A 57671-nucleotide genomic window follows, 5' to 3' on the forward strand; every position below is an offset into this window, starting at 1 on the left:
CCCCAAACCACCAATACCAGAACCAATAGCAACACCGATTCTTGAGGCATTTTGTTCGGTTACGACTAAACCCGAATCAACTAGAGCCTGTTTACCCGCAGCAATACCAAGTTGGATAAATCTATCCATCTTTTTGGTTTCTTTTTTTGGAATGTATTGCGAGACGTCGAAGTTTTTCACTTCGCCAGCAAACTGAGTAGAAAAATTACTTGAATCAAAAGAGGTAATTGGCGCTATACCACTTTTTCCAGCTAAGATGTTTTTCCATGAAGAGTTAACATCATTACCGACCGGAGAAAGCATGCCAAGACCAGTCACAACAACGCGACGTTTGGACAAATTGGACTCCAACTATAGAATATAGAATAAAGAAAAAAAACGGCTCAGAAAGAGCCGTTTCAGAAAACCTTACGCGTCTTTATTCGCGTTAACGTAATCTATTGCAGATTGTACAGTTGTAATTTTCTCTGCTTCTTCATCTGGAATTTCAGTATCAAACTCTTCTTCAAGAGCCATAACTAACTCAACAGTATCAAGTGAATCTGCTCCTAGGTCATCAACAAAAGAAGCTTCATGTTTGACTTCTTCTTCTTTCACGCCTAATTGTTCGATGATTATTTTTTTAACGCGTTCTTCGATGTTGCTCATAATTATAGTTATCCTTAAACGTAACTAGATATAAATTTGCGAGTAGTGTATTCAGCTAAGAGTAGCCTTGCAAGCAAGAGACACAACTTTTTATCTGGTCTTACCACTCGCTATGTAAAATTAATTCTAAATGATCAGAGTTAGCCGTAACCTCCAATCGGTGAATTATCCCATATGCATGCCACCATTGACATGTATAGTTTCACCAGTAATGTAAGCTGCACTACTACTAGCTAAAAAACCTACCGTTGCTGCGATTTCTTTTGGTTCGCCTAAACGGTTAGCTGGAATGTCTTTGAAAATACTTTCTTTCTGCTCTGCAGTTAAAGATTTTGTCATATCAGTATCTATAAACCTAGGCGCGACCACGTTTACCGTAATCCCTCTTGACGCGACTTCCCGTGCCATTGATTTACTAAAACCAATCACACCTGCTTTAGCCGCGGCGTAGTTGGCTTGTCCAGCGTTACCTGTACTACCTACCACTGAGCCCACATTTATAATGCGACCTTTGCGTTTTTTCATCATGCCACGTAATACCGCTTTAGACATTTTAAAAATAGATGTCAGGTTAGTATCCACTATATCTTGCCATTCGTCATCTTTCATACGCATTAACAAATTATCTCGAGTGATACCCGCGTTATTAACTAAAATATCTATTGCACCATGTTTACCTGTCACTTCTTTGATAAGTGCGTCAATTGACTCAGGATCAGATACATTTAACACTTTTCCTTCACCATTATCCTGCAGATAATCGCTAATAGCTTGAGCACCGTTTTCAGATGTAGCGGTTCCAATCACTGTAGCTCCGTCTGCAACCAACTGCTCAGCTATTGCCTTGCCAATCCCTCTACTTGCTCCAGTAACTAGCGCAATGCTGCCATTTAAATTTGACATAGTTTCTCTCTATAAAAATCGATAATTATTTTAGTGAACTTACCGCTTCAACAGTATTAATAGCTTCACCTGTTAAGCTTTTATCAATACGTTTAACTAAACCTGTAAGTACTTTCCAGGTCCAATTTCTAGCAATGTTGTAACCTCGTTGTCTGCTAAATAGCGAACCGTTTCAGTCCAACGCACTGGACTATACAATTGTTCGATTAGCGCTTGTTTAATCGCTTCAGGATCTTCAGCCGACTCGACATTAACATTATTTATTACAGGAACTACCGGAGCGCTAAACTGAATACTAGCAAGTAAATCAGCCAATTGTTCGGCAGCCGGTTTCATTAGTGCACAATGAGATGGCACACTAACGGGCAAAGGTAATGCACGTTTGGCACCTTGCTCTTTACACAATGCCGCAGCTTTTTCGGCGGCACCTTTGGTGCCCGCGATCACCACTTGACTAAGGTGAATTAAAGTTTACCGCAGACACGACTTCATTATTTTCTTGTTGCGCTTGCTGACAACTAGCTATGACCTTATCATCATCTAAACCAATTATCGCATACATCGCACCCACTCCTGCCGGTACGGCTTGCTGCATAAATTTACCTCGGGCTTCGACTAACTTTATGCCGTCGGCAAAATCAATTACGCCCGCGCACACTAGAGCTGAGTACTCTCCCAAACTATGACCTGCCATATATGCTGGCAGCGCTACATTGGCATCACGCAAGAGTTGAAAAATGGCATAACTAGCAGCCAATAACGCGGGCTGAGTCACTTCAGTTTGGTTTAACTTTTCTTGGTTGTTGTTGACTACATCCCAAAGGTCGTAACCTAACACATCACTAGCCGAATTAAAGGTACTGATAACGAGAGGATACTCGCTAGCCAATTGCTCTAACATACCCAATGACTGGGAGCCCTGTCCGGGGAAAACCCAAGCTTGTTTACTCATAATCTAATCTCAAATCTATTGCTAACTATTAATATTTTATTAGGGCTGAAGCCCAAGCGAATCCGCCACCAAAAGCTTCTAACAATAAGTTTTGGCCACGTTTAATTCGGCCATCTCTAATGGCTGTATCTAACGCGGTGGGGACGGTAGCTGCTGACGTATTGCCATATTTCTCTAGGGTCAATACTACTTGATCTAAAGACATATCCAATTTTTTGGCCGTGGCTTTGATGATCCTAAAATTGGCTTGATGAGGTACCAACCAATCTAAATCAGACTTTTTCATATTATTGGCTTCAAGTGTTTGCTCAACCACTTCGCTCAATTTAGTAACAGCCACTTTAAATACTTCGTTGCCTTTCATTGACCCCCAGTTTTCATGAACTGACTGCTCGTCACCATGCCTAGGATTACCCACTCTTAACAAGTCACCATAAGAGCCAGCCGCATTAATATGCGTTGACAATATACTCAGGCTCTTCACTTGCTTCAATTATCGTGGCGCCAGCTGCGTCTCCAAATAAGATAACCATCGTTCTATCTTCAGGGTTGACTAAGCGACTTAAACAATCTGTGCCTACTACTAATATGCGCTTTACCATACCGGTTTTAATATACTGATCAGCGATACTTAACGCATAACAATAACCAGCGCAGGCTGCAGCTACATCAAAGGCGGGAATACCGTCACAATCTAGCGCTTTTTGAATTTCACAAGCAGTACTAGGCAATGCGTTTCTACCACTAGTCGTTGCGCATACAATCATGTCTAATGATTTAGCGTCAATACCTGCCGCTTCTAGCGCTTTAATACTGGCTTCTACGCCCATGGTCGCAGCTGTTTCATGCTCACCAATAATTCGCCTTTCTTTTATCCCAGTACGGTCGGTGATCCATTCATCTGATGTGTCGACCATTTCAGCCAAATGAAAATTCGTTCTTATATCACTAGGATAATAACTACCTGTACCAATTATTTTGGAATTCATTTATGAGTGATGCTCCATTAATACTGCTTCTATTTTATCTTTAATTTTAGTTGGCACTTGCATTTCGACTTCACGTACAGCCTGTCGAATAGCGTACAAAAATGCGTCTGAAGACGCGTCACCATGGCTCTTAACTACAATTCCGCGCAATCCTATCAGACTCGCCCCATTATACTGGTCGGGTTTCATCTTAGCATAAATTACCTTTAACAAAGGTAGCGCTACTGCTGCGAGCGTTTTATTTACCCAGTTTCGTTGGGATACTTTTTTAACTTCTTGAATAACAAAATTCGCTAAACCTTCCCAAGATTTTAATGCAATATTTCCGACAAAACCATCTGTAACAATAACATCGGCTTTTTCAGTAAAAATATCATTGCCTTCAACAAAGCCAATATAATTTATGGATTCTGACTGGGATAATAACTTAGCGGTTTGTTTTACAATTTTGTTACCTTTGATATTTTCAACACCCACGTTAAGTAATGCGACCTTGGGTTGTTTAATATTAGCAACTTGGGCAGCTAGCACAGAGCCCATCAATGCATATTGAAATAGCACGTCAACATCACAACTTACGTTTGCGCCCAAATCAAGCAGGTACACCTTTTTATTATTAGCGGTGGGGACTTTTGAAATTAAAGCTGGCCGGTGAATACTGCTAGCAGCGTTTTTAGTACAGAAAACGCCATAGTTAACAGCGCTCCGGTATTTCCAGCGCTAACACATGCATCTGCTTTATTAGTACTAACCAAATCTAACATTCGGCGCATTGATGAGTCTTTTTTGTGTCTAAAAGCATGGGTAGGTGCTTCATCCATTGCCACGGTCTGCGAACAAACTTCACAAGTAATTCGGGATTGAATGTTTTGTTCTTGCTGTGACAACCATTCTGCAATGACACTTTTGCTGCCACAGAGAATTATATGTAGATAGGGATTTTCTTGCAGCGCTTTTTTAGCTGCGGGTAAAATAATATGGGGGCCGTGATCGCCCCCCATGATATCTAACGCTATGGTTAGATGACTCAAAGATCTATCTCTCAATAATTAAAGAGATAAAACTTTTTTGCCTTTATAGTAACCATCAGCGGTCACATGATGACGAACATGTGTCTCACCTGACGTTGAATCTACAGACAAAGTCGTAGTACCAAGTGCATCGTGTGAACGACGCATACCACGTTTTGAACGAGCTTTTTTACTCTTCTGTACAGCCATTACTTTACTCCTAGTCTCGCTTAAGTTCTTTCAAAACCGCGAACGGGTTTGGACGTTCATCAGCCGGTTCAATTTTTCCAAAGCTCATTTTATCGCGCTTTTGACCACAGTCCTCCTCTGCATGAAGGGCTACAATCGGCAATGATAAAATCAGTTCGTCTTCAAGTACTTGAAATAAATTGATCTCTCCGTGGTCATCGACCTCTACCGGTTCATAAACCTCCGGTAACTCATCACTCTCTTCTGGCTCAGAACTCTGCACTGGACTGAAACAAAAAGAAACATCAATTTGATGTTCATAAGCTTGGTTACATCTTTCACAGCGAAGCGACGCCAAACATGCCATATGACCTTGAAAATAAGTAAGACCCTGCTCGTCTTTTGAAAACTTAATTTCAACATCAATTTGATCAGCAATATCAACTACTACCTCAAGCAATCTTGGCATTTCAGAAGTTGCCACAATGCCCCGATAATCGGAACGTTTTGTCGCACTTTTGACAGGATCAACCTGCTTGGGTAATTTCACTTTCTGCATAGCGCGCGAATAATATAGATTTGTCGTGGGTTAGTCAAAGAAAATATAAGCAATTTATTTTTAATTCGTCCATGGTTATATAAAGGTAGATATGTTTTCATTTAGGTCTTTAATCATAATCATAGCTTTCTTATATGAAACTCACTTTGGCATCCAGTTCTGAATATAGAAAAACCATTCTCAAAAAATTGTGCATTCCTTTTGACGCAATATCTCCCGAGATAGATGAATCCGCTATTAACAATGAATCGATAAATGACCAAGTATTGCGATTAGCGATCAATAAAGCACAAGCTATCAGTAAATTAAAACCCACCCACTACGTTATAGGATCTGATCAATTAGCCAGCTGCAATGGGCAAACATTAGGAAAACCGGGTAACTTTCAAAAGGCTAAATCGCAACTGTTGATGATGAGTGATCAAACTGTCACATTTCATACTGGATTATGCCTCGCCAATCACAGTACCAATCAACTTGAATTTTTAGTGGAATTATTTGAGGTAAAATTTAAACCTCTAACAGAAAAACAAATAAGCATTTACTTAAATATTGAACAGCCTTATAACTGCGCTGGCAGTTTTAAAAGTGAAGGATTAGGCATTGCCTTGTTTGACTCACTGTCTGGCCGAGATCCCAACACCTTAATGGGCTTACCTTTAATCGCTTTAATCGGTATGTTTAAAAACCTGTCCGTAGATTTATTTGATTATATGCAAAACTCAGACATGCAATAACAGCTCTTGTAAAGAATCGATCACGGCTAAAGGCTTATGTTTACTCAGCTCTTGTGCACTATGTACGCCAAAACTAACGCCGATACGATCCATATTTATGGCTTCGGCCATAGCCATGTCATAGGTTGTATCGCCTACCATTAGTACTTGTTCTACTGGCAATGCCAGTTCCTTCAATAGTTGTTCAAGCATATCCGGAGAAGGTTTACTCTGGGCATCATCCGCTGTCCGTGATGCACTAAAGAAATGCTCGGTTTTAGAATGCAACCAATTATGCTCTAACCCTTGACGAGCCTTTCCTGTCGCAACAGCCAGTATATAGCCTCGCCGTGTTAATTCTTCTAATAACGCTAGCGCCCCTTCAAATAGAGGACTACTAATTTGTAGATGCGCTTTAAACTGCGCTTTATAAGTATGAAAAAGCGCCATTGCCACTTTCTCATCATCAACGTTAAATAATGTCTGCAACGCCGGCAATAAGCTGAGACCGATTACATTTTTTGCTTGCTCATAATCTGGGACCGGAAACCCGAGTTCCTTTGCGCTGCTTTGCATCGTCTCAACAATCTTACCGATGGAGTCCATCAACGTGCCGTCCCAATCAAAAATTATCGCTTTATACTTCACTTCTTAACCTTTTAAGTACACTGATTAAACTTGGTTCTAAGTTAGCTTTAAAGCTGACTCGCTCATTTGTAATAGGGTGCTGGAAAGCTAACGAATGGGCATGTAAGAATAAACGTTTTAAACCAAGACGCCCCATTCTTTCGTCAAACGATTTGTCACCATATCGATTGTCACAAGCAATGGGGTGATCGGCGTGTAAACAATGTACTCTAATTTGATGGGTTCGACCGGTAATTGGTGAGGCTTCGACTAAGGTCGCTCCTTTAAACACTTCTAAAATGCGATAACGTGTTTCAGAAGGTTTTCCCTCTTCATTAACTAACACGACTCTTTCCCCTGATTTAAGGGTATTTTTTAATAACGGAGCTTTTACTTTAAACCGGTTAGCTGGCCATTCACCTACCACTAGCGCTTGATATCGTTTATCTACTTTTTTATCAATTAATTGCTGATGCAAGTGTTTTAACGCCGACCTTTTTTTAGCGATGATTAAACAGCCGGACGTATCGCGATCTAATCTATGCACCAATTCTAGAAATTTTTGCTGAGGGCGTAGTGCTCGAAAAGCTTCTATTACACCAAAACTCAATCCACTACCGCCATGCACTGCGGTACCCGACGGCTTGTTTAATACAATTAAACACTCATCTTCAAACAAAATACTATTTTCTAAGCTAGCTACTTTGTCCAAATTAGTCGATGGTAGGTCTGTTGGTTCTGACACTCTAACCGGAGGAATACGAAGTTCGTCATGGGCCATTAGTTTGTATTCAGGCTTGACCCGCTTCTTATTTACCCGCACTTCTCCTTTACGTAAAATGCGATAAATGAGGCTTTTCGGTACTCCTTTTAATAAGGTGCGTAAAAAATTATCAATCCTCTGCCCTTCGAGCTCAGGTTCGACCGTTATAAATTGAACTTTTTGAAATGTATTATCTATCATAGGGCGCGTATTCTAACTGAAATGTAAAAGAAGTCGTGTATAAATTTAATATCTTGCCAGTATTAGTTATTTAATGTGATAATGCGGCGGTTTTATCACATAGTGTATGTGAAATAAAACAAAGATAGATTAATTCGTTCTGCAAGCAATACCGACCTATAATCGAAAAAGTATATGCAAACCAACTGTGAAGTGAGTAACTTTTCTCAGCCAAGGTAAAACAGAACCATTACATCAGCGACATAAATAATGACCGTTCGCACAAGATGTAAAGATTACGATTGAATTGACAAGATATTTGAACGACTGACATGCCATATAATACGTTGTCGTTGATTCGAATACTGATAAGTTTTAAAGAAGAAAATAAGTAAACCAATACCAACGTCTGGTTTGGTGTCCATAAAGTATGGATAAAGTGTTAAAAAACAATACATTAAATAATTAATGAAATAACGCTTGTGACGCAAAACTTAATTTTAAGCATACAGTCGTGAGGCTGCATATAATTATTGTCTAATCACTATGTAGTTCTTTACTTTGTGATGATCGGTACAATACCGAGCTAACAAGAATGAAAAGAATGTTAATCAATGCTACGCAACAAGAAGAATTGCGCGTAGCTCTTGTAGATGGCCAGAAATTGTATGACCTAGACATCGAAAGTCCTGGACATGAACAAAAAAAAGCCAATATCTACAAAGGTACAATAACCCGCGTTGAGCCTAGCCTAGAGGCTGCTTTCGTTGATTATGGTGCCGAACGTCACGGTTTCTTACCTCTTAAAGAAATTGCCAGAACTTACTTCCCTCAAGGTTATAAATTCGAAGGCCGCCCTAGTATCAAAGAAGTGATTAAAGAAGGCCAAGAAGTCATTATCCAAATAGATAAAGAAGAGCGTGGCCAAAAAGGCGCAGCCCTTACTACCTTTATCAGTTTGGCAGGAAGCTACCTAGTTTTAATGCCCAATAATCCAAGAGCTGGCGGTATTTCTCGTCGGATCGAAGGAGACGAGCGTACGGACTTAAAAGCGGCCTTAAGTGGGTTAGACCTACCGAATGGCATGGGCTTGATCGTGCGTACCGCGGGCGTTGGGAAGTCTGCTGAAGAACTTGCCTATGATTTAGAATACTTAGTCTCAGGTTGGGGACGTATCACTGAAATGGCAGATTCTCGCCCTGCTCCTTTCTTAATCCACCAAGAAAGTGACGTAGTAGTCAGAGCGATACGTGACTACCTAAGACGCGATATCGGAGAAATTTTAGTAGACAAAAGCAGTGTTCACGAACGTGCCTTAAAGCACGTTGAACAAATGCGCCCAGACTACGCTAACCGCGTTAAGCTTTATCGAGGCGATGTCCCATTATTTAGCCATTATCAAATAGAAAGCCAGATTGAATCTGCTTTCCAACGTGAAGTTAGACTTCCATCTGGTGGCTCAATTGTAATTGACCCTACTGAGGCACTAACTTCTATTGATATCAACTCGGCTCGGGCTACCAAAGGCAGTGATATCGAAGAAACCGCGTTTAACACTAACCTAGAAGCCGCCGACGAAATTGCAAGACAATTGCGTTTACGTGACTTGGGTGGTTTAGTGGTTATCGACTTTATTGATATGACGCCTGTACGTCATCAACGTGAAGTTGAAAACCGCATGAAAGACGCCGTCCGTGGCGATAGAGCTAGAGTTCAACTTGGGCGTATATCTCGTTTTGGGCTGTTAGAAATGTCTCGCCAACGCTTACGTCCTTCGTTAGGCGATTCAGCGCACAATGTCTGCCCACGATGCAGTGGCCATGGCACAGTTCGTGGTACAGAATCATTAGCGTTATCAGTTTTACGTATCATGGAAGAAGAGAGTATCAAGGATAACACAGGGCAAATTGAAGCCCAGTTACCAGTCAATGTAGCCACATACTTGTTAAACGAAAAACGTCGTTCAGTACAAAGTGTTGAGAAACGTCACGCTGTACAGTTAATGATTATTCCTAATCCTAATATGGAAACGCCTCATTATAGTATTTCTCGTAGACGTCCTGACGATACAGCACAGGAAATGAGCTACAAGATGCCGCTCATCGAAATGGAAGAAACCATCACTGATAAAACCATTGCTCCTGCGGCGCCAAAAGAACAACCAGCGCTACAGAGTTTAATTGTACCTAACAGTAAGCAAAAAGTAGCGGCAGCTGCTGCGCAAACTGCGAGCAATGAAAGCTTGTTTGATAAGTTAGGAAAATGGTTTAGCGGTTTATTTGCAAGTGAAGAGAAAGAAGTACCTAAGAAAACTACTCACACTCGTAATCAAGGTTCGAATCAACGTCGCAATAAAAATGGTCGTCCTGACCGCAATAAGCGCAATGCTAAAAATTACGACAACAAAGAGCGTAACGAGCAAGCAGGTAAGCGTAAAGAGCGCAAACCTAAGAATGATAATCGTAAACCAAGAAAAGACGAGAAAGCACCGTTAGAGCAAACAGACAAGCAAGCTAAGCCTGCTCCGAAGAAAAAGGAACAAGTAGCTGAACGTCGCAAACGCCGAGACAATCGTCGTAGTGTTCGCGTAGAAGCTGATAAGCCAGAACAAACTGAAACAGCTAACACTACAGCGCAGAATAATGCCCCTACGCAACAGCCTGTGGTAAACAAAAAAGAAGCAGCTGCTGTGCAAGCAAAAACGCCTCAATCTGCGCAATCAAAAGAAGTAACAGACAATGGCCAGCAAGCGCAAAATCAAGTAGAAGGTACATCTAAGAGTGAAGCAACCAAAGAAGATGAAGGGCAACGTACACGTAGTCGCCGTTCACCTAGGCACATTCGCTCCGCTGGGCAAAAACGTCGTAGAGAAAGCAATGAGCAAGAAAACGCTCAAACAGCGGCTACAACGAATGCTAAACAAGATGAGCTTCAGTTTGACGAACCAACGCCTGTAACGAGCAAGAAATCAACGGCTACCGCAGATGACGCACCACAGCAGGTTGCGTTAGCGTTAACACCAGATACTAATGAAGCAGTAACAAACGAAACCGCTGCAGCGTCGGTTGGCTCAACAACTCCAGCAGAACAAGTAACAACGGTTGATACTACGTCAGAAAACACAGACAAGGTGGCAACTGAAGAAGTTGGAGCTGTGGTAACGACTGAAGAAGTAGTAAAAACAGAAACGACTGTAGAAGCTGAATCGATAATAGCCACTCCGGTGGACCAAAAGGTTGAACCTGATAAAACAGCTGTAGAGCCAGTCGAGATGGCGAAGACAGCTGATGTGGTAATTGATGAAACTAAGCCAGTTGAATCAGCGGTGGAAGCATCTGACAAGACAACAATTGAAACAACTGTTGTAGAGTCAGAGGACGTAACTTTTGCAAAAGCTAAAAAAGCGCCAACGAAAAGTCGCAATAAGAAAGTGACATCTTTGAAAGTCGCTGACAAGTCAGAGCAGAAAAAATCAGCATCTGCCCCTATGACCAAGCCAGCCACAATAGATGAAGCATTCGTTGAACTCAATATTGGTTCTTTAAGCGATGACGCTCGACCTGAACTAAAACGTTCAGCCAAAACGGCAGCATTCTTAAGTGCTAGCAATAAGGCAAATGCTCCGGCATTTCGTCCCGGCTCTGATGCTTAATTAAACCATAAGGTTTAATATTATTACTATGCCGCAAAGGGCAAACCTTTGCGGCATTTTTGTATCAAGCCAAATTACCAATCAAGAGCTATATTGCAAGCCTACTAAGACCAACCTGAGTATTAATATGATGCTCGAGTCTGAAGCGACCAAACAACTGATTCAACTACTTCAGAATGATAAGTTTCGCTTAAACGCGTTATACAGCTTACAACAGATAAACTTACCTTCGGCTTACATAGCCGCTGGGTTTGTGCGAAATATGGTTTGGGATCATAAGCACAATACCCACACTCCCCTCAATGACATTGATGTTATCTATTTCGAACCAGCAGCAAACACCACGAGCAACGGTCACAGCCTCACTGGGGTCAAACGTACAGAGCAGACATACAAAGAGCAGCTTAGTAAGCTCGTTCCCAACGTAAACTGGCAAGTAAAGAACCAAGCCTTTATGCATATTCCCAATAACGACGCCCCATACTCAGATATAATCGATGCCATCGCTCACTGGCCCGAAAAAGAAACCGCTGTGGCGGTACGTTTAGCCTCAAATGATGACATAGAAGTGGTATCAGCTTTTGGCATAGCCCGGTTGTTTGATCTCACGCTGACCCACAATCCAGCTTGCGATAAGCCAATATTTGAGCACAGGATTGCCACCAAGAAATGGCTTCACACTTGGCCCCAATTACTAACAAATTGACGTTGAATAACCTAAAGTGGCAAGATCACAAACGAATGTTTATGAATAGGCACTGAGTATCTCTGGTAGTTATTAACAATATCCTGTATCCTCCCGCGCCCGCGATTAATTTTTAGTCGCTTTATTTATTGTTATTTTGAGAGCTATCTATGAGTTTTGCCGATTTAGGCTTATCCCCTGAAATATTGTCTGCAGTTACCGCAAAAGGTTACACCACCCCATCTCCTATCCAAGCACAAGCTATCCCTGCCGTATTAGAAGGCAAGGACGTTATGGCAGCGGCTCAGACCGGTACGGGCAAAACAGCTGGCTTTACCTTGCCTATATTACATATGTTAAACAAAGGCACAGCGGCAAAATCTAATCAAGCCCGTGCGCTAATTTTAACGCCTACCCGCGAGTTAGCAGCCCAAGTAGCAGAAAGCGTGCAAACTTATGGCCGTGACTTACCGTTAAAGTCAGCAGTAGTATTTGGTGGTGTGGGCATTAACCCACAAATGCTCAAGCTTAGAAAAGGCGCAGATATTTTAGTCGCTACGCCCGGTCGTTTATTAGACCTATATAATCAAGGCGCCGTGAGGTTCAGTGATTTAGAAATTTTGGTATTAGACGAAGCCGATCGGATGTTAGATATGGGCTTTATTCACGATATTAAGAAAATACTAAAACTTCTCCCTCAGAAGCGTCAAAACTTGATGTTCTCTGCCACCTTCTCCGATGATATTCGTAAACTGGCCAAAGGGTTAGTGAATAACCCTGTAGAGGTTTCAGTATCGCCTGCTAACACAACAGTTGATTTAGTTGAGCAGTGGGTTTATCCAGTTGATAAAAGCCAGAAGTCAGCAATCCTAACCCGCTTGATAAAAGACAATGATTGGCAACAAGTATTGGTATTTAGCCGGACTAAACATGGGGCGAATCGTATTGTTAAGCAATTGGAAGCCAGAGGTATTACCTCAGCTGCTATTCACGGCAACAAAAGCCAGGAGCGCGAACGAAAGCACTGGCTGACTTTAAACAAGGCAAAGTGAAAGCACTGATTGCTACCGACATTGCGGCACGAGGGATCGATATTGATCAACTTCCACAGGTAGTCAACTATGACTTACCTAATGTTGCAGAAGATTATGTACATAGGATCGGGCGAACCGGACGCGCCGGCGCAACGGGGCAAGCGATATCTATGGTAACCCTAGAAGAATTTAAGCAATTGGTGGACATTGAACGGCTGACCAAGCAAGTCATTCAGCGCAAAACCATAGCCGGCTTTGAACCTTCACAGCCGTTACCAGAGTCACGCCTAGACATGCGACCAATTAAAGCGCCTAAACCTAAAAAGCCGAAACCAAATCAACGTGGGGCAAGGCAAGGGAGCGAGCAAAACGCTGGTGCAAAATCTCGCCCAAATTCCAATAACGGTCGTCCATCCAATCGACCTACTCGATCTAAACGACATAATACCAACTCTAATTCACAAGCTTAGCGGCAACAAAATTACGTAGGTTATTTTGATATAAACAGCGACTTGAATTCTGGCGATTAATGCATAAAATCGCCGGAAATTTCATACTTAAACATTCCCATTTCTATGCTGTTACATTACTTTTTAATTGGCTTTGCCGTTTTAGCTTTGATTGGCGTAATCTTCGAAGAAGTTATTCATATCAACAAAGCAAAAATCACCCTACTTTTTGGCACGTTATCATGGATCACATTATTCGTCTTTTCCTCAACAAGCGCCGAGCGAGACATAATTGACCACCACTTAAAAGAAAATTTGGCCGACATATCGTCTTTGTGGTTATTTTTAGTAGCGGCCATGACTTTTGTGGCCTATCTAAATAAAAAAGGGTTAATCGCCAATTTACTGCACCGCGCTATGCCAGAGTCCATCAGTGAGCGAAAGCTACTGTTTTTTACCGCAATATTTAGCTTTATATTTTCGTCTTTAGCAGACAACATTACCGCCACTTTAGTATCTGTGGCGTTAATACTCTCTTTGTCTTTACCGCCAAATAAAACAATGCGTTTTGCCATCATGGTGGTGTTTGCGGTTAACTCCGGAGGAGTTGCACTCATCACAGGTGACGTCACCACTTTAATGATATTTTTAGCCGACAAAGTCAGTATCTTAAATTTATTGTGGCTATCATTACCTGCATTTGCTGCGGTTTTAGTATTGGCAGCATTACTAAGTTTTGGAATGAACGGTAGAGTAAGAATTAAGAAACAAAAGAAAGATATACGCAAGTTAGACTACGGAATTGCTGCGATATTTTTAAGCACCATTCTACTCACTATTGTGGGCAATGTGCTGTTTGAAATTCCCCCGTTTTGAGTTTTCTCGCAGGCTTAGCGGTGATGTTTATTTTTGCTAAAATCTGCAACGACGATGACGACCGCGATCCTATTATTGAATACATTCGTTACATTGAATTTGATACCTTATTGTTTTTCTTAGGCGTATTATTGCTGGTTGGTATGTTGGAACAAATTCATGCACTAGAGTTTTTACTGCAGTTGTATCAGCATCTTCCACCAATTTATGCCAATTATATAATGGGCATTACTTCTGCTGCGGTCGACAATGTGCCCTTAACTGCAGCACTATTGAAAACAGATATTTCCATGGATTTGGCATCTTGGTTAGGATTAACCTACGCTGTGGGTGTCGGTGGCTCACTGCTGGTAATTGGTTCTGCAGCCGGGATCGTCACCATGAGTAAGGTACCTGGTCTCACTTTTGGGCGTTATGCGAAATATGGTTTGTTATTATTACTGGCTTATACTGTTGGTTACATCTTGGTATTAACCTTAGCTAACTTTATTTAACTGCTCCTAGCAATTGGTCGTTCTATGATTTATTTACCCATTCATATTGGTAATGGAACGACCCATCTATTCTCAACTAATATTTGGCTAATATTCGATCAAGGTGATTTGAAAAATTTTGTCGATCTTTTTGATTCAGAGGAGGTGGACCACCAGACTGCTCGCCACTGGCCCGCATAGTATCCATAAAATCTCGAATATTTAAACGAGAACGGATATTTTCTTTAGTGAATAATTCACCTCTGGAACTTAAGGCTAACGCTCCCTTCTCTATCACTTCAGCCGCCAGCGGAATATCACTAGTTATCACTAAATCATTCACTTCAGTTTGCTTAACAATTTCATCATCAGCCACGTCAAATCCCGCGCTCACTTGCTGTGAACGAATATAATTAGACGCCGGCGTACGAATATATTGGTTCGCCACAAATATCGTTTCTATTTTTTTACGCTGTGCTGCTCTAAATAGTATGTCTTTGATCACGACTGGACAAGCATCAGCGTCTACCCAAATTTTCATAACTCATCCAACTTTTTACGTGGGACTACCCACAAATACATTCAATACAAAGTCTATCAGATATTTACTAGGGATATAAATGAACCATCTTGCCACTTAGTTCGTCATTTATGCTAAGACTTAGCGAATTTCGCTACACACCTCAATTAAATTCTTAATGTCGCGCTAGATTTAGTTTCTATGCTTTTGTTTTATATAGGTATTTTTCATCTGGCACAGTGAATGCTGAAGGTGTTTAGTACACACGCATTAGCATATTAATTTTAGGCTTAGGGTAAAACAATGGAATACATAACAACAAGCAGATTAAACAAAATACACAGCAATATGCTGCATATAAGCGTCATATTGTTAACAGCTATCTTCTTAACAGGTTGCGGTGAAGCAGAGGCAATTACCGAGAATAACCAAGATGATGTCATCATCGCGGTACCCGTTGAAGTATCTCAACTTAGCACTGGCAGTATTTCATCAAACTACGCCACCACAGCCATCTTAGAAGCCAAAGAAGAAGCCTTTGTTGTCCCTCGCGCATCTGGCATTATCAAAGAAATATATGTGGAGGAAGGAGATTATGTAGATAAAGGACAAGTCTTAGCCCAAATCGAGCCACAGCGTTATCACTTAAATGTAGACAGAGCGAGAGCTAATCTAGTCGGTATTGAAAAAGAACTCGCGAAAATCAATAAGGTATATAACAAAAAATTAGTGAGTGATGACACCTACGATAAGATCACCGCACAATACCAATCAGCCAAAGCCACCCTATCGTTAGCGGAGTTAGATCTTACAGAAGCAACGATAGTTGCTCCAATATCAGGCTACATTGCCGAGCGCAACGCTAAAGTAGGCAATCTTACCGAATCATTTCAAAGGGCCAGAATGTTCCATATTGTTCAACAAAAAGAGTTGTACGGTATTGTTCATTTACCCGAAAAAGAACTGTCTAGCGTCCACATAAATCAACCCGCCTTGTTAAATCTAGCTGCGTTTAACAACCATGACAACAAGGCATTTGTAGAGCGAATTAGTCCGGTCATTAACGCTAACACTGGTACGTTTAAAGTCACGCTGCGAGTACCTAATCCTAACAACACGTTAAAAGCCGGCATGTTTGCTCAAGTAAAACTGAACTATGCCACCCATTCGAATGCCATTTTATTGCCCCGTAGAGCGTTACTGAGCATAGATGACAGCATTAACGTATTTGTCGTTTCTGACGGTATTGCGACTAAGCAAGCCGTAACTGTGGGTTTCGAGGATGGCGAATATGTAGAGGTATTAAGCGGCCTCATTGGCAACGAACATGTGGTAATTACCGGACACCAAAACCTCAGAGATAAAGCGCCTGTTGATATCGTAAATCTTGAATCAACAGCTATCTCCAATACTGACATTCGTTCTCAATTAGTTAAAGGTTAGGGGGTCAGGATGAGTATTGTTAACGTTGCGGTAAAACGGCCTGTAACGGTTTGGATGTTTACCTTAGCTATTATCTTATTTGGCATGGTGTCGTTGTCACGTTTGAGCATTAACTTACTGCCAGAACTGGCCTATCCGACTTTAACCATCCGGACGGATTATCTAGGAGCTGCGCCCGCAGAAATAGAGCAACTAGTGTCGAAACCTATCGAAGAAGCCGTCGGCGTAGTGAAAGGCGTGCGTAAGGTCACTTCTACTTCAAAAGCGGGGCAATCTGATGTGCTGTTAGAATTTCAATGGGGGGTAGACATGGATTTTGCTAGCCTAGAAATCCGTGAAAAACTCGATACTATTTGGCTGCCCCTAGATGTTAAAAAACCCATTCTATTAAGGTTTAACCCCAGCTTAGATCCTGTGATGCGCTTTGGATTAGGCGGCGTGGATAGCAGCGAAGCTAGTGGCAAAGACAACGAAGGCTTGACCACGCTAACCGAACAAGGCATTAAAACCTTACGGCTATATGCAGAGGAGCAAATAAAACGCCAACTCGAGTCAGTAGAAGGCGTCGCGTCGGTCAAAATCAGCGGTGGTTTAGAGCATGAAGTTCAGGTATTGATCGACCAACAAAAAACCAGCCAATTAAACATCACAGTAGAACAAATCATCAAGCGCCTGAAAGATGAGAACGTCAACACTTCTGGTGGGCGGGTGAAAGACGGCTCACAAGAATATTTAGTCAGAACCCTCAATCAATTCAAAAGTTTGCAAGATATCAGTGACTTGTTTATCGCCAGCAGAGAAGGAAAAAATGTTCGCTTAGGTGACATAGCCACTATCAATAATTCCCACAAAGATCCTAACGCGTTAAATAGATTCAATGGTTTTGCCGGTGTTGAAATCGCTATTTACAAAGAAGGCGATGCCAATACAGTACAAGTAGCGAAAAATATTCAGTTCAGAATCGAGCAATTACAACGACACCTTCCCGATCAATACCAATTGCAATTGGTATACGACCAATCGAAATTTATCGGCAATGCTATCGCTGACGTAAAATCAGCAGCAATAGTTGGCGGCCTGCTTGCCATGTTAGTGCTGTATTTATTCTTGAAAAATATTTGGCCGACTTTAATTATTTCTATTTCCATACCCGTTTCAATCATTGCCACATTCAACCTAATGTACGCCAATGATATAAGTTTGAATATCATGAGTTTAGGTGGCATTGCGTTAGCCATCGGCTTACTCGTGGATAACAGCATAGTGGTGCTGGAGAACATTGCACAACACAAAGCTAACAACACAGATTTTAAACAGGCCGCAGCGAGTGGCACAAAGCAAGTCTCCATGGCCATCACAGCCTCTACACTCACCACTATGGCGGTATTTTTTCCGCTAGTATTTGTAGAAGGTATTGCCGGGCAACTATTTAGTGACCAAGCATTAACGGTTACCTTCGCCTTAGGTGCATCTTTGCTGGTTGCATTGACACTCATTCCTATGTTGGCCGCACGAGAAAAATCCGCTAGTAATAGCATTACTTACCCCAATTCAGATGTAAATACAGAGTTTACAGCTGAACAATCCAAGCCAAGCAGCAAAATAGGTTGGATATTTCACTACTTAACTTTGCCCTTTATTTACTTACTACAAGGTGTTTTCTATTACTTACCTTTACTCCTATCTAGCCTCTTAATTTTCATCTTTAGATTTTTCAAAACAGTATTAGCTTGGATGTTTACGCCCATACTATGGCTCTTTGACAATCTCTTCAAGCTAATAGAAAGAGGCTTTTTAGTTAGCTTAAAACAAGCACTTAACCTACCTGTACTGGTTCTAACTGGCGTCCTCATTGTTGCCTCAAGTTCAGTATTATTGTTGCCTAAGCTAGGTATGGAACTCATACCCGATATGTCGCAGGGAGAGTTTCACGTCGAAGTTACGCTACCCACCGGTTCCCAGTTAGGACAAACCGATCAGGTGATAAATGGATTAAACACTTATACCAAACAATTAGCCGGGGTAGATCGTACTTACGCACTTGCAGGTACCGGCAGCTTAATGAATGCAACGGCCGGTCAAGGTGGGGAAAATTGGGGTAAGTTAAATGTGGTAATGGAAAACAATAGTTCGGCGCAAAAGACTCAACAAGTTAAGGAGAAAATGCGGGATTACTTAGCCCGTCAGGCGGGAGTAGAAAGTAAGTTTGGCTCCCCTTCTCTATTTACTTTTGCTACACCTTTAGAGGTTCACCTTATTGGCTACGACTTACCATCCTTAAGCCGATATAGCCAACAAGTGCAATTCGTCTTAGGCAAAGATCCACGCTTTAGCGATATTAAAACATCTTTACAAGCTGGAAATCCCGAGTTAAAAATTGAATTTGACCACAGTAAATTGGCCCAGCTTGGGTTAACCGCTCCTACAGTGTCCAAGCTAATTGCAGCCAAAATTGGCGGCGAACAGGCGGGCAAGTTCAGTATTCAAGATAGAAAAGTTGACATATTAGTCAAAGTAAATGAGCAACAGCGAGACTCAATACAAGACATCGGCCAGATTATAGTTAATCCTGGCGCCGACTCAGCCATTCCATTAAACGCAGTGGCTGACATTAGTATGACGATAGGTCCGAGCGAAATCACCCGAATTGGTCAAGAACGCGTGGCCGTCATTTCAGCAAATTTGCAGTATGGCGATCTCAATGAAGCAGTATTAGCCGCACAACAGCATCTACAACAAATTAATTTTCCGGTCAATATCCAAGCCAAAGTGGCAGGTCAAAGTGAAGAAATGGAACACAGCTTCCAGTCTTTAATTTTTGCTCTAGGCTTAGCTATCTTTTTGGTGTACTTGGTGATGGCCTCGCAATTTGAGTCATTGCTACACCCATTATTAATATTGCTAACTGTGCCATTAGCCTGTGCCGGATCCATATACGGTTTGTATCTAACTGGCACCAATTTAAGCGTGGTAGTGTTTATTGGCCTGATTATGTTAGCCGGTATAGTGGTTAACAACGCCATTGTATTGATCGACAAAATCAACCAGCTTAGAGAGACCGGCTTAGCTAAACATCAGGCAATTATTCAATCAGCTCAGAGTCGTTTACGCCCCATATTAATGACCACCTTAACCACCTCTCTTGGCTTACTTCCAATGGCTATAGGTTTAGGCGAAGGCGCAGAAATTCGCACACCAATGGCCGTGACAGTAATCTATGGACTAATGTTCTCTACTCTGCTCACCCTATTCTTTATTCCTATTCTATATAGTGTGTTTGATCGCAAGCAGTTTGCCGCGACCACCGCACCACAGCTCAACCTAAACGTAAATAAAGATACCCCGAGTGCACCAGGATCAAAGGAGAATGTTCATGGATAAGTTCGCAAGTTCAGGCGCGGCTTTGGCTGATTTTGCGATTAGACGGCCGGTAACCATTCTAATGTCATTTTTATCAATGTTGTTATTTGGGATATTGTCGAGTCAGTTACTACCGTTAGAAAAATTTCCAAGTATCGATATTCCTGAAATAGCCATTCGCATTCCCTATAAAGACGCAACCCCACTAGAAGTGGAAAAAATGATCACCCGACCAGTCGAAGAAACACTCGCCACCATGTCGGGGATCAAACGCCTACGTTCACGCTCCTTTGAAGACGCGGCAGAAATCCAGCTAGAATTTGCATGGGACGAGAACTTAAAGGCTAAGGGCATAGAAGCACGAGAAAAAATTGACGCCATTCGTGCAGAGTTACCGGCCGACGTAGAGCGTATTTTGGTTTATCAGTTTAATACCAATGATATGCCGATTTTTTCACTGAGAGTCTCTAGCCAACGAGATTTATCCAATGCCTTTGATTTGCTTGAACGCAATTTAAAGCGACCAATAGAACGGGTAGCAGGCGTTTCCAAAGTTGAACTTTATGGTGTAGACAAAAAGCAAATATCTATTCGCCTTGACTCACAGCTTATGGCCTCGCTGCAAATTGACACCAACACACTCGCCAAGGCCCTACGCAGTGCCAACTTTTCATTAACTGCCGGCACCTTTATCGACAAAGATTACCAACAAAAAATTACCGTCACTCCTCAAGGTCAATTCAACAGTGTGCAACAAATTCGCGACTTACAAATAAACAAAAACGTCAAACTAAGTGATATAGCCTTAGTTAGATTTGAAAAGCCTGAGCGCACAGATGGCAGACATTTAGATCAAGCTTATGCTGTAGGTTTTAATATTTATCGTGAATCGAATAGCAATATGGTGGAAGTATCTGAGCAAGTATTAAAGGTCATTGAAGAGGCTAACTCTAATCCCGCTTTTAACGGCATACATTTGTTTATCATGGAAAATGAAGCTGAAAGTGTGACTGAATCCCTAGCCGATCTGCTTAATGCAGGACTGATTGGCGCATTATTATCACTAATAGTGCTTTACGCTTTTTTACGCAATATCACTACCACTTTGTTGGTCGTATTATCTGTGCCCTTTTCAATTTGTATAACCTTAGGCTGCATGTACATGATGGGTTACAGCATTAACATTTTATCCATGATGGGCTTAATGTTAGCCGTGGGTATGTTGGTGGACAATGCAGTCGTGGTCACCGAGAGTATTCAGCAAGAAAAACAACAGATTGCCGACCCAATCCTAGCCACAAAAGTAGGCGTGGGAAAAGTCAGCTTGGCAGTTATCGCCGGCACGATTACCACAGCCATTGTATTTTTACCCAATATTGTCGGTGAAAAAGTCAACGTTACTGTGTTCTTAGAGCATGTGGCCATCGCAATTTGTATTTCGTTGTTTGCCTCTTTATTGATTTCACAAACTTTAATTCCCCTACTTTCCACTAAAATTAAAGGTAAGGGAACCACCACTCAACCAATACAAAAAGCGCCTAACAATTTGGCACGCTTTTATCAAAAGATCCTCACTTGGACGTTGAGACATCAGGGTAAAACTAGTTTAATTGCCCTTGCAATATTGGCGTCTACTGCCATTCCTATGCAATATGTCACCAGTGATGAAGACCGAGACAACGATCAAAACCGTGTATGGATGAATTACGATATTCAAGGCAGTTATAGCCTTGAAGAAGTTGAAAAAGCGGTTAACAAGATGGAAGCTTATTTATACGCCAATCAACAGCAGTTGCACATCAAACAAGTGTACAGCTATTACACCACAGGGTTTGCCGTGTCGGGGATCACCTTTATCGATGACTTACCGGTATCACAATCCAGTATTAAACAACAGATTACCGACAACATGCCTCGCCTTGCTAGGGCACGTCCTTCCTTTCAATGGAACAAAGATAACGCTGGCAATGTTAAATTTACCTTAGTGGGAGATTCGTCGGAAACCTTAAACCAAATCAGCAAACAAGTTATTCCAGTGCTAAGTAACCTAGCAGGGATGACAGATGTGAAAACCGATACCAAACAACAGAAAAAGGAACTGCAAGTCGTAGTAGATAGACAAAAAGCGTTCCGCTATGGGCTCACTTCGCATGACATTGCACAGATGTTGGCCGTCGCGTTACGTGGCACAAACTTGCGAACCTTCAGACATCAAGACAGCGGAGAAATTGGCATAAAACTAATGTTCGACAAAAGTTTACAAAACTCAGTCGAGCAACTTAAAAACCTGACTATAACCCGTAAAGAAAACCAAAACATTACCTTAGATATGCTAGCAAACTTGACTGTTACCCCACGTTTAGCGGAAATTCGACGCAGTTATCGACAAACATCCATCACAATAGGTGCGAACTTACAAGATGGCGTCACGTTACAGCAAGCCCAAGCAAATATCGAAGGCGTAATGAAGCATATTCAGTTACCAACCGGCTACGCTTGGACCTTTGATGACAGCATCAAAAGACAAAAACAAAACGAATCAGCCATGCAAACCAATATGTTACTGGCTATTTGTATGATCTACATAGTAATGGCCGCACTATTTGAATCTTTGTTACTGCCAACAGCGGTGATCACTTCCTTGCTATTTTCTATGACGGGAGTATTTTGGGCCTTGTTTGCTGCAAACTTACCCATGTCAATCATGGCGATGATAGGGATGTTGATTTTAATGGGCATAGTAGTCAATAACGGAATTGTCTTGGTTGACAGGATCAATCAACTGATTTATCTAGGACAAAATGTACAGCAAGCCATCATTCAAGCTTGCCTCACCCGCGTAAAACCCATATTAATGACAGTGGCCACCACCGTGCTTGGCTTAGTACCTTTAGCGATGGGAAGCACGCGTATTGGTGGTGACGGTCCACCCTATGCACCTATGGCTATCGCTATTGTTGGCGGCTTAGTGTTTTCTACTTTGACCAGCTTAGTATTGGTACCCCTTGCTTATTTGTTATTACTGAAACTAAGAGCCAAAACCCAACATATGCTCAATCACAGTAGGGTGCTGGTGAACCGGGTGATTCGTTGAACACGCCCGTTGAAGGTGTTCGTTACTAAAAGAATAATGTAAGAGAAAACTAATTAGCCTAAGATCGCTTAGGCTAGTGATTAACTAATACACATCACGAATATAACGCTGCTGCTGTTGTAAAGACTCAACAGTGGCTTCGCCTAACATGTCAATCAAGGTTTGATGAACACTCTGCCCCATACCAGATAAACAACCACAAACATATATCGCCGCGCCATTTTCAAGCCACTGTTGCAAAGTAGCTTGCTCGCTAATCAATATATGCTGCACATATTTAGGGTATTGCTCATCGCGAGAAAAAGCATGGCTGAGTTTCGTTATGCCCTGCTCTTTTAAGTCCTGTAAAAGTCGATTAATGGGCAATTCTGCAGCGCTATGTCGCTCCCCAAAAATTAGCCAAGTATCGCCAATATTTTGCTGACCATGCTGCTTAGCCCAGTTGCGCGCTGCAATTTGCGCTTTCAATCCTGCCAACCCGCTGCCTGCACCAATCAGTATTATGGGTTGAGTTTGTTGGATATGGTGGTGATGGTTAATCGACTTTATTTGGCCTTGCACCAGTTGACCAATTTTACAATACTGGCCTAAAAACCCCGATGCTAAACCCAGTGATTGATCATCTTTTTTGAATAAACGTACCACCAACTGTAACTGACCGTTCTCCGACACTGAGGCTACAGAGTAACTACGTTTGTGCAAATAAGGTAATTTGTCTAGTAAGTCTTCTGGGCTGACGACACTCAGTTTAGTACCAACATTAATTTTAGATAATTCTCTGTCGGCCAACCAAGCTTTTAAACTTTGCTGGTGCCCTTGATAGGTTAATAGCGTTTCGCCATTCAGTTCATTTTCGTCTAGCCAATTATCAATAACATTCTCGGGGTGATGGGGCTGAATTTCAATGACATCCCCTGCTCGCCAAATTGGCCTTGGGCCAATGCTGTGCAACGTCAACAATAGCAGTGCTTCGTCATCGCAATTAGGGTTTAATACTTGACGTTCACTCAGCCGCCAATACTGTGTGCTAGGCAACATCTTTGATTGCGATGTAAGGGGCTGAATATTTAATCAGGTCGGCGTGATATCAGCCAGTTGGGTCGTATGGGGCTCATAATTATCCACCGTTATAACGCCTCCCAATAACTGAGCCCCTGTTTTCGCTACGACTTGATTCAATTCAAAGCCAAAGGCACAGAAGTCAGGATAACTACTATCACCTAAGGCAATAATCGAATACTCAAGATGTTCAAGTGCGTACTGTTCAAGGCTTCTAACCTTTTGTTTTGCATATGGTAAGCACTTGTCTTGCATATGTTTGATGAACAAGCTCGCGTTATCAGGTGCTTCACCATCACCATAGGTACTCACGACAAAAAGCGCTTTTTCAACCTGCTGCAAATGCTCAAAGGTTAGATTGTTTAACGCAATCACACACTTTTCTGGTAAATGCAAAGCTTGAGCACAGTTCTTCGCTATCGTCTGTGCGTTGCCAGTTTGGCTGCCATAAGCTATTAAAACGGTAGCGTTCAATTTGACCTCTACCGATTGGCGTGATCGATGTATACGCCACGTAACAGCACAAAGTACCAGCCACAAGACAATGGCCACAACAGTTACATACAAACTTTGCATAGATTTACTTTAGTCAGAGAACATTAAACCAATGGTTATTCAGGAAGAACGGCAAAAGTCGCGTTATATCCACCTCTACGGGAAGTAGCAGGCGCTTTGGCTTTATCATCTTGGTATTCAGCTTCAAGCAAGTACATCCCCGCTTCAGGCCAAGTAATGTCGACAAATCCTTGGTTGTCTGTTACTAAATCAATTTGATTTTGCTCATTACGATAACGTGTGTTGCCTTTTACAAAAGCTAGTTTTGCGCCGACTGCAGGTTGCCCTTCAAATAAGAACTGAAATTTCGCGGTTTCACCCACATACAAATCATTCGGGTGGGTCACCGGAACTAATTCTAGCCCTGAGTTACTGGGGTAAATACTGTATCGGTGGGCTCACCTGCGGTCACAAAGGTTTCGATACGACGAAAACTGCGCGATACAAGTAAAGAATCAGCTTTTTTAGGTACGGCAGTGGCGAAATCTGCATCATTCGCAGTTTGGCCACGTCCTGGCCATCTTTTTCGCTTACCTTCGGCATCTTTCCAAGATGCTGACAAACCGCCAGAGGCCATAGCGATTTTGTAAGTTCCTTCGGTAACCAAGTTTAAATCGAAGGTTGTGCGGAATTTACCAGTATGAGCGTTTGCTATTTCTACTAATTTTCCCTCAGGGTTGTGCACTTTCAGACCTTTAGTACGCAAAGCGACATGCTCTGGAACAAACAACGAGTTTGACACTGCCGCATCAAAAGTAACCCAAGGCGCTTCACCTGATAAATTGGTAGAACTAGGCACTATCCAAGCTCTGTGGGCAGAGGCATTAAAACTTGCTCCCAGTACCATACCTATTGACAACAACGCGGTTAACGGGGTTGATATTTTCACTATTTGCTTCCTTAATATAACTAAAATTGACTATTTAAATTGAACAATGATGTGACCAAGTTCTGACTTACCTTTGGCTTCTAAAGGATATTCAGACGCTGTAGGTGGCCATGATAAGGGTATATTGAGCACTTCTTTTCCACCCACTTCCCTTGATGCCTCAATACGTAGTTGATAATCACCCGCAGCTAGGTCGGCTAAATGCTCTGCATCTAAATCTATGGCCAAGGTATGCATACCTGGGCCTTTAGTGGCAGATGTTAATCCATCAAAGGGTAAGGCTGATTTACGACCGACGCGGCGCCACCACTGGCGAATGTCTTTCAACCATTTCTTGCCCTCGTTATCTTGCATATCAAGGTCGTACCATAGGGCAACCTGTGTAGCTTTGCGGCTGCTGTCTTCCAACCAAACGGCTACATAAGGTTTATGGTATTCAGCCACATTCATCCGCGGAATATCTATTTGCATAGTGAGCGCATTATCAGCGGCATAACTGAAGCTACCCCAAACAAGACTAGAAAAAAGGGGCAAACTTAATATTATCTTCGACTTCATTCATTTTCCTTTTAATACTTAAGGCTAATCTTGAGATAGAACGGCAACTTGAATTGAACACCAATATCACCAACTCCCTCACCATTAACCTTCAATGTAAACTTAATAAAATTATCACTAACGGCAATAACACGCCTAGAGCCACAATTGGCCATGTTGATAGGCGAAATGCAGCTTGTTTATACAGCAGCCATAAGCCACTTAAACAAAAAATAACCGAACACACAGCAAACCCATCAATAAACCAGACCCAGGCGGTATTGGTATAACGGCCTTTATGTAAATCATTAAAAAAGGAAATCCACCCTCTGTCGGTTTTTTCATAGATGAGCTCGCCACTTTCAATATCGATCGAGAGCCATGCATCAACCCCAGGATTTACCATAGGTAAATAAAACTCACCATCACTCAGCTCACCGACCAACGATGCTGCAATATGCAATTGATATTCTGCAGATAAATACTGCCTAATATTTGGGGGCAGCATAGCTTCCGTTTTGTCAGTTGTTTGCCATGCAGTTAATAACGCCGCTGGAAGATCAGCTTCAATGGTGGTGATATCAGATTTCGCAGGAATATCTGCTGCGTGATTGAGAGTGATACCGGTCCAAGAAAAAAACAACATGCCGACAATACAGATGGCTGCACTTATCCAATGCCATTGACGGGCGCTACCCAAAGCTAGTTTCATTATCTATTTCAATTCCCTCAACAATTAAGGCGCTAGCCCCAATAGTGCTAGCGCCTTTTATTCATGATTAAAAGGTTGCGTTTAAGCTTACCCAAAAACTGCGTGCTTTATCTTTGATGTTATAGTCATCAGCAAACACTACTTCACTCACTTGACCACGACCCGTCAAGTACTCGTAGGTACCATCGTTGTTTAGGTCAGTATAAAAAGTTGAGTATGAGGTAAAGTCTTCATCAAGTAGATTATTGACTCGCAGGTTAATATTCACATTATCCGTTAACTTATAACGAGCGCCAAGATTAAGGGCTTCATAGTTCTTGTAATACAAAGCTTGGTCAAGAGTACTATCCCAATCTCTATATCTGTCAGAACGAATTTCAGCTTGTAAATAAACATTCAACTTATCTGTAATCGTCCAATCAGTGGTAATGTTAGCCATATGCTCTGCAGTATTCGTTAAAGGTTCGCCTTCTTGAGGTCCGCTTTTTTGTTCACTGTCAGTTCAGGTGTAATTGGCACTTACGTTCCAAGCACTGGTTATACTCATACGGCCGGCAACTTCAATACCTTGAATATCAACCTTATCGATATTAATTTTTTGGCTATAAGTACTGTAACCTAACTCATCATAGGCGCCTAAATTCACACATGGACGAACATCATTGGTGGCGACACAACTTTGAATTGAATCACCAGAGGCAATTTTATCTTTAAAGTGAGTGTTAAAATAAGTGATGTTGAAATTGTGCCCTGCCACTGCATTATTCCAATACAAGGCAATCTCGCTATTCACACTAGTTTCTGGTTGTAAATCTGGGTTACCGGCAAAAGGCGAAGTACCCTGTCCACCAAAACCAGTGATACCATCATATAAATCAGTCGTTTTGGGCGTTTTAAACCCCGTACTGACACCCCTTTAACGGTCCAGTTTTCGGATAATTCATATACAGAATACAAACGTGGTGACAAGTTACTGCCAAACACATCGTGATTGTCATAGCGCACACCCGCGGTAATAGTTAATGGCGCAATGACATTCCAGTTGTCTTCAACAAACAAGGCATAAATGTTGTGCTCTTGCACACCATTCGTCACGTTATCTTCCATGCCAAACACGCCGTCTAATAATTCACCACGGATCACCTGACCACCCACAACTAGGTTATGATTACCCATAAGGTCCGTTAATGGAATGTCTACACGCGCATCTAAAGTATATTGGCTACTCTCAAGAGGACGCTGTGGTCTAGGCAAAAACGTGGTTTCGGCCAATGCTTTACGATCGGCTTCTTCCATTCCTTGGTAATCACCAACCCCATCGTACATAAGTTGTAATAGCTGACGCTCAGCTACGCTCAAAGGCATAGTACGACCATTATTTTGAGTATCTACGTATGCTAAAGAAATAAATGTACTACCAAAGTCCCAATCTGCGTCATAAGTTAATGACCACCACTGACGATCAAACTCTTGATCCGCTGCATAACCAGCCCGAGGTGACACCTGGCCACCAGACGTACGCCAAATTGATTCAATATTATCTTTAGTGCCTAAGGGATAGATTATCTCACCGGTGTTAATGTTATAGGTAGGAGTGTTGTCATATTTTTGATTTGAATTGTCAAAATCAAAACGAATGGTTTGTGAAGTGCTAGGGGTAAATAGCAAAGACACGCCAAATTGCTGATTGGTATTATCAACGGTTTTACCACCACTACCAAACCCTAAAGAGCGTTCGTGCACATCACCATTTGGATCGATTGCTGGTTCAAACTCAGGAGAAGAAGCCATACGCTCATATACACTGCCCCGTACACTGAGTTCTAATAGGTTTTCAATTAAGGGGCCCATCACTGAAAAATCAGTGGTAATGTCATCACCAAACTGATCGTCACTTTGTAAACTACGTCCAAAACTTACCGAACCTGACCACTTACCTTCAGATCTTTTAGTAATAATGTTGATGACCCCCCAGGGCATCAGCTCCGTATAAGGTTGACGCTGGACCACGAATAACTTCAACACGAGCGATCGCATCCATTGGTGGGATGTGTCCAAAAGCGTTACCGCCAAAGTTATTAGGATAAATATCACCATGGTTATTTTGGCGTTTACCATCGACTAATATTAACGAGTATTCACTGGTTAAGCCGCGCATGCTGATAGAGCCTTGGCCAGTTTTGTCACGGCTAGTACCTACATCTACACCTTCTTGATATTTGATTGCGTCAAGCAAAGTAGTAAACGGACGACTTCTAATATCTGCTTCAGTGATAATTGAAATACTGGCTGGTGCCGCTGTTATTTTTTGTTCGAAGCCGGTTGCACTCACAACTATATGCTCTAATTCAGACTGACTTTTATTGTCATTGCTTTGTTTTGCATAGGCTTGGCCGCTGATAGCTAAGGCTATACAAGTTGATAAGAGTGGTGTTTTAAAGAGCATGCTCATTAAATTTCCTTATTGTTCTTAGTATATATAAATATATGTGTTTGTTGATTTCTGTGAAAATCTTATAGAAAAAAACGAACAATAGCAATGCAAACGATAATAATTATCATTTATTTTATGAGTACGTAAAATCTACAGCCAATGAACAGGTTATTATCAGCCGAGTGAACCGACAAAATGACTATGAAACTAAAAAGCAGGATGTTTGAAATTAAACCGTCAAAAAAGAGGGAAGATCTGACTATTGAGTACTATGTATTGAGTATTGAGTATTGAGTATTGAGTATTGAGTATTGAGTGCAGTATACGAGGTATTAATAGCGCCCGACGATATCATCGTAGAGTAATTGTTGATTGTCTTCACTTTCAAAAGCTCGATTTAGAAAATCAATCACTTCATAACTCCAATTTATTTTTGGCGACATGGCTAAATAAAATGGACTTTCCTGTAAACACCCTAAATTTTTGAATTGATCCAGTAGTGAATGATGAGTATTTTTGAGATGCCAATCCATGACATTTTTATCTTCAATCAGCACGTCTATTCTGCCTGCAGCCACTAAAGAAATAAGTTGCTGTATTGCTAAACGAGTATTCAACTCAATAACGTTACCGGTTTTATGTTTGTTTTTAACAAATGTATCTACTGGCTCGCCATAACTATATTCAGCGATAACCCCAAGTCGAACATCTCGCAACGAGTCTTGGTTTTTATACTGCCATTGGCTATCTTGGGCGCCAAAGAAACACATTTGATAAGACATTATCGGTATTTCTGTGTAGATTAAATTACGCCCTTTTGCAGGCACGGCAGTAAGTAATCCATCCAACTTTCCACCTTCGACTTGCCTTATCGCTCTAGCCCACGGAAAAGATGAGACTTTGAGAGCAATATCTTTTTGGCTAAAAATATACTCCACATAATCATGCACTATACCTCTATTCGATATGTCGTTGGCGCAAGTATATGGACACCAATCTGTTGAGGCTAACTGAATGGTCAAGTCATTTGCATATAGCTTATTGGCAGGCATGTAAGCCAACAGAGCGACACAACAAGCAGTAGCGAACTTGGCATTGTAAAAACCAAATTTATTATCCTTAGTATCCATCTTCCTTTACCACTCTTTATCAAAATAACTCAACATCGATATTTGGATAATAAAGTAATCCGGTAAATAAAAAAATTAGACTTAAGTCTAGAAATCACCATATTTTTCAATAATAAGCGTTTCTAAAGTGGTGGGATGAACAAAGCTTATCCGTTGGGCATGCAGGTGCAAACGATGGTCTCGCATACCGTATAAATCATCACCTACGATCGGCATATTTAAACCAGACGCGTGAGCACAATGCACTCGCAATTGGTGAGTGCGGCCAGTATGAGGTCGCAAACTTACTTTGGTACGATTTAATTGTGGAAACCTTTGTTTTACCTGCCATGTTGTTTTTGCTGGTTTACCTTGGTCAAAACATACCTGTTGTTTTGGTCTATCGAATATATCACTGCGCAAAGGTAAGGTTATTTCGCCATTATCCGCCTCGATTAAACCTTCTACTATTGCCACATATTCTTTTTCAACTTCTCGACGAATAAACTGCTTTTGTAGCACTTTATTACTGTGACTATTTAGTGCCAACACCATCAAACCAGACGTGGACATATCTAAGCGATGGACAATTAGCGGCCCTGTTGCATGAGGAAACTGTTGCTTAACTCGTTGATAGACAGAATCAGTCACTGCCTTACCGGGCACCGACAGAAACTCAGCGGGTTTATTTACTACCACTAAATCATCATCTTGATAAACAATCTCTAAGCTCTTGCCTGCAGCATAATTTTTCAATAATGGGTTGTCATCAAGCGCTATGCCATCCAACATGTGTTGTAAAATAGGTTCACACTTGCCAGTACAGGCTGGGTAATATTGCTTGTGCTTTTTTATTTCTGACTTAGGTGAAGCCCCCCACCAAAACTCTGCCATGGCTAACGGCCGCAGTTGATGTTGAAAAGCATAGTGTAACAATTTAGGAGCTGCACACTCCCTGCCCCAGCTGGAGGTTGTCCAAAAGCGGTATTGGCAAATATATCCAATAAGCTTTTTTGTTGGCCTTTTACATTTAAAAAACGATAGTGACTAAAAATACGTCTTTGCAACTTGGCAGATAAGTGCTTTCGTTGCTTTTAAGAGCACTAATTTGCTGCTGAAAGCCATCTATTTTAGTGAGTAATGTGTGGCTATTATTTTGCCAATGCTCAGTTAGCTTTTTAAGCCGCCATTTGTCATATACACTGTTGGCAGATAGTGTTTGCATTAAGGCTTGATGGGATGACGTTGAAGCCTCCGTCAGTTGTTTTTCACTTTCTCTTCTTTGCCGCTTCCGCTGTTGACGATTACGAACTAACTCACTTCGTAGCTGAGCAATATCCGCCTGACTTTGCTGTTCTACCAAAAGCAATTGCTGTTTTAGATGCGTATATTCGCTGGTGCTTTCTAGTTTTTCGATTTTGTTGCTGAGGTTATTAATGACTCTTTGTTCAGATAAAAAGAAACTGTCATTCGTCAGCATATCAAATACAGGTGGAACAAAACCTCTAATATGATTTTGTTCAGCCAACTTGCCAGAAAATGCCGATAAAAACCCTAGTTCTCCTTGGGAATTTTTACCAACAACACGCCAAACATTTTACCGATAATTTTATTGGGATCTTCCTCCAAACCAAAATTATGCAGCCACTCATTTTGTGTGCTTAATTCATCTTGTAATTGCTCAGCGGCTAACACACATAACGGGTGAGGCTGATAATAAAATGGAAAGGTAAATTTCTCCGGCAAACTATAACCAGCGGTGTCTTTTTTAAATAGTGTGAAGCACAAATCATCATCTAGTGGCATCATTACACCTTATAATCTAACATAGACAAATGGTGCTTAATGCTTGGAATAACGTCTTCTTGATGATGATTCACGTACAACAACGTAGTGCTGCCTTCCCTAGCTAATAGATCTATTAACGCCAATACTTTTAGACGATTTATATCATCCAAACCATTGCAAGGCTCGTCTAGTATCAACATAGTTGGATGTTTGACCATCGCCCGAGCAATCAATACAAGCCGTTGATCGCCAAATGACATTTGTTGAAAAGGAACCTGGGCTTGATGCTCTAACGCCATCAGTGTTAACCATTGTTTGGCTAACGCGATTTGTCGGCTACTAGGCGTTTGATATAAGCCAACACTGTCATAATACCCTGACAACACCACATGCAAGGCCGAGCAATTCACCGTATAGCCCAAATGAAACGCGTTCGACATATAACCAATATATTGTTTAATCTGCCAAATACTTTCGCCACTGCCGCGCTTAAACCCGAATTCAAAAATATCATTCACATAACATTGTGGATTATCGCCTGTGATTAAATTAAGTAAACACGTCTTACCTGAGCCATTTGGGCCAGTCACCTGCCAATGCTGTTGCGGCAATATCGTCCAATTCAAGTTCTGAAACACAATATGCGCCCCATATTGCACTTTGCCATTGGTTAGCTTAACCAGTGGCAATGTTTCATCAAGAGGTCTAGGAGCGAAACTGTCACTGTCTCTTGAAGGCAATGTCAATGTGGTCTGTTGCAAGTGCTGCAATTGTTTAACTTGTGCCAATATGAGCGCGAGATTGTCATTAACAGTGGTTTGCCAACTAATCTGGCCTTTGTCCATTAATATCAATTGCTGACAATAATCCGGCACTTCACTCAATCGATTTAACACAAATACAAAGGTTATAGACGTCGATAATTGAGCAAACAGGTTAGCCAAACGAGCCTTAGCTTGGCTATCTAATCCATCCCAAGGCTCATCTAAAATCATCAATTTGGGTTGTTGAAAAATAGCTTTTGCCAATAGGACTTTTCGTGTTTCGCCAGTTGATAGCACTCTAAATGGCCGGGCCAATAAAGCTGACAGCGAAAAAATATCATACACCTCGTCTCGTAGACTTGGCGCTAATGCCGTTGGATCAATGGAGCCAAACAATATGTCTTCAACCGAAGTGGGCACAGGAATAATGTCTAAAATGTCAGCACATTCTTTTATTTTTACCGCTTCAATGAGCGCCAACTGCTGCTCAACCGACACCCACGCAAAATCTTCAGTTAGTTTTTTTGTGGCCCTTAACACATTTACCTTGGCCAGCAATAAACGCCGTCAGCGCAGACTTGCCACTGCCATTTGCCCCTAATACAACAGTATGTTGCAATGGCTGAATAGCTAAAGATGGGATCTTTAGGTGATAGTCATGCTTAGCACATCCGTGATTAAAAATAGCATCGATATTTTGCAGTAAGATCATAAAAATTAAGATAAAAATATAATTAGTCGATGTTATCTTAATACGCTTAGTATCGAAATGTAATTTAACAATTGTAACTATATCTAAATTGAGAAATAGTTAACTTTGCTTTAGGCTAAGCAAAATTTTTTAGGTGTAAAAACAATGATAACAAATGATCCCAATCCTCAATATTCAGCAGCAGCCAACCGCTACGAAACAATGTCTTACCCAAAGTGCGGTAAAAGCGGCTTAAGACTTCCTCTTTATCATTGGGTTTATGGCAAAACTTTGGTGCAGTTGATCCACAAGAAAATGCTCAAGCAATGTTACATCGAGCGTTTGATTTAGGTATCAACCATTTTGATTTAGCCAATAACTATGGTCCTCCTTTTGGCTCAGCCGAGTCGACTTTTGGCCAAATAATGAAGAAAAGTCTAGCCCCATATCGAGACGAATTATTGATCTCAAGTAAAGCGGGCTACGACATGTGGCCGGGTCCATACGGTATTGGTGGCTCTCGTAAATATTTAGTATCTAGTTGTGATCAAAGCCTTAAACGCACTGGTCTTGATTATTTCGATGTGTTTTATTCCCACCGATACGATCCAGAAACCCCAATTGAAGAAACCATGCAAGCCCTAGACTACATAGTACGTTCTGGCCGAGCTTTATATGTGGGAATATCCAATTATTCACCCATTCACACCAAACAAGCGATTCGTATTCTAAAAGATTTAGGCACCCCTTTGTTGATCAGCCAAAACCGTTACAGCATGTTCGAACGTGGTATAGAAGATGGCCTGACCGATGTCTTTACTGAGGAAGGCTTAGGTTCTATTGTATTCTCACCACTGGCACAGGGGTTCCTGACGAACAAGTACATACAAGGTATTCCTGATGGTTCACGGGCGTCTAGGAGTGAGCAAATTTATTTGAATGCCGATCAAATTAGCTATGGACAAAATTACCAAAGTAATTGCCTTAAATACGTTAGCTGAACAACGAGGTCAATCTCTAGCGCAAATGGCTGTGGCCTGGGTGTTGAATAACGAAGCAGTAACCAGTGCTATTATCGGTGCCAGTAAAGTCAGTCAAATTGAAGATTGTGTTGCCGCACTAAATTGCGCTGATTTTAGCGATAAAGAACTACAACAGATCAACCAAATACTGACAGCATAAAATGCAAGCTCATTTAGCGTTAGTCAATCCTAAAAGTCCGCAAAATATGGGCAGTATTTTGCGGGCAGCAGGATGTTATCAAGTTAAAACGATCCGTTATACCGGTCAACGATATGCACGAGCCAGTGCATTTTTCACTGATACCAAAAATGCGCATTTAAACATTCCAATAACACAAGTACCTGAGGTGATAGATCTAGATGCGGATAAAGGACTTGTTAAAGTGGGTATAGAGTTGGTTGAAGGTGCCTGCCCCTTGCCTAGTTTCAACCATCCTGATGACGCCTTGTACATTTTTGGCCCAGAAGACGGTTCGCTCAGCCAGGATGTAGTCAATCAATGCGATCATGTCGTCTATATTCCTACGATTGGTTGCATGAATTTAGCAGCGACTGTCAATGTGTTGTTATACGACAGACTAGCAAAAACCGGCACTATGCCCGATGATGACCAAGTCATATTAAATAGCCGCGATACCAACAATCGCACTAAATTTGTCAAAGCAACCTAGTACCAGTTGCCTTTTATCACAAAGGTTTACATCCATCCTTAAACGAAAACAGCCTTCTTAATATGAAGGCTGTTTTGTTTTATCGGTCAGGACTTTTATCAAATGCTACTATTGTCATTGATTATAAATAACTGCCGATTAAGTCTAATTCGGATATTCTCCAAGGTTGCCCTGCGCTATCAATTTGGTTGCTAATGCGCACATATTTGGCCGCCCTCCCTAATGTTTCACTCACCTCAACATCACTTGTCGCCGGATTTTGCAACAAGGTTATCCAGTTTTTGCCATCCATTGAGAAGTCTATTTGAATATTACGAGAGTAGTTATCATTCATACCTTTCGAGTTGACTATTACCTGCGAAATAACAGCGGTTTGAGGTAGTTCAATGGTAATCGCATCGCCTTTTTTCCTAGTTTCAGCGCCCCTAAATTTAGGCCAGCTAAGGTTACCATCAGTGAGGTATGCAACATCATTTCTTTTTTTAAGGGTAAAATTGGTGGTCACTTTCCATGCCGACTTTTTGGCTAAGAGGTAAAGAGAACACAGAGTGTAATTCTTCGTCAGTCCACATGTTACTGCGCCCTGTATTGGTTTGTTGCACCATTTCAACGTCACGTTTAGTGATAACACTGGCCTGATTATCGAATTCATTACGAATATAGGTCAGTACATCTGCAACATATTGCTCACCATTGGAGGCGATAGAGGGCATCATACCACCGGCATAGGTTTTACCATTAATAGGTCCTTGCATTCCCGCTAAAACGAGATTTATTAGCTGCGCCTTATTACCCGTCACTCTTGGGTTACGATAGAAAGAAGGCGCAATAGGCGTTGCTTGACTGCCGCCTCCTTTTCCATCCGCGCCATGACATGTGGAGCATAACCCTTTAAACGCCTTCTCTCTGATATCATGGCTTTAGCCAAATCAGCGTTACCTAAAGCCAATTTACGACGTTTTTCATTCATCGCTATCAAGTTGATCATGGCCGTTTCAATTGCCATTAACCCCTTTTTGTTAGGATGAGCAAGCTTAGCCGCTTGTAATATAGCCAAGTGATTATCTGTCATTACATAATATGCTGACAATACCGCTTGTTGGGCAACTTCAATATCCTTGTCTGACGCCAACTTCAACCATAGTTGGCTTATTTCATTTTTATAGTTCTCCATTAGTTGTTCAGAGATACGAATAGCGGTCGTTCGCACATCCGTATTGCCTGAAAAAACTAGCGGCAACAATAACCCTTTGTCTACAACCCCTAACCCTTCCAACGTCCATAAAGCATGAATTTGTGCTTGCGGATAACGGGTATCAGTCGCTAATGTTTTAAGGGCAGGCACAACAGACATATCACCTTTTAAAACCAGTAATTTTTGCGCTTCTAAACGCCACCAGTGATTTTTGTTGGATAGATGTTTGACTAACTCAGCTGTGGTTTCAGAAAACATCTGTGGGCTAGGTGTTAACTCTACATCTGTTTTAGTGATGCGATATAAACGGCCACGGCCTATAGTTTTGTCAAACCCGTATTTATCAATTACGCCACGTAGATAAGAACCTTTCTTGGTCCAGTTACCTTCTTGAATAATACCTCGGTACATATCTAACAGAAAAATTGAACCATCTGGCGCAATTCCCGACCATACAGGTCTGAAATTGGCGTCGGTTGACGCAATAAACTCTGTTTGTATTGATTGATAAGGGTGGCTCAAAATAGAATAACCATCTTGGCGCCTGACTTTTGCTCGACGCACTAAGTTGCCAACTGGCTCTGGAATAATGTAGTCGCCGGCTAATTCAGCAAATTTGTCGGCTAAGTAGATTGATTGGCCACCACCACCAGTAAAATGATTTAGCGTGTTGTCGTCACGCAATAGCGGTAATCCACCCTGCACATCCGGCGTGTTATCTAACGGAAAAACCTCTCGAAAACCTTCAGCTTGCTCGCCCTCAACAAACACTTGGCTATAAACACTGGGGGCTTGGAAAGTAAATGCGGGGTTTTGTCCGCCAGCAGTAGAATAAAAAATACGCCCCACATTATCTTGCGCCAGTCCCCACTGTCCGCCACCATAAGCAATATCTTGCGCTATTATTTTGCCGCCAACATATTTATAGCGTTTATCTGTATATGTGACATACATCCAATTGTCTATTGTGTACATCAGGCCACTAGGTTGATGCTCTAGATTGCCACCTCTTACTCCTCCTACATACACTGTTTTTCGGCTATCAGCGACACCATCGCCATCAGTGTCGGATAATTCAACTAAATCTAAGGTGTTGGTTTCTCGCACCAAAATACGTCCATCATCAAGCGTACTGATCATACGTGGGAGCAATAGGCTATCGGCAAAAATAGTAAAACTCTCAAACAGCCCATCGCCATCTTTATCTTCAAGGCGTTTAATTCTACTGGTTTTATTAAATTTGCCAGCCCCTTCTGCATCCTGCATATAAGTCAACATTTCCGCGATGTAAATTCGACCATTGCCGTCAAAAGTAAACAGAACAGGCTCTTCAATCAACGGCTCTGCGGCCACAATCTGCATTTCATAGCCGTCCTGCAACACCATAGTTTTTAGACTTTGTTCTGGTGAAAGCGGTGCAACTGCCTTATGCAGTTGTGGATTATAACCACCATTAGCCAATACATTGCTGGGATAAAACGCGATTAACACAGACACTATAACCAGTTTACATTTGTTCCATTTCATTCAGACAGACCTTTTAATGACTCTTATATTACTGAGTTTCAGATATTTACTTTTTTACTAGCCGCGTTTTATAACTTTTTTGAGTCAGCTAACAATCCATATACTAAAACCATAATTACATATGCAGGATGCATACATGATTACAGGGTGTCATTGAAATGAGATTCACAACCAAATAAACGTTTAAATAAACTCTTCGCACCTTGCAAAGCTGCCTTATCCAACTCATCCTTACGCCTCATAAATAAAAAATCAAACTTACAAGTAAAACATCACTATCCTTCTTTCCACTTTATCCTTTCATCTGTATAATTTTGCTCCTTAGTAAGTAGTAAATATAAGATATATTCATGAAATACATTGTTGGTATGATGATTGCTCTCTCTTTAGGGGCAACAATATGGTTTATGACTCACCTCTCGCAAACACCGGACATTTCTAAAACAAATAGCCAACCCGTTATTTCAAGGCAAGATATTTTAAATGCCACGGACCTTAAAGCAGGCATAAAGCAAGCAGTACAAAACAACAATAATGATGCAATAGACGTGTGGCTTGAAAAAGCAAGCGATCTAGCTGTAGAGGCTGGCTTGGACCATGAAGATATTCAATATTTGCAATCGGAGTTAGCAGCTAAATTTGTGGTATTTCGCGCTAAACGTAGTTTATTCAATGATGCTATTGAACAAGCATATTACGCAATAGAAGACATCACTGTCATAAAGGAGCAATATCCAGAAGCGCAAAGATTTGTTTGCTAAAGTGGATACATTAATCAAAAGTCGAAACGATATTATTCAACAAATTGCCCATGAGCTCGCTGCTGATAAACCTGTGGATGACAACTATTTGAAAGCCGCTCAAGAAAATTGGAAGGCTCGCAACCAACAAGCTGACTAGCTGCTATGGTGAAAGGAAAAAGAATGATCACTTGCAATCAATATGATTACATTGAAATTGCCTGTATGTACCGTTACCCAATTAAACTCACCTTAAGATCGGCTGAGGTTATTACTGGCATAGCTCAGGATACTGGGCGAAATTCTGCTGGTGAAGAATGCATCAACGTTAGTGTATCAAACAACGAGACTATGATTGTACTAACTGAGATTACAAAATTAGAAGCCTGTAGCGACAATCCCCATTTTAGTACCCTTAGTTTTGACTAAAAACAGGCTAATAATTGAGAGAAAAGCCGCGCAAGCTATAATTATGTAGATTGCGCTTATCAGTACTTTTTATTGGCTAGACCTACTTTGGCAGCCAGATTTACACTGGATACTGGTCAAATTTAGTTGCTGCCTGCCCTTCATCAAACCAACATGGCGTTTCTTCTTTAAAAATATTCGCCATAGGACGTATCTCAGGATCGTCATCCAAATAACCTGCTGGTATCACCAATTGCGAACCATCTCGACTTAAATAAGGTACTTGCGAGCCACAATTGGTACAAAAATTATTACTGAAACGCACGGCATTGGGTAAGTCAAAACGTTTGGTTTGCTGCTGGCCACAGTGCCATTCAATTTTATCTGGTGTAGTAAAAATTAACGATGCAAAAGCCGAACCGGTTTTCTTTTGACATCTGTCACAATAGCACTGATAAAAACGTTGAAAAGGCCCAGTTATGGTACTTTTAACCTGTCCACATAAACAGCTTCCTTTTACAGATACACTCATAATCAATTCTCCAAGTTAAAATAATGAAACTAATTTTTCACCAAAAGCAAAAGCCGTTTTACCTATTACGCTAGCATCATCTAACAATTTCGCCCGAATGGCCAATAGCTTGACCTTTTTTGTAACTTAAATGGTCGTGTTCTACCTTTTGGTAAAGGTAAAATTAAAAGACTATACTCTACGCATATTTTCGAAAAGTGACGGCTCTTGCGTCGCATGGCCATTAACAACCCAATATGTTGGCGTTTATCTAGCGGCAACTCGGCATCTTCTTGGTTTAATACCGCCGCTTCTTTGGTTAATTGATTCAGTTTTCGCTGAATAATGTCTATTGAGGTTTGCGAGTATCGCCCTCGTAAATAAAATCTAAAATTCCACTTCTCGTTTTGCTTAGGCGCCATGAACTTTACCATTACTTCTTGCTCCATAAACCGCTCTAATGGACCACCCGGTATCCATCTAAAGTCTTGTGCAATCAGTGATTTAAAGTGATTGTTTGGTAATAACTCAATAATTTTCAACTTGTCTAACTTAGCGAGTAACTGAATGCAGCTATGTTTATCAATATCGTAATAATCGATAATTTCTTCAAATTTCCACGCATCGCGTACGCATACCGCAATTAATAAAAGTTTAGGATCGGCCAACAACTGTTTTTCTTGCTCGACTGTGAGTTGGCTAACTTGTTGAACCTGCTTTTGTGCTAAAGCAAATAGGTCTGATAAGTTCATTTTCAACATCTCGCAAATTTGCTCTAACCGCTCAAGCGTAAAACTCTGGGTTGAGAATATACGTTTAATATTGGCTTCACTCATGTTTAGCTGTCTAGCAATATCTCTATAAGTAATTTGTTCCTAGCGTAACAGCTTTTTGAGAATATTATTGATCTGATTAATCTGACTCATAATGATCATTCAACTTAACGAAACGGCAATAAAGTATAGATATACTATACCCAAGGTGTACTTTAAGTATACAGACAACGTTAATGTTTACATATTAAATACTCAAGCATAATCTTGTTCTCGTTCTTAACCAAGAAGGAAGCACAATGAAATTTGCCAAAATAGTTTTAGTATTCGCTTTATCAATCACTCACTATCAGTGCCTATGCACAAGGTTCTGGCCAGCATAGTGCCCAAGCAAGTAAACATTCCGCTTTAGCCTCAGCCCACGGTGTAACCTCTACAGCTAAGGCAACCAGTGCGGTGGTAGCTGCCCCACTTATTTTAGGTGGAAGCGTAGCGTTAATATCGGGGGCTGCGAGCATAAAATTGGGGTCAACATTAGTTGAGTCGACTAACAGTAGCAAATCGCACGTTCATGAACCTTTAGTGATAACCGAAACCACTATCACAGCAGACCCAGCGCCAGACCAAATGATCGTGATTCAAACTCAACAACAATCAAACTAATGCATAAGGGCTGGTGGCTTATGTTTGCCAGCTCTTTGCTTATTTTAGTCATAACTATTTAAAACAGTGTTTAAAGGAAAAACAGATGAAGTGTATAAATGTGATTGTGAAAAGTTTAATACTAATGAGCATATGGTTTACGCCTACAATATGGGCCAGAAGCCAAAGTTACCAACAAGCCACATTTGCCCCAGAAACGATAATTAACTTCTCCAAAGATCTAGAAAAATACGCCGCGTCTAAGGGCGCGAGAGCATTTATTATTGCTCGTGTAGGTAGACCTCAAAAAGATTTACCCAAAGAAATCAATTACACTCACACAGCCATTGCAGTATATTCTGATATAAAATTGCACACTGGCGAAACCGTGCAAGGTTATGCTATTCACAATTTATATCAAACCTCTGACAAGCCTAATAAAAGTGAATTAGTAATAGATTACCCCGTAGACTTTTTCTGGGGGCACAGCAATTAAAAGCCGGGATCATTATTCCCTCAGTCGAAATACAACAGCGTTTAATCAGGCAAATCACTGAGGGTAAAAACGCTGAATTACATAACCCAAATTATTCTGTGATTGCTAATCCACTTAACAATCGCTATCAAAACTGCACAGAGCATGCTTTAGACATGTTAAACGCGGCTATTTATCAAACCATGGACAAAACCCAATTAAAAGTGAACACCCAAGCGCATTTCACACCGCAACGTGTGCGCGCCAGCCCTCTTAAATTAATGTTTGGCTCATTGCTTATGAAAGATGTCACCACTAAAGATCACGATGGCAAAGTGGCAACTGCGACCTTTGGTTCAATATTCAAATATTTAGATAAGTATCAATTGGTTACTCACGGCGTCGAGTTTTATTCAAAGCAACATGTAGTAGCACTATAAAACCATCAACAGCCATTTCAGTGAAATAATATCCATTATCCTAAGGAAAATTATGAAAATTCAAGCTCCAACAAAATCTTATTCATTTGCATCCATTGCCGCATTAATTATTGGCGCAGGCGCCTATGGCATTGGTTTATTTAACGCAGATATGGCACTTAACGAAAAAGGTTACTACCTTGCCATAATTCTATATGGCTTATTTTCAATGGTGTCATTACAAAAAACTATTAGAGACAAATTAGAAGGCTTTGCTACATCAAAAATCTACTATACCCTTGCTTGGGTATCATCAGGGTTTGCCATAGCATTATTAACCATAGGTTTAATCAACGCCGATTTATTATTAAGTGAAAAAGGCTTCTTCGCTATGGCTTATGTTTTAAGTTTATTTGCCGCGGTATCGGTGCAGAAAAATGTAAGAGACAGACAGGCTTTTTCGGCAGAAACCAACCCCGCACCAGAACTCATTGAACAACCAGTGCAGTAGGTAAAATACAGTCACTAGGTAAAATTACCACCCTCAAGCCTAGTGACTGGTCTAGTCACAATACACAAAAAGAAATGTGAATTATGCTCTAATTAAATTTCACTGTGTAATACCTAAATCCCCCAATCAAGACACCCATGATTAAATTCGACGAATCCGCAATTTGAACTAGACTAATGGGTAGTGATTCAACCAAGGATAGCCATGATGCCTCAGTCTCGTAAAAGCCAAATCAGTTTAGTCGACACCCCTTATTATCATTGTGTTTCACGCTGTGTTCGCCGTTCATTTTTGTGTGGTGAAGATACGTTGACAGGCCAGAGCTATGAACATAGGCGGGCTTGGGTTGAAACACGCTTGCTTCATTTAAGCCGCATCTTTGCTATCGACATTTGCGCCTATGCGGTGATGAGCAATCACACTCATGTGGTGCTGTGCGTGAACAAACCATTGGCTGAGCGCTGGACGGTGAAACAAGTGCTCGTTCGCTGGCATCAACTGCATAAAGGCACCTTGTTGTCGCAGCGGTTTATGCGAGATGACACGTTGAGCAAGAGTGAGCGGCATACCCTTCTAGAAACCGTTGAAATTTACCGGATGCGTTTGTATGACATCAGTTGGTTGATGCGTAATCTCAATGAGTACATAGCCCGAGAAGCCAACAAAGAAGATGCCTGCACTGGCAGATTCTGGGAAGGACGGTTTAAGTCTCAAGCACTACTCGATAAATCAGCCCTACTGGCCTGCATGGCTTACGTGGACTTAAACCCCATTCGCGCCAATATGGCCAACACACCTGAGGACTCTGACCACACCAGTATTCAAACTCGGATACAAGCTTTGAGACACCACCAGCAACCCAAAGGTTTAATGCCATTTGTTGGCAACCCCAGGCAAAACATGCCGAGAGGCATCGCTTTTTCACTAAAAGATTACTGCGACCTCATCGACACCACAGGTCGTGTTATCAGAGATGATAAGTCAGGATTAATCGATACACAGCAACAGCACATTCTACAAAGGCTAGGCCTAAACAACGAACAATGGTTGACCTTAACCACAGAATTCGAAAAGCACTTTTGTTACGCTGTAGGCAGTGAACATTTAATGCGAAACTTCAGCCTACACACCCAACATCAAAAAATACGAGGCATAGGTAAAGCCAAAACCCTACTCAAACACGCTTAGCCTTTTTCTAACTTCGCAGACCTTTATCAACATCACTGTTGAAGCTAGGCACGCCTAGCATTCACCACACCCCACAAAATCTCGTCATCATACCCGCAAACATCGTCAATTGGGTTGTCTGGTGCATAATTTAAACCGAATGGATTAGAAAAGCGGGAGCTGAAATGGTTTAACACCCATTACTGATATGGGTGTCTCAATTGATGGGAAGGAGTTTTATGGTATTACAAAGTAATATAACTTACACCTGCGACAACAAAAGCCAGAATAACATTCAACGCAAGGCCCTCTCTCGCCATGGTTTGAATACTAAATTTATCCATACCATAAACAATGGCATTGGGTGCCGTTGCTACAGGTAACATAAAAGCACAACTGGCACTTATAGCCGCTGGCATCATGATTAAGGCAGGATCGATGCCTGCCGCTATTCCGGCAGCGGCCAAAATAGGCATAAGCAAAGTAGCCGTTGCAGTATTTGAGGTGATTTCGGTTAAGAAAGTGACAAATAAGCAAATCGCCAAAACCAACAATGGAATCGGCAAATTAGATAATCCGTTTAAAGCGTCCCCCATTAACAGACTCAATCCAGATTCAGCAAATGCCTTAGCGATACAAATGCCTCCAGCAAATAACAATAACATGCCCCAAGGAATAGACACCGCAGTTTGCCAGTCGAGTAATTTATTTGACTCTTGCTCTTCGACCACTTCACCAAATTTAACCGCTGTCTTGTTAACGACTTTCGCTTTGTTGCCATTAGGAATTAAAAACATTAATACTACTCCAGCTAGAGCAATACTACTGTCACCAATAGTGCTGACATTCAACCACACAGTCCAGTAAGGCCTAAACATCCAAGCCAAAGCAACGATCAAAAATACGCTCAGCACGCGTTTTTCAGCAGGTTGCCATTGACCAGATTTAGGCAATACATATTCCTAGGTATTTTTTAAATTACGGGTTAACCACCACGCAATAATAGGTATTCCGATAACAACAATCGGAACACCGGTTTTCATCCATTCTAAGAAACTAATTTCTTTACCTTGAGTTTCTAAATAAACACTCATGAAGATAATATTAGGCGGTGTACCTACTGGGGTACCTACCCCACCCAAACTAGCGGCATAGGCAATTCCGAGTAACATGGCGACGGTGAGTTTTGGATCCTTAACATGTTGTAACACCGCTAAGGTAATAGGCAGTAACATTAGGGTTGTGGCTGAATTGGATATCCACATACTCAATATGGCCGCAGTTAACATAAAGCCTAACACTAACCGTCTAGCACTTTTGCCTCCTGTGATGTTAACCAAGTAAAAGCCAAGCGACTATGCACCTGAGATTTTTCAAGGGCTTTGGATAACATAAATGCGCCCATTAATAGAATGATAACATGGCTACCTAAGGCTGACGCAGCTTGCTTATGAGTTAATACCCCCGCCATAGGAAACGCAAAGAATGGGATTAATGATGTCACCGGTATAGGTAATGCTTCAGTGACCCAAAGCATGGCAGTGAACAAAGTGATAGCGGCAGTGGCTGCAATAGCTTGACTATGGCTATAAGAAACTAAAACAAAATACAAAACTACCGACAAAAGTATTGAAAGTAGTATTAATTTATTTTTAGCCTGCATGAAATTTCTCTAATACTCTTTGTGCCTTTAGATATTCAGAGGCTTTTTGTAATGACATAAAATCCAAATTATTATTTTTACGCAACCTTTTGGCTCTAACGGCTGGCGGTAGATTGGTAGGCAAACCATCAATAACTTTTCCAGCACCAGAAGCATCATTGCACACTAACACCATGTCGCAACCGGCTGCTATGGCAAGTTCTGCTCTTTGTACAATATCTCCCATTTGTACAGCGCCTTGCATTGATAAGTCGTCAGAAAACACCACGCCTTCAAACTCTAGTTGTTGGCGCAAAATTTGTTGGATCCATATTTTAGAGAAACCAGCGGGTAAATCATCAACATCTGGGTAAATGACATGAGCTGGCATCACCGCATCTAACAACCCTTGTTGGTGAATAGCACTAAAAATAGCCATATCTAGTTTGAATATTTCTTGCCTTGTACGACTGTCCACTGGCATCGCAATATGGGAATCCTCTAGCACATTACCATGTCCAGTAAAATGCTTACCTGTGGCTTTCATACCAGCTTGATGCATGCCTTTAATAAACTGGCTAGCAAAACGAATAATTTCAGCAGGCTGTTGATGAAAACTTCGGTCACCTATTACTTCAGACACGCCATGAATATCCAGTACCGGAGCAAAACTAATGTCGATATCAAAAGCCAGCAATTCGGCCGCCATTAACCAACCCAATTGTTGGCTGACGTGTTCAGGATCAATATTTAAGTCCGAAGATTTTGTTGCAATATCACCCATAGCAGGGATCTTACTAAATCCTTGCCGGAAACGCTGCACACGTCCCCCTTCATGGTCTGTGGCTATGATTATGTCGTTACGCGTTACTGAGCGGATGTGCTTGACTAGATCAGCGAGCTGTGTTTGATCATGATAGTTACGACTAAATAGAATCAATCCACCGATAAGCGGATGATCTAACTTATCTATTTCTTCTAATGACAGCTCATAACCTGCCACATCCAACATTATTGGCCCCATTAACCATTTTCCTAATTATCACTAATGGTGACAGACTATATGAAGTTTCAATTCATACAGTCAATCTAAAACTTAAGAATCCAACTAATAATTGATTAAGAATGGAGAAAGAAATGACTTTCAATAGGTGCAATGGGTATACTCCAGCCTTAAGTGACTACCCATTGTAATTCTATGAAATTTAAAACTGTTGGTTTAATCGGCAAACAAGCACACTATAATGCAAATTTAAGCTTTAAAGCCCTGATTGTGTATTTAACAAAACGGGGCTGCAGAGTGTTAGTTGAAGAACGAACTGCGCAAAAATTAGACACCAATGGCTTTGAATCGGCTGATATTGACAGCATTGGTAAACAAGCAGATCTAGCTATTGTTGTTGGTGGCGACGGTAATATGTTAGGTGCAGCTCGAATTTTAGCTGAATACAAAGTTGCCGTTGTCGGAATTAACCGTGGAAACCTAGGTTTTTTAACCGACATTAATCCAGATGATATTGAACCACAATTAGACAGTATCTTCGACGGGCATTGCCAAGTAGAAGAACGATTCCTGCTAACCGTCGAGGTTTATCGTCAAGGTATTTTACAGAGCAAAGATTCAGCGGTTAACGAAGTTGTCATGCACCATGGAAAAGTGGCGCACATGATGGAATTCGAGGTGTACCTAGATGATCACTTTGTATTTAGTCAACGTTCAGACGGACTTATTGTAGCAACGCCAACAGGCTCTACAGCTTATTCGTTATCTGGTGGTGGTCCAATACTTACCCCTACCCTAGACGCACTCACTTTAGTGCCTATGTTCCCCCATACTTTAAGTAGTCGCCCCATTGTCGTTGATGCCAACAGTATCGTAAAATTAAAGGTATCCCCCGAAAATCATGACAATTTACAAGTCAGTTGTGATAGCCATATCGTCTTAACCGTACTTCCCGGTGACGAAGTAATCATTAGTAAGAACTCTGCCAAGTTGTCTCTTATTCATCCTAAAAATTATAACTATTTTAATGTGTTACGTACTAAGCTTGGCTGGGGTAGTAAGCTCTATTAGCGGACCTAATAGTAATTGAGATGAATAAATCTTGAACTTTTTCATTTCACAACTAGACACCGGCCCAAAGCATGGTTATATTTACACTACTGTATAATTAAACAGGTATAGATATTACTATGCTTACTCATCTTTCCATTCGCAACTTTGCCGTTGTAAAAACACTTGATATTGAATTTAAACAAGGGATGACTGCCGTAACAGGTGAAACTGGTGCTGGTAAGTCTATATCGGTCGACGCCTTAGGCTTGTGTTTGGGCGACAGAGCCGACAGTGGCATGGTCAGAACCGGCGCTGATAAAGCCGAAGTCATTGCCAGTTTTGACGTAGCAGAATTGCCAGCAGCCCTAAACTGGCTACAACAACATGAACTGGCAGATGGTAATGAAGTATTAATTCGACGTATTATCTCATCTGAGGGACGTTCTAAGGCTTTTATTAACGGCACTCCCGTACCATTGCAACAACTTAAAAGTCTTGGCGTTTATATACTCAGTATTCATGGTCAGCATGCGCACCAACAAATATTAAAAAGTGATCACCAACTCTGCTTACTTGACCAATATGCAGAGCATCAAAAACTTCTAACAAATGTAAGTGAAAGCTACCAAGCTCTGAGAAGCAAACAGAAGCAATACCAAGCATTATTAGAAGGCCAGCAACAAAGAGATGATAGAAGCCAGCTTTTGTCTTATCAAATAGTAGAATTAGACGAATTTGCCTTGGCCGAAGGTGAATTTTTAGAATTAGAACGAGAGCATAAGAAATTAAGCCATAGCCAAACCTTATTAGAACAAAGCCAAATTAGTTTTTATCAACTTTACGAAGCAGATGATTTCAATGCCTTATCAGCCGTGCAAAATAGTCTAGATCGATTAACCGAACTACAGCAACACGATGGAAGTTTAGCGCCAATTGTCACCATGTTGACCGAGGCAAGTATTCAAATTGAAGAAGCTTCGACTGAGTTGCGCGCATACACCGAACAATTAGAAATTGACCCAATGCGTATGCAAAACGTTGAGGCTCGCTATTCTCAAGCACTGGATCTGGCTAGAAAACATAATGTACAACCAGAAGCGTTGTACGACTTTCATCAAGAATTGAGTCAAGAGTACCAGACTTTAGTGCACGATGATTCGCTACTCGATGATTTAAAAGAGCAATTACTAGCACTTGAATCTGCATATCGAATCGCAGCACAAAAACTAAATGTTTCTAGACAGAAAGCGGCCAAGTCTTTCGCTAAACAAGTAGAACAACACATTCATAAAATGAATATGGCCGATGCCGCTTTTAATATTAGTGTTGTGCATGACGAGCTTGCTACCCCTACTAAATCAGGCTTAGATAGTGTCACTTTTATGGTATCAACCAATGCTGGCCAAGCACAAGACAAGCTAGAGAAAGTCGTGTCTGGGGGAGAACTATCAAGAATAGGTTTAGCGATACAAGTTATTAGTTCAAGCAACAATCAGGTTGCCACTATGATTTTTGATGAAGTAGACAGTGGGATAAGTGGCTCAACTGCATCTGTCGTCGGCGAGTTGTTAAGAAAATTAGGCGTATCAACCCAAGTTATTTGTGTCACTCACCTGCCGCAAGTGGCCGCCAGAGCGCACAATCAAATGTTTGTCACTAAGTTTAGTGATAAGAAAACCACAGAAACTCACATGATTTGTTTAAAAGAAAGTGAACGAATTGATGAGTTAGCACGTCTATTAGCAGGAGATACTCTTACCGAGTCGGCGATAGCAAATGCCAGAGAATTACTACAAATAAGTAATTCATGAAAAATAGGCATTGATTGAGTCAACTGGGCTGGGTTAGGATGCTCCGCTAAAAGTAAGTTGGCGATGCCTAAATTAGGTAGCCACAGTTTTCAAATGCTAATAATAATGAGTAAAAATGAAGTTTAAGAATTTAATAGTTGTTTTTGCAATTACCCTTATGTTTTCGTCTTGTGCAGATTGGATTTTCAGAATTGATGTGCCTCAAGGTAACTTTTTAGATAAAAAAGATGTCGCTAAACTTAGAATTCAGATGACCAAAGAACAAGTTGAGTTTGTCTTGGGTAAACCTGTTGTAGAAGACTCGTTTGACCATGATACTTGGTATTATTTGTATCAAATGAAACGTGGCATGAAGAAACGTGGAGAAGACTTTCGTAAGGAATTAACCATTAAGTTTGTAGATGACAAAGTAGCTGAAATAACTGGCGACTTTGAACTTTCTGAAGACTTTAATACGCCACTAGACCAATAGTTTTTTACTTTGTTAATTTTTGCCGAATTATTATCCCGTATTAATCTATGAATAATTCGGCCATTATTTACAATCTGTATCAATACCCCTAGCAAACTAACATTGTCGTCAATGTTATTCCTAATAATGCACGTAATGTAAAGAGTAAAAACCCAAGTATTGCGCTTTTGCATGTTTACAGTACAACGCAAGTAAAACCCATTCGTATTATAGGTAGCCACTCAGCAAGGCTATACGTGCGCTTAATCAAGGTGATTGAGTGATACTCTTTATTAACGAGGAACGGATGCTATTTTGAGTTCGATCAACACAGTGTAAGCAAATATGAACTCGGCTGAAAGTAATGCCCCAGCGGTTTCTGCCCCGCATTCACCGTTAGAAAAAGAGAACGACCATTTCGGCATGCCGACACCTTGTTTAATTACCGCAGGATGCGTTCAAAAAACATTACTTAACCCGAACTTGGGATAATGAGTGTCGTTTCAAACTAAGTTTTACTAACAATTCAAACACTTAAATATGTCCCTCGTTATGTTTGGGTTAAGATTTATTCGATAACGACATTTTTCGTGTATTGCGAGGCGTTTTTTCGTACCTAATAGCGGGCTACTGCTAGAAAATCAAACACAGCTATACGCAACACAGCGTGACCCAGAGGGTCTGACTTATCTCGAGTTCTGAATACTTATAATACGAGTTATATAACGCCACACTATATGGAACAAATATTGTACAGTTGATATTGTATTCTTTTAGTTAAATTACTGTTATTTTATATTTAACGCACCTATTTTAATGGTAAATTGAAAAGCATGAAAAAACGTCTAACTGCTACAAGCCTTGTACTTGCACTGCTACATTTTAGTTCGCTGGCGAAGCCTTCAGATTGGTGGCAAACCTATGATTATAGTCAAGTCAGTGCACAGGTAGTATCAAGAGGTGATGATACGCCCATATTGCGCGGTAGAGCTGTAAAACTAGATACAGATGAACATGCCATATCCGCTTTCTATGATGTGGGCTCTATGAATTTACGTTATGTCACCTTGGGATCTATTCAATTTAAAGGCACACCTTGGGATGGGTCCCATGGCGGAAATTCATTGATCGGAGGAGAACTATTTCTACAAAGTGGCACCCTGCTAGCATGGACAGAGAACGATAATTGGCTTGACCCTAGAGCCAATGATTATGCCCCCTTAGCCAAGGAATATGTTCACTTTAAAGGTAGTTATCGTTACAACCAACAAGCTATTTTTCATTACACTGTCGGTACTCAAAAGGCCGAGGTGTATGAAATGCCTCAAACCTTTTATCACCAAGGCCAAGTAGTATTTGTTCGTCATTTTCAAATAGAAGCAACAAGCCGCCCGATAAAACTAAAAGTACTGGAAAGCTCATCATCTGATCTTACTCCTCAAATCACGCTACACAGTCCATACCATGCCATTAAATCAAGGGATATTATTAACAATACTCACCTGTCAGAAATTCAGTACATTGACATCCCAGCATCTAATCAGCCTCAAGCGTTTTACATAGCCTATGCTCAGAGTAAAGAACTTCCGCTGATTGAAAAAGAAGATCTATTAAGTAAGCTCTCAGGGGGCACGACTCGTTGGCCACAAACAGTCAAGCTTGCTGGAAAATTAGCTTCCGACGAAAATGAAAACTTTGTCGTCGACCAAATACCGCTGCCAATTGATAACCCTTATCAATCAAAAATTCGATTCGCTGGATTTGATTTTTTTGCAGACGGTAGTCGAGCCGCATTCTCTACTTGGAATGGTGATGTATGGATCGCTTCAGGCTTAGATGAAACATTGCAAAATGTGACATGGAAAAGATACGCCGCAGGCATTAATGAAGCACTAGGGATCCGCATAGTCGATGATATTATATATGTAACAGGCAAAGATCAAATTACCCGTTTGCATGACATAAATAATGACGGTGAAGCGGATTACTACGAGAATTTCAACAATGATATTAAGATCACCGCTAATTTTTCATGAGTTTACTTTCGGGCTACAGACCGATGATGCCGGAAATTTCTATTTTTCAAAAGCATCGCCGGTAAAACAAGGCGGCCGAGGCTTTGATAGCACCCATGACAATCATGGTGTAGTGATGAAAGTATCAGCTGACGGTAAAAACTCTGAAGTTGTGTTATCTGGTTTAAGAGCCGCTGGTGGATTATCGGTTAGTCCAGATGGTAGCATTATCACTACGGGTGAAAATGAAGGAACTTATGTTCAGGCCTGTAAAGTTAATTATGCTAAACAAGGTGATTTTATGGGGGTGATACACCATGAAATGGCCGAACTTTGCAACAAGGCTATACCAAACCACTCACGTACCTACCTATGCAAGCAGACAATTCTGGTGGTGGACAGGTATGGGTGCCAGAAGGAGCTTGGGGGGATTTAGGCGGTTCACTTATCCATTTGTCATACGGACAAAGCACAGCCTACACAGTATTAAAAGATGAAGTAAATGGACAAGTGCAAGGCGGAGTCATCGCCCTTCCCTTTAAATTGATGTCATCAGCGATGCGGGCTCGATTCAATCCAGCCAACAATAACCAATTGTATATAACTGGATTTAAAGGCTGGCAGACCAACGCGACTTTGTTGTCTGCGATTAACAGAATAACCTACAAAGGCCAACCGTTTAAACGGGTAAGCAAACTAAAGGCCTCGACTAAAGGGCTATATTTAACCTTTAACCACACACTAGATCCAACCTCCGCCAATAATTTACAAAACTACAGCATACAGAGATGGAACTACTTATATTCTAAACAATATGGCTCTGCCCATTTTGCCACCGATATACCTGAAAAAGAACTGGAGAAATACCGCAACACCGAATCAAAATCTGTAGGGAGAGTGGGTATACCTAGTAATCGCTCGGGAGAGTCCGTGTACATTACAGCGGTAAAGCTTTTGCCTGATAACAAAACAGTATTCTTAAAAATTCAGGACATGAAACCAGTTGATCAGATGAAAATTGACTATTCATTGCTTACCTCAAAAGGTCAGGAACTAAGCCAAACTATCTATAACACTATTTACAATTTAACAGCCGACTCAATCGAAGTGGCTGATATGGTTTCAATCGACACACTTAAAGAGCAAGAAAAACGAAATGCTTATGATCTTGGCGCCAAAGTAGAAGTAATCGATGAATATGGCAATCAGGACACATTCAAAAGTCGCACATTAGCCTTGCAGGTTAAAGATACAGACTCGGTAAGTCCATTTTTGCAGCCTGGCTCTTTTAGTGCAACTTACACAGGCTACATTCAGGTAGCAGAAAAAGACCGCGTGACATTTCAAGCCCGCGGAAATGGCCAGCTTACTTTTGAGCTAAATAATAAAACGCTAATCAATTTCAATGGCAATCAACAAAAAGTCACTAGCAAAGTAACAAGCTTAAATAGTGGCTTTCATGCCTATACTATTCGATATCGTAGTGGTAACAGTCACCCGCGTTTCTTAATTTTATGGAACGGAAATAAGTTCCCACTAAGCCCTGTCAGCCCTCTTTCCTTAAGATTTTTATCAGATGGAGCGATTAAGAAAGCCCAAATAATGAGAGATCAACGGAGCTTTGTTGCTGAGAAACGCTGCTTTAATTGCCATAGCACTGAAATAGAGTTGAACATGCCCGAGTTGCAACAAGACTCTCCTTCTCTAGACAACATTGGCAGTCGGATAAAACAAGCATGGATGGCCAAATGGATAGCCAATCCGCAAACACTTAGACACCAAACAAATATGCCCAAGTTGGTAAATAACAATGAAGCCGCACATATTGCAGCTTACCTAGCCACTAAAGTCACTTCCCCTCTACAAAAACAATGCAAAGTGATCAAGGCGATAAATTATTAGGTAGGGGCTGTTTTATGATTTAGGCTGTATCGGCTGTCATACTCGCCCAGATCGTCCTTTGTCGAAAAGCCAGCCACGGCAACAGCACCAAGACGCCGTCAGTGCCGAACGCACCTCACTCACTCATGTTGCTGCTAAGTTTAAGTTTACTGCCCTTAGGGATTATTTGTTAGAGCCAGAAGCGAATTACAAATGGACTAAAATGCCTAACTTTAAACTCAATGCTAAAGAGGCACTAGACCTAGCCAGCTATCTATATCAAGCAAGTGCTGTAAAAGCACTCCCCACTAGCCAAGGAGATGCAACAATAGGGCAAACCTTGTATAACCAAAATTATTGTGCCAACTGCCATTCTCCAGCGCAACAACCAAAGGTGGCGATACAGAATTTCAATGTCGGTTGTTTATCCAGAAATACCCATATTGATCTACATATGCAAAATCGACAGAAATGGCAAATGTCCGCATTTTTACAACAAGAAATGATGACATTTAGTCGAGTGGCGACTCATGAATTTGCCGAACGACAAATTAACCAATTGCAATGTAGCAGTTGCCACGTGAGAGATGATAAACCGTCAAGTTGGGCTAGCAACGTCAGTAGTGTACAAGATTTAAAAATTACGCATAAAGACAAAGGTCATTTAGATCAAACTCGCCCTCCCTTAACCTATACAGGCGAAAAGCTTACTCCAGAAACCATAGGAGATTATCTGGCGGGTGATTTGCGCTACCAAACCAGAGATTGGCTACTGGCTAAAATGCCGGCGTTTCCAGCAAGAGCAGAATTATTATCTGCAGGAATGGCCTTACAACATGGACAATATGCTCAGCAAGAAAATCTAGCAGTCAATCTGCAGTTAATACCAGAAGGAGAAAAACTCGTCAGTGCAATGGGTGGTTTTTCTTGTGTGATTTGCCATGATATTGGCGCCCAAAAAGCAACGGCAGCCTTTGAAGTTCAGGGCGTTAATCTGAAATATTCAGCTAAGCGTTTAACCCCTGACTATTTTTTACGCTGGATGTTGGATCCAATTCACATCGACCCGACCACGAAAATGCCAAAATATTTTGATGATCAAGAGAAATCGGCCATGCCCGTTTTTGACCACAACGCGAGTAAGCAAATCGAAGCGATACATCAGTATTTATACAGCATTGAATAAACACAGCTTGTTAGCACAAACTAATACCAATTATGATTAGGTATAACTAAAGATTGATGTAACTAGGCGTCACCCGATTAGGCATACGGGTGACGAGCTCGTAACCAATGGTATCAGCCCAATTCGCCACTTCGTTGGCTAACAAATTTTTCCCCACAGCTCGACACCATCACCCACTTGAACAGGATCTAACTCTGTCACATCAACACTTATTAAATCCATAGAAACTCTACCAACTAACGCTGCTCGTTGTCCATTTATCAGTACCGGCGTTCCCGTTCTAGCATTTCTTGGATAGCCATCACCATACCCCACGGCTATTGTCGCAATTATCGAAGGTCGTTGAGCCGTCCATGTATTGCCATAGCCAACCGATTCCCCCACCTTTACTTTTCTTAGCGCGATGACTGCAGATTCAAAATTCATTGCTGGAATTAATTTATCAGCATTATCTTGGCTTTCGGAAAATGGACTCAAACCATACAGCATGATACCGGGACGATTCCAACTTAAACGACTCTCTGGCCATGCCAAAATGCCCGCTGAATTGGCTATACTACATTCCCCACTACTATTGCTTAATTTAATGACGCATTGATTGAATATTGCTAATTGCTTCTTTGTATAATCAGCACTTGGTTCATCCGCGCAAGAAAAATGGCTCATAATAGCTATATCGCCAACATTGGTTGCACCTTGAAGCTGCCCATAAACAGTTGCCGCATCTTCCGGCGACAAACCTAAACGATGCATGCCTGTATCAATCTTCAACCAAACCTTAACAGGCCGTACAGCAGAAACAGTCAATAACTGCTCAACCTGTCGAATGCTATGGATCACAAATTCACAGTCATTATTAATGGCAATGTTTATTTCACTTGTGCTAAAAAAGCCTTCAAGTAACAAAATGGGCTTTTTGATCCCAGCTTGGCGCAATATTAACGCTTCTTCTAAACAAGAAACAGTTAACATTTCAACTAATGGCGCAAGAGCCTTAGCCACAGGCCCAGCACCGTGTCCGTATGCGTCTGCTTTAACTACTGCTAGCGTTTTAGATAGCGGAGCCAAAGCTTGGGCTAACTGGCAATTAGCACGAATGGCTGCTAAGTCGATTACTATTTTTGTTGGACGAGACATAAATGTTAGTAGTTGAATTTATTTTTACTATATAAAGACTGGGCCAATTGCCATATGTCCCCCACTTTGCCATTACCAATAGGTTGACCGTCAAGTTCAACTACAGGCACAATTTCCTTACTTGAACTGGTCACCCAAATCTCGTCTGCATTACGCACTTCATCCATGCTCAGCACTCTTTCTTCAACGGCTAAAGTTGGTTCTTGACGTAAAATGTCGAGTAACATATAACGGGTGATATCTGGCAAAAGTTGCTTATCTAATGGCGGCGTCATGACGCGCGTACCTTTCACTACAAACACGTTGCAGGAACTGGCTTCCGTTAATTCATTTTGGGCATTATACAAAATAGTTTCGTTCACACCAGACTCTTGGCCTGACTGAAAATGCATCACATTTCCCAATAGTGAAGTAGATTTAATATCACAATGTTTCCAGCGTAGATCTTGTGCTGTATTGGCCTTAAATTGTTTAGTTAGATTTTTATCTGCGACAGGGGCGGCAGGTATTTCAAATGCAAAGGCAAACACAGTTGGCGTTACATTATCTGGAAAAGCATGGAATCGTTTGACGTCTGCCCCACGGCTAACATGTAAATAGATCCCTAAGTTACCACTACCATTTTTACTGATTAAACTTTCGGCAATCTCACGCCATTCATCCACACTTTGAGTTAATTGAATGCCTATAGCCGCTAGACCTTGTTGCATCCTTTTAATATGCAGAGTAAAACCAACCAACTGACCGCCGTATGACGGCACCATTTCATAAATTCCATCGCCAAATAGAAACCCTCTATCCATGGGCGATATTTTTGCTTCCCCCATAGCCATAAATTCTCCATTTAGAAAAACAATATCCGTGCTAGCGCCCATAAAATATACAATTCAGTCAATTAAAATAGAACAAGATTATGCCATGAAACAATCAACTAAATGACTAATATATTCCGACAAAATACACTTTTGTTGTTATTCGCTTATTGGTCTTAGCTGTAATCAGTTACAATAGCCACAAGTATTCAAAAATAGAAAAATGCCACACTATGTTACAAGTCGGAATGTTCCACTCCCTAGAAGTCATCAATGAAGTGCCTTTTGGTTTTTACCTTGATGGTCAAGACAAAGGGCAAATTTTACTGCCAACCAAAAATGCACCATTAGGATGTAAAGTGGGGGATAAAGTTCACGCATTTATATATCACGACAGTGACGATCGCATTATCGCGACAACTAAACGTCCTAAGGTATGTGTTGATCATTGCGCCTATTTGAAAGTAGTGAGCATTTCAAAAGTAGGTGTGTTTGTCGATTGGGGCTTAGAGAAAGACTTATTGGTTCCCTATAGCGAACAAGCTTATCCCATGTCTGAGGGATTATCATATGTAGTTTATGTATTTTGTGATGAGGAAACTGGACGTCTGGCTGCATCTACCCGTCTCAGCGATTTCCTGTATGAAGAGTCAAGCGAAGAAGGTGGCACTTTTGAGCCGAAACAGGAGGTTGAACTACTCATTTGTGGTAAAACAGATATGGGTTACAAAGCGATTATTAATGGTTCCCACTTGGGCTTGTTGTTTAGAGACGAAGTATTTAAACCTATTAAAATTGGCCATTCAATGAAAGGCTATATCAAGTCGATTCGTGAAGACGGAAAAATAAATCTCTGTTTTCAGTTTCATGATCCTAGCGCACGAAATACCCTTGAAGAACAGATTATCGAAGACCTCATCGCTCACGACGGTTTGTCGACATTGACCGATAAAAGTGCA

General features: G+C 41.2%; 45 protein-coding genes and 12 pseudogenes (2 of these 57 only partly in view). 25 read left to right on the forward strand and 32 right to left on the reverse strand.

What is annotated here, in order from left to right; translation table 11 throughout:
* The 8 genes and pseudogenes from fabF to yceD all read right to left on the reverse strand — a co-directional run.
* Positions 1–339, reverse strand: partial view of a beta-ketoacyl-ACP synthase II gene (fabF, locus tag RS130_RS16595; RefSeq protein WP_316026857.1) — the 5' portion only. It extends 900 nt beyond the left edge of the window; 339 of the gene's 1239 nt are visible here — the first part of the coding sequence; its start codon is at positions 337–339; its stop codon lies off the left edge, out of view.
* Positions 340–408: 69 nt separating this feature from the next.
* Complete coding sequence (gene acpP / locus RS130_RS16600; RefSeq protein WP_316026858.1) at positions 409–648, reverse strand: acyl carrier protein; 240 nt, start codon at positions 646–648, stop codon at positions 409–411.
* A gap of 165 nt (positions 649–813) precedes the next feature.
* The gene (gene fabG, locus RS130_RS16605; protein ID WP_316026859.1) at positions 814–1551 is read right to left on the reverse strand and encodes a 3-oxoacyl-ACP reductase FabG; all 738 of its coding nucleotides are present in this window, start codon (positions 1549–1551) and stop codon (positions 814–816) included.
* 25 nt (positions 1552–1576) lie between these two features.
* A pseudogene (gene fabD, locus RS130_RS16610) lies at positions 1577–2503 on the reverse strand (ACP S-malonyltransferase).
* Between the two features lie 28 nt (positions 2504–2531).
* A pseudogene (locus RS130_RS16615) lies at positions 2532–3492 on the reverse strand (beta-ketoacyl-ACP synthase III).
* A pseudogene (gene plsX / locus RS130_RS16620) lies at positions 3493–4523 on the reverse strand (phosphate acyltransferase PlsX).
* Between the two features lie 18 nt (positions 4524–4541).
* Positions 4542–4712, reverse strand: a complete 171-nt coding sequence (rpmF, locus tag RS130_RS16625; protein ID WP_158968804.1) for a 50S ribosomal protein L32 — start codon at positions 4710–4712, stop codon at positions 4542–4544.
* 10 nt (positions 4713–4722) lie between these two features.
* Positions 4723–5250, reverse strand: a complete 528-nt coding sequence (gene yceD, locus RS130_RS16630; RefSeq protein WP_316026860.1) for a 23S rRNA accumulation protein YceD — start codon at positions 5248–5250, stop codon at positions 4723–4725.
* Between the two features lie 134 nt (positions 5251–5384).
* Here yceD and RS130_RS16635 point away from each other — a divergent pair, with 134 nt between their 5' ends.
* Positions 5385–5987, forward strand: a complete 603-nt coding sequence (locus RS130_RS16635) for a Maf family protein (protein WP_316026861.1) — start codon at positions 5385–5387, stop codon at positions 5985–5987.
* Here the strand turns inward: RS130_RS16635 and RS130_RS16640 are convergent.
* Positions 5973–6614, reverse strand: a complete 642-nt coding sequence (locus RS130_RS16640) for an HAD family hydrolase (protein ID WP_316026862.1) — start codon at positions 6612–6614, stop codon at positions 5973–5975. The genes RS130_RS16635 and RS130_RS16640 overlap by 15 nt on opposite strands.
* Entirely contained in the window at positions 6604–7557 is a 954-nt protein-coding gene (gene rluC, locus RS130_RS16645; RefSeq protein WP_316026863.1) for a 23S rRNA pseudouridine(955/2504/2580) synthase RluC, read from the reverse strand. The genes RS130_RS16640 and rluC overlap by 11 nt, the downstream gene beginning before the upstream one ends.
* Positions 7558–8140: 583 nt before the next feature.
* Between rluC and rne the strand changes: the two genes are divergently transcribed.
* The 4 genes and pseudogenes from rne (at position 8141) to nhaD (ending at position 14726) form a co-directional block, all read left to right on the forward strand.
* On the forward strand, positions 8141–11188 hold the full coding sequence (gene rne, locus RS130_RS16650; protein WP_316028085.1) for a ribonuclease E: 3048 nt from the start codon (positions 8141–8143) through the stop codon (positions 11186–11188).
* Between the two features lie 127 nt (positions 11189–11315).
* A complete protein-coding gene (locus RS130_RS16655) occupies positions 11316–11894 on the forward strand; it encodes a nucleotidyltransferase family protein (RefSeq protein WP_316026864.1) in 579 nt (192 codons plus the stop codon).
* A gap of 149 nt (positions 11895–12043) precedes the next feature.
* A pseudogene (locus tag RS130_RS16660) lies at positions 12044–13377 on the forward strand (DEAD/DEAH box helicase).
* Between the two features lie 108 nt (positions 13378–13485).
* Positions 13486–14726: pseudogene (nhaD, locus tag RS130_RS16665) on the forward strand (sodium:proton antiporter NhaD).
* A 76-nt stretch (positions 14727–14802) separates the two neighbouring features.
* Here nhaD and RS130_RS16670 read toward each other — a convergent pair.
* On the reverse strand, positions 14803–15246 hold the full coding sequence (locus RS130_RS16670) for a YaiI/YqxD family protein (RefSeq protein WP_316026865.1): 444 nt from the start codon (positions 15244–15246) through the stop codon (positions 14803–14805).
* 282 nt (positions 15247–15528) lie between these two features.
* Between RS130_RS16670 and RS130_RS16675 the strand changes: the two genes are divergently transcribed.
* From RS130_RS16675 to RS130_RS16685, 3 genes are read left to right on the forward strand one after another with little or no spacing between them, the layout of a single operon-like run.
* Positions 15529–16668, forward strand: a complete 1140-nt coding sequence (locus tag RS130_RS16675) for an efflux RND transporter periplasmic adaptor subunit (protein ID WP_428982795.1) — start codon at positions 15529–15531, stop codon at positions 16666–16668.
* 9 nt (positions 16669–16677) lie between these two features.
* Positions 16678–20049 carry an efflux RND transporter permease subunit gene (locus RS130_RS16680; protein ID WP_316026866.1) on the forward strand — a complete coding sequence of 1124 codons (3372 nt, stop codon included), beginning with the start codon at positions 16678–16680 and terminating at the stop codon, positions 20047–20049.
* Positions 20042–23122 (forward strand): efflux RND transporter permease subunit, encoded by a 3081-nt coding sequence (locus RS130_RS16685; protein ID WP_316026867.1) that lies wholly within the window; start codon positions 20042–20044, stop codon positions 23120–23122. Before RS130_RS16680 ends, RS130_RS16685 begins: the two co-directional genes overlap by 8 nt.
* An 84-nt stretch (positions 23123–23206) precedes the next feature.
* Here RS130_RS16685 and RS130_RS16690 read toward each other — a convergent pair whose 3' ends face one another.
* The 11 genes and pseudogenes from RS130_RS16690 to RS130_RS16760 form a co-directional block, all read right to left on the reverse strand.
* A complete protein-coding gene (locus RS130_RS16690; RefSeq protein WP_316026868.1) occupies positions 23207–24160 on the reverse strand; it encodes a ferredoxin reductase domain-containing protein in 954 nt (317 codons plus the stop codon).
* A 33-nt stretch (positions 24161–24193) separates the two neighbouring features.
* On the reverse strand, positions 24194–24757 hold the full coding sequence (locus RS130_RS16695) for a flavodoxin domain-containing protein (RefSeq protein ID WP_316026869.1): 564 nt from the start codon (positions 24755–24757) through the stop codon (positions 24194–24196).
* A gap of 35 nt (positions 24758–24792) precedes the next feature.
* Positions 24793–25583 (reverse strand): annotated as a pseudogene (locus RS130_RS23890) (DUF4198 domain-containing protein).
* Between the two features lie 72 nt (positions 25584–25655).
* Positions 25656–26183 carry a DUF2271 domain-containing protein gene (locus RS130_RS16710; RefSeq protein ID WP_316026872.1) on the reverse strand — a complete coding sequence of 176 codons (528 nt, stop codon included), beginning with the start codon at positions 26181–26183 and terminating at the stop codon, positions 25656–25658.
* Positions 26184–26274: 91 nt separating this feature from the next.
* Positions 26275–26874: a PepSY-associated TM helix domain-containing protein gene (locus RS130_RS16715; RefSeq protein WP_316026873.1), complete on the reverse strand. Its 600-nt coding sequence runs from the start codon at positions 26872–26874 to the stop codon at positions 26275–26277.
* A gap of 67 nt (positions 26875–26941) precedes the next feature.
* A pseudogene (locus RS130_RS23895) lies at positions 26942–28911 on the reverse strand (TonB-dependent receptor domain-containing protein).
* On the reverse strand, positions 28823–29326 hold the full coding sequence (locus RS130_RS16730; protein ID WP_316026875.1) for a TonB-dependent receptor plug domain-containing protein: 504 nt from the start codon (positions 29324–29326) through the stop codon (positions 28823–28825). The pseudogene RS130_RS23895 and the gene RS130_RS16730 overlap by 89 nt, the downstream one beginning before the upstream one ends.
* Before the next feature lie 314 nt (positions 29327–29640).
* Complete coding sequence (locus RS130_RS16735; RefSeq protein ID WP_316026876.1) at positions 29641–30438, reverse strand: substrate-binding periplasmic protein; 798 nt, start codon at positions 30436–30438, stop codon at positions 29641–29643.
* Between the two features lie 87 nt (positions 30439–30525).
* Positions 30526–32223 (reverse strand): annotated as a pseudogene (locus tag RS130_RS23900) (RluA family pseudouridine synthase).
* 2 nt (positions 32224–32225) lie between these two features.
* On the reverse strand, positions 32226–33509 hold the full coding sequence (locus RS130_RS16755) for an ATP-binding cassette domain-containing protein (protein WP_316026880.1): 1284 nt from the start codon (positions 33507–33509) through the stop codon (positions 32226–32228).
* On the reverse strand, positions 33481–33681 hold the full coding sequence (locus RS130_RS16760) for an ATP-binding cassette domain-containing protein (protein WP_316026881.1): 201 nt from the start codon (positions 33679–33681) through the stop codon (positions 33481–33483). The genes RS130_RS16755 and RS130_RS16760 overlap by 29 nt, the downstream gene beginning before the upstream one ends.
* Before the next feature lie 144 nt (positions 33682–33825).
* Here RS130_RS16760 and RS130_RS16765 point away from each other — a divergent pair.
* Together RS130_RS16765 and RS130_RS16770 are read left to right on the forward strand one after the other, a co-directional pair.
* Positions 33826–34842, forward strand: a pseudogene (locus RS130_RS16765) (aldo/keto reductase).
* Position 34843: 1 nt separating this feature from the next.
* On the forward strand, positions 34844–35353 hold the full coding sequence (locus tag RS130_RS16770) for an RNA methyltransferase (RefSeq protein ID WP_316026882.1): 510 nt from the start codon (positions 34844–34846) through the stop codon (positions 35351–35353).
* 121 nt (positions 35354–35474) lie between these two features.
* Here RS130_RS16770 and RS130_RS16775 read toward each other — a convergent pair whose 3' ends face one another.
* From RS130_RS16775 to RS130_RS16785, 3 genes are read right to left on the reverse strand one after another with little or no spacing between them, the layout of a single operon-like run.
* On the reverse strand, positions 35475–35858 hold the full coding sequence (locus tag RS130_RS16775; RefSeq protein WP_316026883.1) for a discoidin domain-containing protein: 384 nt from the start codon (positions 35856–35858) through the stop codon (positions 35475–35477).
* Complete coding sequence (locus RS130_RS16780) at positions 35836–36264, reverse strand: c-type cytochrome (protein WP_316028087.1); 429 nt, start codon at positions 36262–36264, stop codon at positions 35836–35838. Before RS130_RS16780 ends, RS130_RS16775 begins: the two co-directional genes overlap by 23 nt.
* Positions 36150–38075 (reverse strand): DUF7133 domain-containing protein, encoded by a 1926-nt coding sequence (locus RS130_RS16785; protein ID WP_316026884.1) that lies wholly within the window; start codon positions 38073–38075, stop codon positions 36150–36152. Before RS130_RS16785 ends, RS130_RS16780 begins: the two co-directional genes overlap by 115 nt.
* A 350-nt stretch (positions 38076–38425) precedes the next feature.
* On the opposite strand from RS130_RS16785, the gene RS130_RS16790 reads away from it, so the two are divergent.
* From RS130_RS16790 to RS130_RS16800, 3 genes are read left to right on the forward strand one after another with little or no spacing between them, the layout of a single operon-like run.
* The gene (locus RS130_RS16790) at positions 38426–38836 is read left to right on the forward strand and encodes a hypothetical protein (protein WP_316026885.1); all 411 of its coding nucleotides are present in this window, start codon (positions 38426–38428) and stop codon (positions 38834–38836) included.
* On the forward strand, positions 38826–38975 hold the full coding sequence (locus RS130_RS16795) for a hypothetical protein (RefSeq protein WP_316026886.1): 150 nt from the start codon (positions 38826–38828) through the stop codon (positions 38973–38975). The genes RS130_RS16790 and RS130_RS16795 overlap by 11 nt, the downstream gene beginning before the upstream one ends.
* A 23-nt stretch (positions 38976–38998) precedes the next feature.
* Positions 38999–39244, forward strand: a complete 246-nt coding sequence (locus tag RS130_RS16800; protein ID WP_316026887.1) for a Rho-binding antiterminator — start codon at positions 38999–39001, stop codon at positions 39242–39244.
* A 100-nt stretch (positions 39245–39344) separates the two neighbouring features.
* Here RS130_RS16800 and RS130_RS16805 read toward each other — a convergent pair whose 3' ends face one another.
* Together RS130_RS16805 and RS130_RS16810 are read right to left on the reverse strand one after the other, a co-directional pair.
* Positions 39345–39755 (reverse strand): GFA family protein, encoded by a 411-nt coding sequence (locus tag RS130_RS16805; RefSeq protein WP_316026888.1) that lies wholly within the window; start codon positions 39753–39755, stop codon positions 39345–39347.
* A gap of 171 nt (positions 39756–39926) precedes the next feature.
* Positions 39927–40603 (reverse strand): annotated as a pseudogene (locus RS130_RS16810) (helix-turn-helix domain-containing protein).
* A gap of 360 nt (positions 40604–40963) precedes the next feature.
* Here RS130_RS16810 and RS130_RS16815 point away from each other — a divergent pair.
* The 4 genes and pseudogenes from RS130_RS16815 (at position 40964) to RS130_RS16830 (ending at position 43742) form a co-directional block, all read left to right on the forward strand.
* A complete protein-coding gene (locus RS130_RS16815; RefSeq protein ID WP_316026889.1) occupies positions 40964–41170 on the forward strand; it encodes a hypothetical protein in 207 nt (68 codons plus the stop codon).
* A gap of 124 nt (positions 41171–41294) precedes the next feature.
* Positions 41295–42064, forward strand: a pseudogene (locus RS130_RS16820) (DUF2145 domain-containing protein).
* Between the two features lie 52 nt (positions 42065–42116).
* Complete coding sequence (gene yiaA, locus RS130_RS16825) at positions 42117–42554, forward strand: inner membrane protein YiaA (RefSeq protein WP_316026890.1); 438 nt, start codon at positions 42117–42119, stop codon at positions 42552–42554.
* A gap of 207 nt (positions 42555–42761) precedes the next feature.
* Positions 42762–43742, forward strand: coding sequence for a transposase (locus tag RS130_RS16830; protein WP_316028088.1), 981 nt, complete (start codon positions 42762–42764; stop codon positions 43740–43742).
* A 224-nt stretch (positions 43743–43966) separates the two neighbouring features.
* Here RS130_RS16830 and RS130_RS16835 read toward each other — a convergent pair.
* Together RS130_RS16835 and nagZ are read right to left on the reverse strand one after the other, a co-directional pair.
* Positions 43967–45384: pseudogene (locus RS130_RS16835) on the reverse strand (SLC13 family permease).
* On the reverse strand, positions 45374–46387 hold the full coding sequence (gene nagZ, locus RS130_RS16840; protein WP_316026891.1) for a beta-N-acetylhexosaminidase: 1014 nt from the start codon (positions 46385–46387) through the stop codon (positions 45374–45376). The pseudogene RS130_RS16835 and the gene nagZ overlap by 11 nt, the downstream one beginning before the upstream one ends.
* Before the next feature lie 174 nt (positions 46388–46561).
* Here nagZ and nadK point away from each other — a divergent pair, with 174 nt between their 5' ends.
* The 3 genes from nadK to RS130_RS16855 all read left to right on the forward strand — a co-directional run bounded on the left by nadK (position 46562) and on the right by RS130_RS16855 (position 49702).
* Positions 46562–47437, forward strand: coding sequence for an NAD(+) kinase (nadK, locus tag RS130_RS16845; RefSeq protein WP_316026892.1), 876 nt, complete (start codon positions 46562–46564; stop codon positions 47435–47437).
* 119 nt (positions 47438–47556) lie between these two features.
* Positions 47557–49230: a DNA repair protein RecN gene (recN, locus tag RS130_RS16850; protein WP_316026893.1), complete on the forward strand. Its 1674-nt coding sequence runs from the start codon at positions 47557–47559 to the stop codon at positions 49228–49230.
* A gap of 115 nt (positions 49231–49345) precedes the next feature.
* Positions 49346–49702 carry an outer membrane protein assembly factor BamE gene (locus tag RS130_RS16855; RefSeq protein ID WP_316026894.1) on the forward strand — a complete coding sequence of 119 codons (357 nt, stop codon included), beginning with the start codon at positions 49346–49348 and terminating at the stop codon, positions 49700–49702.
* A gap of 272 nt (positions 49703–49974) precedes the next feature.
* Here RS130_RS16855 and RS130_RS16860 read toward each other — a convergent pair whose 3' ends face one another.
* Positions 49975–50106 carry a hypothetical protein gene (locus RS130_RS16860; RefSeq protein ID WP_316026895.1) on the reverse strand — a complete coding sequence of 44 codons (132 nt, stop codon included), beginning with the start codon at positions 50104–50106 and terminating at the stop codon, positions 49975–49977.
* Between the two features lie 408 nt (positions 50107–50514).
* On the opposite strand from RS130_RS16860, the gene RS130_RS16865 reads away from it, so the two are divergent.
* The 4 genes from RS130_RS16865 to RS130_RS16880 are packed head-to-tail and all read left to right on the forward strand — an operon-like array spanning position 50515 to position 54763.
* Positions 50515–51717 (forward strand): DUF6797 domain-containing protein, encoded by a 1203-nt coding sequence (locus tag RS130_RS16865; protein WP_316026896.1) that lies wholly within the window; start codon positions 50515–50517, stop codon positions 51715–51717.
* Complete coding sequence (locus tag RS130_RS16870; RefSeq protein ID WP_316026897.1) at positions 51686–52132, forward strand: hypothetical protein; 447 nt, start codon at positions 51686–51688, stop codon at positions 52130–52132. The genes RS130_RS16865 and RS130_RS16870 overlap by 32 nt, the downstream gene beginning before the upstream one ends.
* A complete protein-coding gene (locus tag RS130_RS16875) occupies positions 52069–53598 on the forward strand; it encodes a PA14 domain-containing protein (protein WP_316026898.1) in 1530 nt (509 codons plus the stop codon). Before RS130_RS16870 ends, RS130_RS16875 begins: the two co-directional genes overlap by 64 nt.
* 58 nt (positions 53599–53656) lie before the next feature.
* Positions 53657–54763, forward strand: coding sequence for a hypothetical protein (locus RS130_RS16880; protein WP_316026899.1), 1107 nt, complete (start codon positions 53657–53659; stop codon positions 54761–54763).
* Between the two features lie 138 nt (positions 54764–54901).
* On the opposite strand, the gene alr is transcribed toward RS130_RS16880, so the two are convergent.
* Together alr and RS130_RS16890 are read right to left on the reverse strand one after the other, a co-directional pair.
* Positions 54902–55900 (reverse strand): alanine racemase, encoded by a 999-nt coding sequence (gene alr / locus RS130_RS16885; RefSeq protein WP_316026900.1) that lies wholly within the window; start codon positions 55898–55900, stop codon positions 54902–54904.
* Positions 55901–55905: 5 nt separating this feature from the next.
* Entirely contained in the window at positions 55906–56775 is an 870-nt protein-coding gene (locus tag RS130_RS16890; protein WP_428982797.1) for an aminotransferase class IV, read from the reverse strand.
* A 170-nt stretch (positions 56776–56945) separates the two neighbouring features.
* Between RS130_RS16890 and RS130_RS16895 the strand changes: the two genes are divergently transcribed.
* Positions 56946–57671 carry the 5' portion of a CvfB family protein gene (locus tag RS130_RS16895; protein ID WP_316026902.1) on the forward strand. It continues 126 nt past the right edge of the window, so only the first 726 of its 852 coding nucleotides appear in the window; its start codon is at positions 56946–56948; its stop codon lies beyond the right edge, outside the window.

The sequence above is a fragment of the Paraglaciecola aquimarina genome (assembly GCF_032464635.1).
GTDB lineage: Bacteria > Pseudomonadota > Gammaproteobacteria > Enterobacterales > Alteromonadaceae > Paraglaciecola > Paraglaciecola aquimarina.

Excerpts from the sequence above, each read along its gene's own strand:
- RS130_RS16695 (WP_316026869.1), bottom strand. The coding sequence starts at position 24,757 with ATGCAAAGTTTGTATGTAACTGTTGTGGCCATTGTCTTGTGGCTGGTA.
- alr (WP_316026900.1), bottom strand. The coding sequence starts at position 55,900 with ATGTCTCGTCCAACAAAAATAGTAATCGACTTAGCAGCCATTCGTGCT.
- RS130_RS16805 (WP_316026888.1), bottom strand. The coding sequence starts at position 39,755 with ATGAGTGTATCTGTAAAAGGAAGCTGTTTATGTGGACAGGTTAAAAGT.
- RS130_RS16865 (WP_316026896.1), top strand. The coding sequence starts at position 50,515 with ATGAAAAAACGTCTAACTGCTACAAGCCTTGTACTTGCACTGCTACAT.
- rne (WP_316028085.1), top strand. The coding sequence starts at position 8,141 with ATGTTAATCAATGCTACGCAACAAGAAGAATTGCGCGTAGCTCTTGTA.
- RS130_RS16800 (WP_316026887.1), top strand. The coding sequence starts at position 38,999 with ATGATCACTTGCAATCAATATGATTACATTGAAATTGCCTGTATGTAC.
- nagZ (WP_316026891.1), bottom strand. The coding sequence starts at position 46,387 with ATGGGGCCAATAATGTTGGATGTGGCAGGTTATGAGCTGTCATTAGAA.
- RS130_RS16655 (WP_316026864.1), top strand. The coding sequence starts at position 11,316 with ATGATGCTCGAGTCTGAAGCGACCAAACAACTGATTCAACTACTTCAG.
- RS130_RS16860 (WP_316026895.1), bottom strand. The coding sequence starts at position 50,106 with ATGCCGAAATGGTCGTTCTCTTTTTCTAACGGTGAATGCGGGGCAGAA.
- RS130_RS16855 (WP_316026894.1), top strand. The coding sequence starts at position 49,346 with ATGAAGTTTAAGAATTTAATAGTTGTTTTTGCAATTACCCTTATGTTT.
- acpP (WP_316026858.1), bottom strand. The coding sequence starts at position 648 with ATGAGCAACATCGAAGAACGCGTTAAAAAAATAATCATCGAACAATTA.
- RS130_RS16635 (WP_316026861.1), top strand. The coding sequence starts at position 5,385 with ATGAAACTCACTTTGGCATCCAGTTCTGAATATAGAAAAACCATTCTC.
- yceD (WP_316026860.1), bottom strand. The coding sequence starts at position 5,250 with ATGCAGAAAGTGAAATTACCCAAGCAGGTTGATCCTGTCAAAAGTGCG.
- RS130_RS16790 (WP_316026885.1), top strand. The coding sequence starts at position 38,426 with ATGAAATACATTGTTGGTATGATGATTGCTCTCTCTTTAGGGGCAACA.
- RS130_RS16830 (WP_316028088.1), top strand. The coding sequence starts at position 42,762 with ATGCCTCAGTCTCGTAAAAGCCAAATCAGTTTAGTCGACACCCCTTAT.
- recN (WP_316026893.1), top strand. The coding sequence starts at position 47,557 with ATGCTTACTCATCTTTCCATTCGCAACTTTGCCGTTGTAAAAACACTT.
- RS130_RS16690 (WP_316026868.1), bottom strand. The coding sequence starts at position 24,160 with ATGTTGCCTAGCACACAGTATTGGCGGCTGAGTGAACGTCAAGTATTA.
- RS130_RS16675 (WP_428982795.1), top strand. The coding sequence starts at position 15,529 with ATGGAATACATAACAACAAGCAGATTAAACAAAATACACAGCAATATG.
- nadK (WP_316026892.1), top strand. The coding sequence starts at position 46,562 with ATGAAATTTAAAACTGTTGGTTTAATCGGCAAACAAGCACACTATAAT.
- yiaA (WP_316026890.1), top strand. The coding sequence starts at position 42,117 with ATGAAAATTCAAGCTCCAACAAAATCTTATTCATTTGCATCCATTGCC.
- RS130_RS16685 (WP_316026867.1), top strand. The coding sequence starts at position 20,042 with ATGGATAAGTTCGCAAGTTCAGGCGCGGCTTTGGCTGATTTTGCGATT.
- rluC (WP_316026863.1), bottom strand. The coding sequence starts at position 7,557 with ATGATAGATAATACATTTCAAAAAGTTCAATTTATAACGGTCGAACCT.
- RS130_RS16770 (WP_316026882.1), top strand. The coding sequence starts at position 34,844 with ATGCAAGCTCATTTAGCGTTAGTCAATCCTAAAAGTCCGCAAAATATG.
- RS130_RS16760 (WP_316026881.1), bottom strand. The coding sequence starts at position 33,681 with ATGATCTTACTGCAAAATATCGATGCTATTTTTAATCACGGATGTGCT.
- RS130_RS16875 (WP_316026898.1), top strand. The coding sequence starts at position 52,069 with ATGCAAGCAGACAATTCTGGTGGTGGACAGGTATGGGTGCCAGAAGGA.
- RS130_RS16680 (WP_316026866.1), top strand. The coding sequence starts at position 16,678 with ATGAGTATTGTTAACGTTGCGGTAAAACGGCCTGTAACGGTTTGGATG.
- fabG (WP_316026859.1), bottom strand. The coding sequence starts at position 1,551 with ATGTCAAATTTAAATGGCAGCATTGCGCTAGTTACTGGAGCAAGTAGA.
- rpmF (WP_158968804.1), bottom strand. The coding sequence starts at position 4,712 with ATGGCTGTACAGAAGAGTAAAAAAGCTCGTTCAAAACGTGGTATGCGT.
- RS130_RS16785 (WP_316026884.1), bottom strand. The coding sequence starts at position 38,075 with ATGAAATGGAACAAATGTAAACTGGTTATAGTGTCTGTGTTAATCGCG.
- RS130_RS16715 (WP_316026873.1), bottom strand. The coding sequence starts at position 26,874 with ATGAAACTAGCTTTGGGTAGCGCCCGTCAATGGCATTGGATAAGTGCA.
- RS130_RS16735 (WP_316026876.1), bottom strand. The coding sequence starts at position 30,438 with ATGGATACTAAGGATAATAAATTTGGTTTTTACAATGCCAAGTTCGCT.
- RS130_RS16870 (WP_316026897.1), top strand. The coding sequence starts at position 51,686 with ATGATATTAAGATCACCGCTAATTTTTCATGAGTTTACTTTCGGGCTA.
- RS130_RS16890 (WP_428982797.1), bottom strand. The coding sequence starts at position 56,775 with ATGGGCGCTAGCACGGATATTGTTTTTCTAAATGGAGAATTTATGGCT.
- RS130_RS16730 (WP_316026875.1), bottom strand. The coding sequence starts at position 29,326 with ATGAGCATGCTCTTTAAAACACCACTCTTATCAACTTGTATAGCCTTA.
- RS130_RS16670 (WP_316026865.1), bottom strand. The coding sequence starts at position 15,246 with ATGAAAATTTGGGTAGACGCTGATGCTTGTCCAGTCGTGATCAAAGAC.
- RS130_RS16710 (WP_316026872.1), bottom strand. The coding sequence starts at position 26,183 with ATGAAGTCGAAGATAATATTAAGTTTGCCCCTTTTTTCTAGTCTTGTT.